This is a genomic window from Bradyrhizobium sp., from assembly GCF_027451485.1.
Taxonomy (GTDB): domain Bacteria; phylum Pseudomonadota; class Alphaproteobacteria; order Rhizobiales; family Xanthobacteraceae; genus Bradyrhizobium.
This window is the reverse complement of the sequence record NZ_DAIDJE010000175.1, coordinates 1-57671: the sequence shown is the minus strand read 5'-3', so window position 1 is coordinate 57671 and position 57671 is coordinate 1. Positions and strand designations below refer to the sequence as shown.

The 57671-nt window shown below is 61.8% G+C and carries 47 protein-coding genes (1 of these 47 running past the window's edge); 27 read left to right on the top strand and 20 right to left on the bottom strand.

Translation table 11 applies throughout. From position 1 onward, the window contains the following. Nucleotides 1-596 carry the 3' end of an allantoate amidohydrolase gene (locus tag NEZ08_RS21335; RefSeq protein WP_298111408.1) on the top strand. Its footprint begins 655 nt before the window's first position, so 596 of the gene's 1251 nt are visible here — the last part of the coding sequence; its start codon lies off the left edge, out of view; it ends in the stop codon at nt 594-596. A gap of 52 nt (nt 597-648) precedes the next feature. Here NEZ08_RS21335 and NEZ08_RS21330 read toward each other — a convergent pair whose 3' ends face one another. Beyond that, nucleotides 649-1635 carry a tripartite tricarboxylate transporter substrate binding protein gene (locus NEZ08_RS21330; protein WP_298111406.1) on the bottom strand — a complete coding sequence of 329 codons (987 nt, stop codon included), beginning with the start codon at nt 1633-1635 and terminating at the stop codon, nt 649-651. 135 nt (nt 1636-1770) lie between these two features. Between NEZ08_RS21330 and NEZ08_RS21325 the strand changes: the two genes are divergently transcribed. Then, nucleotides 1771-3123 (top strand): MmgE/PrpD family protein, encoded by a 1353-nt coding sequence (locus tag NEZ08_RS21325; RefSeq protein WP_298111403.1) that lies wholly within the window; start codon nt 1771-1773, stop codon nt 3121-3123. Nucleotides 3124-3173: 50 nt separating this feature from the next. Here the strand turns inward: NEZ08_RS21325 and soxA are convergent, their stop codons facing one another. From soxA to NEZ08_RS21260, 13 genes are all read right to left on the bottom strand, one after another. Next, on the bottom strand, nt 3174-3965 hold the full coding sequence (gene soxA / locus NEZ08_RS21320; RefSeq protein WP_298111401.1) for a sulfur oxidation c-type cytochrome SoxA: 792 nt from the start codon (nt 3963-3965) through the stop codon (nt 3174-3176). Further along, nucleotides 3962-4282 carry a thiosulfate oxidation carrier complex protein SoxZ gene (gene soxZ, locus NEZ08_RS21315; RefSeq protein ID WP_298111398.1) on the bottom strand — a complete coding sequence of 107 codons (321 nt, stop codon included), beginning with the start codon at nt 4280-4282 and terminating at the stop codon, nt 3962-3964. Before soxZ ends, soxA begins: the two co-directional genes overlap by 4 nt. Beyond that, nucleotides 4282-4758 (bottom strand): SoxY-related AACIE arm protein, encoded by a 477-nt coding sequence (locus NEZ08_RS21310; RefSeq protein WP_298111396.1) that lies wholly within the window; start codon nt 4756-4758, stop codon nt 4282-4284. Before NEZ08_RS21310 ends, soxZ begins: the two co-directional genes overlap by 1 nt. A gap of 128 nt (nt 4759-4886) precedes the next feature. Next, nucleotides 4887-5327 carry a sulfur oxidation c-type cytochrome SoxX gene (gene soxX / locus NEZ08_RS21305; protein ID WP_298111444.1) on the bottom strand — a complete coding sequence of 147 codons (441 nt, stop codon included), beginning with the start codon at nt 5325-5327 and terminating at the stop codon, nt 4887-4889. Nucleotides 5328-5334: 7 nt separating this feature from the next. Next, nucleotides 5335-6621, bottom strand: a complete 1287-nt coding sequence (locus tag NEZ08_RS21300) for an NAD(P)/FAD-dependent oxidoreductase (protein WP_298111393.1) — start codon at nt 6619-6621, stop codon at nt 5335-5337. 214 nt (nt 6622-6835) lie between these two features. Beyond that, on the bottom strand, nt 6836-9025 hold the full coding sequence (locus tag NEZ08_RS21295; protein ID WP_298111442.1) for a molybdopterin cofactor-binding domain-containing protein: 2190 nt from the start codon (nt 9023-9025) through the stop codon (nt 6836-6838). 19 nt (nt 9026-9044) lie between these two features. Beyond that, nucleotides 9045-9494, bottom strand: a complete 450-nt coding sequence (locus NEZ08_RS21290; RefSeq protein WP_298111391.1) for a (2Fe-2S)-binding protein — start codon at nt 9492-9494, stop codon at nt 9045-9047. Between the two features lie 894 nt (nt 9495-10388). Further along, the gene (locus NEZ08_RS21285; RefSeq protein WP_298111388.1) at nt 10389-11093 is read right to left on the bottom strand and encodes an ABC transporter ATP-binding protein; all 705 of its coding nucleotides are present in this window, start codon (nt 11091-11093) and stop codon (nt 10389-10391) included. Beyond that, entirely contained in the window at nt 11086-11832 is a 747-nt protein-coding gene (locus NEZ08_RS21280; RefSeq protein WP_298111386.1) for an ABC transporter ATP-binding protein, read from the bottom strand. Before NEZ08_RS21280 ends, NEZ08_RS21285 begins: the two co-directional genes overlap by 8 nt. An 11-nt stretch (nt 11833-11843) precedes the next feature. Further along, a complete protein-coding gene (locus tag NEZ08_RS21275) occupies nt 11844-12827 on the bottom strand; it encodes a branched-chain amino acid ABC transporter permease (protein WP_298111384.1) in 984 nt (327 codons plus the stop codon). After that, nucleotides 12824-13693: a branched-chain amino acid ABC transporter permease gene (locus NEZ08_RS21270; protein ID WP_298111382.1), complete on the bottom strand. Its 870-nt coding sequence runs from the start codon at nt 13691-13693 to the stop codon at nt 12824-12826. Before NEZ08_RS21270 ends, NEZ08_RS21275 begins: the two co-directional genes overlap by 4 nt. A gap of 15 nt (nt 13694-13708) precedes the next feature. After that, complete coding sequence (locus NEZ08_RS21265; protein ID WP_298111380.1) at nt 13709-14956, bottom strand: ABC transporter substrate-binding protein; 1248 nt, start codon at nt 14954-14956, stop codon at nt 13709-13711. A 244-nt stretch (nt 14957-15200) separates the two neighbouring features. Further along, complete coding sequence (locus tag NEZ08_RS21260; protein WP_298111378.1) at nt 15201-16268, bottom strand: glycosyltransferase family 4 protein; 1068 nt, start codon at nt 16266-16268, stop codon at nt 15201-15203. Nucleotides 16269-16546: 278 nt separating this feature from the next. On the opposite strand from NEZ08_RS21260, the gene NEZ08_RS21255 reads away from it, so the two are divergent. From NEZ08_RS21255 to NEZ08_RS21240, 4 genes are all read left to right on the top strand, one after another. Then, nucleotides 16547-18310: an ABC transporter ATP-binding protein gene (locus NEZ08_RS21255; RefSeq protein WP_298111376.1), complete on the top strand. Its 1764-nt coding sequence runs from the start codon at nt 16547-16549 to the stop codon at nt 18308-18310. A 241-nt stretch (nt 18311-18551) separates the two neighbouring features. Beyond that, nucleotides 18552-20753 (top strand): amylo-alpha-1,6-glucosidase, encoded by a 2202-nt coding sequence (locus NEZ08_RS21250; protein ID WP_298111374.1) that lies wholly within the window; start codon nt 18552-18554, stop codon nt 20751-20753. Nucleotides 20754-20833: 80 nt separating this feature from the next. After that, the gene (locus NEZ08_RS21245) at nt 20834-21337 is read left to right on the top strand and encodes a PRC-barrel domain-containing protein (protein WP_298111372.1); all 504 of its coding nucleotides are present in this window, start codon (nt 20834-20836) and stop codon (nt 21335-21337) included. A 90-nt stretch (nt 21338-21427) separates the two neighbouring features. Beyond that, nucleotides 21428-22684 carry an MFS transporter gene (locus tag NEZ08_RS21240; RefSeq protein ID WP_298111370.1) on the top strand — a complete coding sequence of 419 codons (1257 nt, stop codon included), beginning with the start codon at nt 21428-21430 and terminating at the stop codon, nt 22682-22684. A gap of 14 nt (nt 22685-22698) precedes the next feature. On the opposite strand, the gene glgA is transcribed toward NEZ08_RS21240, so the two are convergent. Next, nucleotides 22699-24117: a glycogen synthase GlgA gene (gene glgA, locus NEZ08_RS21235; protein WP_298111368.1), complete on the bottom strand. Its 1419-nt coding sequence runs from the start codon at nt 24115-24117 to the stop codon at nt 22699-22701. A gap of 203 nt (nt 24118-24320) precedes the next feature. Here glgA and NEZ08_RS21230 point away from each other — a divergent pair, with 203 nt between their 5' ends. The 6 genes from NEZ08_RS21230 to NEZ08_RS21205 all read left to right on the top strand — a co-directional run bounded on the left by NEZ08_RS21230 (nt 24321) and on the right by NEZ08_RS21205 (nt 30814). Further along, complete coding sequence (locus NEZ08_RS21230; RefSeq protein WP_298111366.1) at nt 24321-25517, top strand: CaiB/BaiF CoA-transferase family protein; 1197 nt, start codon at nt 24321-24323, stop codon at nt 25515-25517. 75 nt (nt 25518-25592) lie between these two features. Further along, nucleotides 25593-26663, top strand: coding sequence for an alcohol dehydrogenase (locus NEZ08_RS21225; protein ID WP_298111364.1), 1071 nt, complete (start codon nt 25593-25595; stop codon nt 26661-26663). Between the two features lie 144 nt (nt 26664-26807). Beyond that, entirely contained in the window at nt 26808-27887 is a 1080-nt protein-coding gene (locus NEZ08_RS21220; RefSeq protein WP_298111362.1) for an isocitrate/isopropylmalate dehydrogenase family protein, read from the top strand. Nucleotides 27888-28455: 568 nt separating this feature from the next. Then, on the top strand, nt 28456-29070 hold the full coding sequence (locus NEZ08_RS21215; RefSeq protein ID WP_367278446.1) for a MarR family winged helix-turn-helix transcriptional regulator: 615 nt from the start codon (nt 28456-28458) through the stop codon (nt 29068-29070). Between the two features lie 21 nt (nt 29071-29091). Further along, entirely contained in the window at nt 29092-29415 is a 324-nt protein-coding gene (locus tag NEZ08_RS21210) for a hypothetical protein (RefSeq protein ID WP_298111360.1), read from the top strand. Nucleotides 29416-29419: 4 nt separating this feature from the next. Then, nucleotides 29420-30814: a DHA2 family efflux MFS transporter permease subunit gene (locus tag NEZ08_RS21205; protein ID WP_298111357.1), complete on the top strand. Its 1395-nt coding sequence runs from the start codon at nt 29420-29422 to the stop codon at nt 30812-30814. A 211-nt stretch (nt 30815-31025) separates the two neighbouring features. On the opposite strand, the gene NEZ08_RS21200 is transcribed toward NEZ08_RS21205, so the two are convergent. Then, entirely contained in the window at nt 31026-31847 is an 822-nt protein-coding gene (locus NEZ08_RS21200; RefSeq protein ID WP_298111351.1) for an enoyl-CoA hydratase, read from the bottom strand. A 293-nt stretch (nt 31848-32140) separates the two neighbouring features. Here NEZ08_RS21200 and NEZ08_RS21195 point away from each other — a divergent pair, with 293 nt between their 5' ends. Continuing rightward, the gene (locus tag NEZ08_RS21195) at nt 32141-34498 is read left to right on the top strand and encodes a DUF2235 domain-containing protein (RefSeq protein ID WP_298111348.1); all 2358 of its coding nucleotides are present in this window, start codon (nt 32141-32143) and stop codon (nt 34496-34498) included. Nucleotides 34499-35168: 670 nt separating this feature from the next. Here NEZ08_RS21195 and NEZ08_RS21190 read toward each other — a convergent pair. Further along, nucleotides 35169-35564 carry a helix-turn-helix transcriptional regulator gene (locus tag NEZ08_RS21190; RefSeq protein ID WP_298111345.1) on the bottom strand — a complete coding sequence of 132 codons (396 nt, stop codon included), beginning with the start codon at nt 35562-35564 and terminating at the stop codon, nt 35169-35171. Nucleotides 35565-36247: 683 nt separating this feature from the next. Between NEZ08_RS21190 and NEZ08_RS21185 the strand changes: the two genes are divergently transcribed. Beyond that, nucleotides 36248-36523 (top strand): hypothetical protein, encoded by a 276-nt coding sequence (locus NEZ08_RS21185; protein ID WP_298111342.1) that lies wholly within the window; start codon nt 36248-36250, stop codon nt 36521-36523. A 75-nt stretch (nt 36524-36598) separates the two neighbouring features. Beyond that, on the top strand, nt 36599-37333 hold the full coding sequence (locus tag NEZ08_RS21180; RefSeq protein WP_298111339.1) for a cytochrome c biogenesis CcdA family protein: 735 nt from the start codon (nt 36599-36601) through the stop codon (nt 37331-37333). 37 nt (nt 37334-37370) lie between these two features. On the opposite strand, the gene NEZ08_RS21175 is transcribed toward NEZ08_RS21180, so the two are convergent. Next, nucleotides 37371-38648 (bottom strand): serine hydrolase, encoded by a 1278-nt coding sequence (locus tag NEZ08_RS21175; protein ID WP_298111336.1) that lies wholly within the window; start codon nt 38646-38648, stop codon nt 37371-37373. A gap of 129 nt (nt 38649-38777) precedes the next feature. Here NEZ08_RS21175 and NEZ08_RS21170 point away from each other — a divergent pair, with 129 nt between their 5' ends. From NEZ08_RS21170 to NEZ08_RS21140, 7 genes are all read left to right on the top strand, one after another. Beyond that, nucleotides 38778-39689 carry an intradiol ring-cleavage dioxygenase gene (locus NEZ08_RS21170; protein ID WP_298111333.1) on the top strand — a complete coding sequence of 304 codons (912 nt, stop codon included), beginning with the start codon at nt 38778-38780 and terminating at the stop codon, nt 39687-39689. A gap of 659 nt (nt 39690-40348) precedes the next feature. Next, complete coding sequence (locus NEZ08_RS21165; RefSeq protein WP_298111330.1) at nt 40349-41731, top strand: MFS transporter; 1383 nt, start codon at nt 40349-40351, stop codon at nt 41729-41731. A 94-nt stretch (nt 41732-41825) separates the two neighbouring features. Further along, nucleotides 41826-42251, top strand: coding sequence for a globin family protein (locus tag NEZ08_RS21160; RefSeq protein WP_298111327.1), 426 nt, complete (start codon nt 41826-41828; stop codon nt 42249-42251). 10 nt (nt 42252-42261) lie between these two features. Then, on the top strand, nt 42262-43479 hold the full coding sequence (locus NEZ08_RS21155; protein ID WP_298111324.1) for an FAD-dependent oxidoreductase: 1218 nt from the start codon (nt 42262-42264) through the stop codon (nt 43477-43479). 13 nt (nt 43480-43492) lie between these two features. Further along, nucleotides 43493-46195, top strand: a complete 2703-nt coding sequence (locus NEZ08_RS21150) for a nitrate reductase (protein ID WP_298111321.1) — start codon at nt 43493-43495, stop codon at nt 46193-46195. Nucleotides 46196-46250: 55 nt separating this feature from the next. Further along, nucleotides 46251-47090 (top strand): aldo/keto reductase, encoded by an 840-nt coding sequence (locus NEZ08_RS21145; protein ID WP_298111318.1) that lies wholly within the window; start codon nt 46251-46253, stop codon nt 47088-47090. Nucleotides 47091-47349: 259 nt separating this feature from the next. Beyond that, a complete protein-coding gene (locus NEZ08_RS21140; RefSeq protein ID WP_298111436.1) occupies nt 47350-48222 on the top strand; it encodes a DMT family transporter in 873 nt (290 codons plus the stop codon). An 18-nt stretch (nt 48223-48240) separates the two neighbouring features. Here NEZ08_RS21140 and NEZ08_RS21135 read toward each other — a convergent pair whose 3' ends face one another. Further along, nucleotides 48241-48702 (bottom strand): Lrp/AsnC family transcriptional regulator, encoded by a 462-nt coding sequence (locus NEZ08_RS21135; RefSeq protein WP_298111316.1) that lies wholly within the window; start codon nt 48700-48702, stop codon nt 48241-48243. 149 nt (nt 48703-48851) lie between these two features. On the opposite strand from NEZ08_RS21135, the gene NEZ08_RS21130 reads away from it, so the two are divergent. Next, the gene (locus tag NEZ08_RS21130) at nt 48852-51218 is read left to right on the top strand and encodes a transketolase (RefSeq protein WP_298111314.1); all 2367 of its coding nucleotides are present in this window, start codon (nt 48852-48854) and stop codon (nt 51216-51218) included. 285 nt (nt 51219-51503) lie between these two features. Then, complete coding sequence (locus NEZ08_RS21125; protein WP_298111312.1) at nt 51504-52934, top strand: aldehyde dehydrogenase family protein; 1431 nt, start codon at nt 51504-51506, stop codon at nt 52932-52934. 230 nt (nt 52935-53164) lie between these two features. Here the strand turns inward: NEZ08_RS21125 and NEZ08_RS21120 are convergent, their stop codons facing one another. Further along, nucleotides 53165-54130 (bottom strand): SMP-30/gluconolactonase/LRE family protein, encoded by a 966-nt coding sequence (locus NEZ08_RS21120; RefSeq protein ID WP_298111311.1) that lies wholly within the window; start codon nt 54128-54130, stop codon nt 53165-53167. A gap of 131 nt (nt 54131-54261) precedes the next feature. On the opposite strand from NEZ08_RS21120, the gene NEZ08_RS21115 reads away from it, so the two are divergent. From NEZ08_RS21115 to NEZ08_RS21105, 3 genes are all read left to right on the top strand, one after another. Then, a complete protein-coding gene (locus NEZ08_RS21115) occupies nt 54262-55080 on the top strand; it encodes an NAD(P)-dependent oxidoreductase (RefSeq protein ID WP_298111309.1) in 819 nt (272 codons plus the stop codon). A 68-nt stretch (nt 55081-55148) separates the two neighbouring features. Then, entirely contained in the window at nt 55149-56852 is a 1704-nt protein-coding gene (locus tag NEZ08_RS21110; RefSeq protein WP_298111307.1) for an IlvD/Edd family dehydratase, read from the top strand. A 168-nt stretch (nt 56853-57020) separates the two neighbouring features. Then, nucleotides 57021-57671 (top strand): TRAP transporter substrate-binding protein (locus NEZ08_RS21105; RefSeq protein ID WP_298111304.1); only part of this gene is annotated, 651 nt, incomplete at its 3' end.

The window sequence follows — 57671 nt, the reverse complement described above, 5'->3', positions numbered from 1 at the left end:
GTCTGGCGGCAAGGCTGACCGGCATGGCAGGTCATGCCGGAACAGTGCCGATGGCGCTGCGGCGCGATGCGCTCGCGGGGGCAGCCGAATGCATTTCTTTGATCGAGCAATTGTGCCGCGAGGACGACGGCGGGCTGCTCGGGACTGTCGGCTATATCCAGGCCGCGCCTGGCGCGACCAACGTGATTCCGGGCCAGGCGCACTTCACGATCGACATGCGCGCGCCGACGGATGAGCGCCGCAACCGTTCAGTGGCCGAGATGGTGAGGCGTATCGAGGCGGTCGCCAAGCGCCGAAATCTGGAATTGCAGCTCGACGTCACGCATGAGAACCGCACCGTGCCGTGCGCACCCTGGCTGAAGACGCAGCTGGCGGAAGCGGTGGCGGCGGAAGGCTATTCTGCCTTTGAGCTTCCGAGCGGCGCCGGTCACGACGGCATGGCGATGGTCGACGTCACCGACGTTGCGATGCTGTTCGTGCGCTGCCGTGGCGGGATCAGCCATCATCCCGACGAGCACGTCGAGGCTTCCGATGCCGACGCAGGCGCGCGGGTTCTGCTGCGCCTGATTGAAAACTTCCGGGCGCGCCAGCCGTGAGGCGCTCACCGCTGCATCGTTCCGGCGGCCGATCTCGCGTGACGAGAGGCGGCTACTTCACTTCTATCTTGGCCTGCTCAGCCACGTCCTTCCAGAGCGCCAGATCCCGCTCGATATAGCCGGCAAACTCTTTGGGAGAACTGCCGACGACCTGAATGGCCTGGCTCCCGAGCAGAGACTTTGTTTCCGGATTCTTCAGTGCCTGCACGATTTCGGTATTGAGCTTGGCGACGATTGCGGGCGGCGTCCTGGCGGGCGCGAGAATGCCGTGCCAGCCAACTGCATCGAAGCCGGGATAACCACTCTCGGCGATTGTCGGCACCTCGGGTGCGATGGGCGATCGGTCCTTGCTGGTCACCGCCAGCGCGACCAGCGTGCCTGATTTCACGAGCTGAAGCGCCGAGATCGGATCGGAGAACACCACCTGCACCTGGCCGGCGACGAGATCGGCTACGGCAAGTGCGGTGCCACGATAGGGGATGTGCGTCATCTTGATCCCGGCTTTCAGGTCGAACAGCTCGGTGAGCAGATGGTTGGACGCACCGACGCCGGTCGTGCCGTAATTCAGCGCGCCCGGCTTGCTCTTGGCGAGCGCCACGAACTCCTGGACCGTCTTCACGCCGAGCGAGCGATTCACGACCATGATGTAGGGATAGGTGCTCGTCAGTGAGACCGGCGCAAAGTCCTTTACGGGATCGTAGGGCAGATTCCTGTAGACCGCCGGGTTGATCGAGATCGGCCCGGATTGCCCGAGCAGCAGCGTATAGCCGTCCGGGTCGGCATTCTTGACGACCTCGGTGCCGACGATCGCGGCGCTGCCGCCGCGGTTTTCCACCACGATGGTTTGTCCGGTCATTTTGCCGATCTGCCTGGCGATCACGCGTGCCGTCGCGTCGGCGGACCCACCGGCGGCATAGGGCACGATCAGGCGAATGGGATGCGAGGGAAAGTCGTCGGCCCCGGCCGCGCTTCCCAACAGAGCGGTGCCGATGACGAAAACAAGCGAGCAAAGCGAAAAATACGTCGAACGAATGGACATGGGCCCCCGGCAGTTTCTTGTTGCTCGTTTGTCTTGATAACATAGGGCAAAATTTCATAGCCGGTCCACCGTCCGTTGGTTGCGCTTTTTGGTCACCCTGCGATGCTCGCACCGGAAAAAAATGGGGGAAACGGAATGCTGCAGAAGCCCGGCGTCACGGCGAGCCTCGCAGGCCACATTGTTGCGACGCGATGGGAAGACATCCCTCCGGAGGTTGCGCACCAGGCCAGACGATCCCTGGTCAATTTCTTCGCAGTCACGCTTGCAGGTTGCCGCTCGCATCCGATCGAAATCGCACTGCGATCGCTTCTGGAGTTCTCCGGCGGGCGCCACGTGTCCGTGATCGGGCGCACGGAGCGGATCGACGCGCTGAGCGCCGCCTTTCTCAATGCGGCCGGAGCCAATGTCGATGACTTCTGCGATACACATACGGCGACTGTCATCCATCCGACCGCACCGGTCGCCGGCGCGCTGTTTTCCTATGCCGGATTGCGGCGGGTCAGCGGCCGCGATCTGCTGCTGGCCGTTATTCTCGGCAACGAAGTGCAGGCCCGGATCGGCCTTGCGATCTCGCCAAGTCATTACAACAGGGGATGGCACATCACCTCGACCTGCGGGGTGTTTGGCGCGGCGACTGCGACCGGCAAGCTGCTGGGACTGAATGAGCGGCAGATGGTGTGGGCACTCGGCATTGCCGCCAGCCAATCGGCCGGGCTGTGTGAGTGCCTGGGAACGCCGGCAAAAAGCGTGAGCGTCGGCAACGCCGCGCGCAACGGCCTCTGGTCGGCCTTGCTGGCCGAGCAAGGATATGACGGGCCGGCCGAGCCGCTCGCAGGCGTGCAAGGCTTTTATCATGCGCTGGCCGAACAAGCCGACTTGTCCCGCATCACCGGCCGCTGGGGCGATAGCTGGGAAATCATGGCGACGTCGTACAAGCCTTACCCGTGCGGCTTTGTGATTCACCCCGTGCTCGATTGCGTGTTGGACTGGCGGCGCGATCATCCGGCAGCAGATGTGACGCGCGTCGTGGTGCGCGGCAATCCGCTGCTCAGCGTTCGCGCCGACCGGCCCAACGTGTCGACCGGCCGCGAAGCGCAGGTCAGCGTGCAGCACGCGGTTGCCGCCGCACTCCTCAAAGGGCAGGCCGGGCTCGATCAATTTACCGATGCCTGTGTCCGAGACCCGGAAGTACTGGCGTTGCGGGCCAGGGTCGAGGTGCTGCGCGACGAGCGATTTTCAACGGTGGCGGCATCGGTGGACATCACCATCGCGGATGGACAGGTCTTCAGGCTTGAGCAATCCGCCGCGCGCGGCAGCGATGCCAATCCGCTTTCCGATTCCGATCTCGAAGCAAAACTGCGCGCCGCGGCAACCCTGTGGGATACGCATTATGACGCGACACCGTTGATCGACGCGATCTGGCGCGTCGAGACGAGCGCGGATGTTTCGAAGCTGGTGACTCTGTCGGTGCCGCAGCAGTTGATTTGAGCGTGATCCTTTCCGGAAAGCCGCTCGCAGTTCGCGCTCCGCATCACGCTCTAAGGCCGCACGGCCGGTGTCTCGATCGGCATGCCGCGCGCGCGCGCCATCAGATAAAGCTCGAGCTCCACCAGTTCCACTGCGCCGTAATCGTAGTTCTGGGCGCGCTGGCCGGTGATGCAATTGCGCAATCGCCGCTCCAGCGACCCCAGCGATTGCCAGTCCAGCCGGTAGATCGGATAACCCGTCGGCATGGCCTGGGTGATCGCAGCACCGGCCAAATGCTTGTCCCAGTTGTCGTCGTGGCAGTTGGTGCAGGCGATGTTGAGCTGCCCCTGCCGGTGCATGAAGAGATCGCGTCCCTTCGCCACGAACGGCTGAAGCTCGGGTGTCGGGTCTGGCGTAATCGGCATGCCGCGGGACTGCTCTGCAACGTATGTGGTCAAGGCAAGCAGTTCGTGCTTCTCGTAAGCAAGCGGTTCGGCTTGCTGATGCCGCGTCCGGCAGAGATTGATGCGTTGTTCGAGGTTGACGGGACGGCTGAGCTCCTTGTCGTAGGCTGGATAACGCGCCGCCACGCCCTTCATGGTGACCTTCGCATCCTGATGGCAACCGGCGCAGGACTTGCCGGCCGAGCCCGCCTTGCGGTTCCACAGCGCTTCGCCGTCAAGCACGCCCAACATGCCGGGATTGGTCGTATCGTCATCCTGCATCGCCCTGGTTTCCGCACCCATGAAGGTGTAGCCGGATCGGCGCTCCGAGGCGGGGATTTCGGTTGCGATCAGCGGGCGAGGGACGATGCCGGCTACGATCAGCAGCGAGGTCAGGACTATGGTTGCGGTCGCCTTCATTCGACGGTGATGCTGGCCGAGGCGGTCTGGGAAAAACCGTTGTCGCCGATCCATTCGAAATCAAATTTTCCGCTTTTGCTCGCGTTCGTGAAAAACGAGATGAACGGGTTGGCTGCGGTCGCGGGGAAGAAATCGGCGCGGAAAACTTCGTCCCCTTCGAAGCGGCAGGTGAAGCTCGTGATGATGTCGCGAGGGATCACTTCGCCGGTTGCGGTGTGGCGATAGCCGGTCTCCATCACGTGCGACGTCAGCGCCTTGATTTCGATGATGTCGCCGGCCTTCGCCTTCTTGGGGACGTTGATCAAGGCGGCGGTCATCAGATCACGTCCTCGGTGCAGGCCGCCAGCGTCACCACCACATCGGCGGTGGTCGACCAGAACGAGCCGTCGGAAAGCTTGGCAATCGCGGTGATCTTCTGGCTGTCGGCGAGCCGCACACGGGTGGAAACCTGGGCACGGCCTGCGTTCGGCTTGAGATAGAAGTTGCCGAGATTGGGCTGCGGATTTTTTTCGTTGAAGACGTGGATGCTCTTGACGTAGTCGTTCGCCGTCATCGCACTTGTCACGCTCACCGTCATCGGCACGCTGTTGCCGTTCTCCACGAGCGGCGGAATGTCGAGCTTGACCTTGCCGGTCTGGACCGGCGCACCGCCTGTGACGGCGCGGATCGCGGTCGCCATCATTTCGGGTGTGGCTTCGGCAGGGCGCACGCTGATGGCCGCCGGCAACGCACCGATCGCGCCGGCGGCGAGGCCAAGAAAGCGGCGGCGGGTAGGGACTGGTTGTCTTCGCATCCCATCGAGCTCCGATTCGCAAGTTCGCAAGCTAACGTGGCGACCTCTGATGCGAACTTCGGAATCAAAGGAGCTCTTGCAACTACCAGTTTTCCGTACGGCCTCCGAGCTCGCCGCACGGTGCTTTCCTATTCGCGCAGCGTCGCCAGATACGCCACGATGTCCTCAATCTGCTCGGCCGACAGGATCGGCTTGCCGCGAAAGGCGTTCGCCACCCGATCGAGGCCGTCCACCCGGTAGTAAGACGGCATGATCGTCCCCGGATTGATGCGGGAGGCGTCGACCAGCCGGAGCCGGAGCTGCCCGACCGACCAGCGGCTGCCGACACCCGAAAGATTGGGCGCGAGGTCGCCCTGGAACTTTTCCTCGGGAAACGGACCGCTGTGGCACAGAATACATGTGTTGGTGCGCTCCACGACAAGCTTGCGGCCACGCGCCGGATCACCGGTCGCGCCGGTTAGTGATTCCACAATGGCATCGCCGGTGGTGGTATAGGACTTTAGTTCCTCTCCGACGGCCACGCGCGGCAACAGCAGCGCGGCTGCGAGGCAGCTTCCGACCAAAGGAATGGCCAACCTAGCCAAAGGTTTCCACCGTAATGGTCTTGAACCAGGTCTTCGCCTGTTCCGCTTCGCGCCGGCGAAGCTCGTCCGGCGCATTGGCCGGGCTTGTGAAGGCAGATCCAAGCAGCTCGATGAACATATCGTCCCGCGGCTGGTAATTGCCGGACTGCGAAAAGCCATAGCCGGGCGCCGCGATGTTGTAGCAGGTGCCTTCGATCGTCGGCCGTTCGGGAGCCGTTCCGGCGATCAGGCTCGCCACCACGGCGGCGCAGGCCTTGCCTTCCGCATACGCGGCGGACGCGGACTTCGGAGCGTTGCCGCCGATCACCGCATCGCCAATGACATGAATGTTGGCTACGAGCTTCGAGGCAAATGTCGCGGCGTCGATCGGACACCAGCCGGTCTTGTCGGCTGCGCCGGCGATGTGCGCGATGTTACCGGCTTTTTGCGGCGGGATGACATTGGCGACCTGAACCTCGTGATCGCCGAAATCGGTGACCAGCTTATTGGTCGCAGGCTCGACCGAAACGACGCGGCCGCCTTGCGACAGCGGGATGCGTTCGATCATGCCGGGATAGAATTGCTTCCAGGCCTTCTCGAACAACCGTTGCTGCGAAAAGATGTCCTTGGCGTCAAGGATGAGAATCTTCGAACGCGGCTTTTTCGCCTTCAGGTAATAGGCGATCAGGCTCGCCCGCTCGTATGGCGCGGGCGGACATCGATAGGGGGTTGCCGGGACCGCGAGCGCGACAACGCCGCCATCTTCCATCGCCTCGAGCTGACGCCGCAGCAGCACGGTCTGCCCGCCGGCCTTCCAGGCGTGCGGCATTTTTTCGGCTGCCGCCTCGTCATAGCCGGCCAATACGCCAAACCGCATATCGATGCCGGGCGCCAGCACAAGTCGGTCGTAGGGGAGTGACGTGCCGTCGGCAAGGCTGACTGTCCTTGCCTGCGCATCGACTCCGGCGGCGGCCTGCGCGACGACGCTCACCCCGTCGGCCGCGATCTTGTCATAGGTGAATTGCTGCGCGGCGATGTCGCGCAGTCCGGCGATCACCTCATTGCTGAAGGGGCAGGCGGTGAAGACGCGATTCGGCTCAATGAGCGTGACGTGCAGGCGGGGATTGATCTTCCGCAAGGCGCGCGCGCAACTCGCGCCGCCGAAGCCGCCTCCGATGACGACGACGCGTGCGGCCGATTGGGCAAAAGACGGGCAGGGCAACGCAACCGAAGTTGCTGCCGCAGCCAGCCCGCGTACGACATGTCTGCGCGTCGCCAGCCAGCGCGGTGGATTTGACATTCGCACAGTATCGCCGCGAGTTCTCATAGCGAATGTCAATTCCAAATCCGCATTGGAAACCTATATTCGCGGGTGTCCCTTTGGTTCTGACATTCGTAAAAACTCTCGGGGCAACACCATACGAATGTCAGAACCAAAGGGACATCAGGCCGCAGCTTGTCCATCCACACGATCCGAGGAAAGGGCGGCGGCCACCAAGCCGACGCCTCAGATTTCAAGCGAAGGTGATGTTCTGATCCCGCAGCGGCACCGAACGAATTCGTTTTCCGGTCGCTGCGAAATACGCGTTCAACACCGCTGGCGCCGCCACGCAAATCGTCGGCTCGCCGACGCCGCCCCAGGTCCCGCTGCCGCTTGGCATGATGACGGATTCCACTTTCGGCATTTCGGCAATCCGCATCGAATTGTAGGTGTCGAAATTCGCCTGTTCGATGCGGCCGTCCTTGACGGTGCAGCCGCCGTAGAACAGGCCCGACAGTCCATAGACAAACGAGCCGGCGACCTGGCGGTCGATCTGGGCGGGGTTGACGGCAAAGCCCGGATCGGTGGCGCCTACGATGCGATGGATCTTGATCTTGTTGCCGTCGACGACCGAGATTTCGGCAGCACCTGCGACGTAACTGCCGAAGCCCATGAAATGGGCGAGACCGCGGTAGATGCCTTGCGGCGCTGGCTTGCCCCAGCCGATCTTTTCCGCCACCGCGTTGAGCACGGCCAGGTGCTTCGGGTTATTGGCCATCAGCTTGCGGCGGAATTCGAGCGGATCCTGGTTAACCGCATGCGCGAGCTCGTCCATGAAGCATTCGACATAGATCGCGTTGTGGTTGACGTTGACGCCGCGCCAGAAGCCCGGCGGAACGGGCGGGTTGCGCATCGAGTGCTCGATCAGAAGATTGGGCACCGAATAGCCGAACGCCGCTTCCCCACTCGCGTTGAGGCCCTGGAAGGTGACCGGGTCCTTGCCGTTGACCAGGGCCGCAGGCCGCAAGCTGAACAGGATCGATTGCCCGGATATCCGCATATGCAATGCGGTGAGGTTGTTGTTGGCGTCGAAGCCCGCCGTCAGCTTGCAATGAGTGACCGGATGATAGGCGCCGTGCTGCATGTCTTCTTCGCGCGACCACAACAGCTTGATCGGCGTGCCCGGCATCTCCTTGGCGATGGCGACAGCCTGACGCACATAGTCGGTGTTGCCCTTGCGGCCGAAGCCGCCACCGAGCATCTGCTTGTAGACGTCGCACTTTGAGGCAGGTAATCCCGAGACTTCCACTGCTGCCGCGAAAGCAGCCTCGCCGTTCTGGGTGCCGCACCAGACCTCGCATTTGTCCGGTGTATAGAGGGCCGTTGCGTTGAGCGGCTCCATCGTCGCATGGTTCTGGTAAGGATACGTGTAGACCGCCTCGACCTTCTTGGCGGCGCTCGCGAGTGCGGACTTCACGTCGCCGTTTTCGTTGCCGACATAGACGGGCTGCGAGGGGTCGAAACCTTCGTCAAGCCACTTGGCGATCGATGCGCTTGAGACCTTTGCGTTGGGACCTTCATCCCAGACGATCGGCAGGGCATCCAGTGCCGTCTTGGCGTGCCACCAGGTATCGGCGACCACGGCGATCGCGTTGTCGCCGACTTTCACGACCTTCTTCACGCCCTTCATGTTGGCAATCTTGGCTTGGTCGTAGCTCTTCAGCGTGCCGCCGAACACCGGACATTGCTTGATCGCGGCGTTGAGCATTCCCGGCAGCTTGACGTCGATGCTGTAGATCATCTTGCCGGTGGTCTTGTCGGCGGTGTCGAGCCGCTTGACGCCCTTTCCGATCAGCTTCCAGTCCTTCGGATCCTTCAGCTTGACCTCGGTCGGCGGGGAGAGTTTAGCGGCGGCCTCGGCAACCTTGCCGAAAGTCGTCGTCCGCCCGGATGGCGTATGGGTGATGACGCTGTTGGCGGCCGTGCATTCGGAAGGCTGCACCTTCCATTCGTTCGCGGCGGCCTGGATCAGCATCATGCGCGCCGTGGCGCCGCCCTTGCGGACATAATCCTGCGAGGCGCGGATGCCGCGGCTGCCACCGGTGGAGAAGTCGCCCCAAACGCGCTTGCGGGCGACGTTCTCGCCGGGGGTGGGATATTCAGTCGTGACCTTCGACCAGTCGCATTCCAGTTCTTCGGCAACGAGCTGGGCAAGACCGGTGAGCGATCCCTGGCCCATTTCGGAGCGGGCAATACGGATGACAACGGTATCGTCGGGCCGGATCACGACCCAGGCATCCACTTCGGGCGAGCCGTCGGCGGCACGCGCCACCGTGGGACCGCCGGCGGGAAGATCAAGACCCACCGCGAGGCCGGAGCCGAGCGCGGCGCTGCCGATGACGAAAGCGCGACGGTTGAGCCTTGGAGTATCAAGTCTTGGCATATGATTCATGATGACCTCCTCAGGCGTTCGCGACAGCGTGAATCGCTTCCCGCACCTGCTGGAAGGTGCCGCAGCGGCAGATGTTGGTGATGGCCTCGTTGATGTCCTGGTCGGTCGGCTTGGGCTTCTCTTTCAGAAGCGCCGCCACCGCCATGATCATGCCGCTCTGGCAATAGCCGCACTGAGGCACGTCGTTGTCGATCCAGGCCTGCTGCACCTTGTGCAGGGCTCCGTTGCCTGCCAGTCCTTCGATCGTGGTGATCTGCTTGCCGACGGCATCGCTGACGGTGACGCCGCAGGAGCGCATTGCCACGCCGTCGATATGAACCGTGCAGGCGCCGCATTGTGCAATGCCGCAACCGTATTTCGTGCCGGTCAGGCCGACATTCTCGCGGATCACCCACAAGAGCGGCGTATCCGGCTCGACGTCGACGTTGAATGTTTTTCCGTTTATTGTGAGGTTTGCCATCGCGATCCCCTGGTTGGTTCAATTCATCAATTGAACGGTCGATAACTTGGCCCGGAATCCGAGGCAGTTCAAATCAATATTCTGCGTAAAGCTAATGGAATAAACGGGTTTGGAAGGACTGCCGATTGCGCGGTCCGCCAGGTTTCGGGCCGCCTATTGTCGTGGGATCAGCCCTGCGGTGAAAGGACCATTCTTCGCGAGGTCTCTTTCTCAGGCGCGCGCAAAATCCAATTTGTCGAAACCATTCAATTCGATTCTATCTGTCCAGTCCTGCTCGAAAATATTTTCCGTTTTACCAGTCGGGCAAATCATCTCTACAAGCCGCGCCGTCCCGCCTTACAAAGGGGCGGCTCGCGATCGTCACGGACGCGAGGCGGGATGCGATGGACGCTTTGGTGCAGCGGACGAATGCAGGCGAAGCGTACGACGAAGCCACGTGGTTCTGACGTCTCGACGCTGACGTCAAGCTGGTGACGATGCTGACGCATCGCACTGGTGACGGCGACAAGAACGCCCGATCGCCGGGAAGAGCGTGGAATAAGCCGTAAGACCATCGCGCGGGGAATGCCGGACGTTTCCGGCGCCACCTGCGGTGACTAACTTGTGTGCTTTCTACCTTTGCACACAAGGCTGCGGGCGCGCTTGGCGCCCGGCATTCCTTGCGCCCTTAACCGGGCAAAAGGACTTGCAAGACTCGGGCGGATCACGCCGCGAGATCGCGGAACTGTGTCGATGAATCCCATCCTTCGAGACGCCTCGCTGGACGCGATGCTCCACGGGATGCTGGACGCGATGCTCCACGGGATAACGTCGGAGCAACTGGCGGGAGATCCTCTTGGTCAGGAGACGCCCGGCTCCGCGCTTCCGCGGGGACGACTTGGAAAGCTTATGCTGTCAAATCCCGAGATACGCCGCCTGCACCTGCTTGTTGTTGACGAGCTCGGCGCTCGTGCCGCTCATGATGACGTTGCCGCTTTCCAGCACATAGGCGCGCTCGACCAGCGACAGCGCGCGGCTGACGTTCTGCTCCACGAGGAGGATTGCGGTGCCTATCTTGTGGATCTCGCCGATCTTCTCGAACGTCACGTCGGTCATGACGGGCGCAAGGCCGAGCGAAGGCTCGTCCAGCATCAACAGGCGGGGCCGGAGCATCAGCCCGCGGCCGACCGCCAGCATCTGCTGCTCGCCGCCGCTCATGGTGCCGGCGAGCTGTTTCTTCCGCTCGGCGAGCCGGGGGAAGATGCCATAGACCAGTTCAAGCGTTTGCCGGCGCTCGGCCTTGGCCTTCGGCACGTAAGAGCCGATCTCGAGGTTTTCGTGCACGGTCATTTCCGGAAAGATCTGGCGGCCTTCCGGCACGTGGGCGATGCCGAATTCCGGGATCCTGTGCGGCGGATACGATGCGAGGTCGACGCCGTCGAAGGTGACCGTGCCCGAGGTCAGTTTGACCAGGCCGGAAATCGCCCGCAGCGTCGTGCTCTTGCCCGCGCCGTTTGCGCCGAGCAGCCCGACGGCCTCGCCCTTGCCGATCTCGATCGAGACATTGGCGATCGCCGGCACCGAACCATAACTGGCACTGACATTTTCGAGCTTAAGCAATTGCGCCTCCAGCCGGTGGATGCGCGTAGGAGCCGAGATAGGCGCGGACGACTTCCGGGTTTTCGACGATTTCCTTCGGTGAACCTTCCGCAATCTTCTGCCCGTGATCCAGCACGACGATATGACGGGCCACCGCCATGATCGCGCGCATCACGTGCTCGACGATGACGATGGTGAGGCCCTTGCTGGAGAGCTTGCCGACCAGCGCGACCGCCTGGTCGATCTCCGCCGGATTGAGCCCGGCCATGACCTCGTCAAGCAGGAGAATCCTGGGCTCGGTGGCGAGCGCGCGCGCCATTTCCAGCCGGCGCTGGTCGATTGTGGTCAGATCCTTGGCCGGCGTCTGCTCCTTAGGCGAAAGGCCGACGAAGTCGATGGCCTCGCGCGCCTTCTCGCGGGCAACGGCCGTGTTCTTGTCGCGCAGGAAAGCGCCGGTCATGACGTTGCTGAGCACCGTCATGGCGCCGAACGGCTTTGCGACCTGGAAGGTGCGGGCCAGTCCGTGCGCGCAGATATTATGCGGTCTCAGGCCGACAATCTCGCGGCCAAAGGCCTTTACCGATCCGGAATCGGGGCGATGAAATCCGGTGATGAGATGAAAGCTCGTGGTCTTGCCGGCGCCGTTGGGGCCGATCAGGGCGACGGTTTCGTTTTCCTTCACGGTGAAGCTGACATCCTGGACGGCGCGCAGGCCGCCGAACCGCTTGCTGAGGCCGGAGATGACGAGCGCATCTGCCATGGACTTTATCCTTACGCTCGCGCCGGCGCGCGGCCGGCATGGCGTTGACGGAGTTCCTCGATCATGCCCATCAGGCCGGTCGGGCGCCAGAGAATCACGGCCATCAGGATCAGGCTGTAGACAGTGAGCTGAATGCCGCCGATCGAACTCCCGAGCCAGCTTTGCAGGAGGGTCGAGGTGGTTTCCAGCAGGACCGTGCCGATCAGCGGTCCCCACAGCGTGCCGATGCCGCCGACGATCGCCACCAGAGCGGCTTCGATCGAGATGTTGAAGGAAAACGCGGTCGCGGGATCGATGAAGTAGATGTACTGGGTATAGAACGTGCCCGCGAGCGCGGTGAGAAATGCGCTGATCATGTAGATGTCACGCTTCATTTTCGGGGCGTTGACGCCGATCGCTTCGGCGGCATCTTCGTCCTCGCCGATGGCGACCAGGTAGTTACCCACCCACGACCGCTCGATCAGCCAGGTGATCAGCAGTCCAAGCAAGAGCAGGCCGAGCACGACGTAATAGTAGGAGCCCTTGTTCTCGAACTGCATCATCAGCGGCGCGGCGCCGAGATTGGGGATCGTCGTGCCCTCGGCGCCCCAGGCGAAATCGCGGAATTTGAGGAAGATCAGCATCAGGGCTTGCGCCGTTGCGATGGTCGCGATGGTGAAATAGGGGCCACGCAGGCGGAAGCACAGCCAGCCGATCGGCAGGCTTGCCAACGCCGCGACCGCGCCGCCGGCAACCATGCCGATCCACGGCGAGACATTGTAGTTGATCTCGAGAATTGTCGACGTATAGGCGCCCAATCCGAAGTAGGCGGCGTGCCCCAGCGAGAGCTGCTTGGCATAACCGCCCATCAGGTTCCAGGCCGTGCCGATAAAGGAGAACAGCAGGATCCGGATGAAGATGTCGATCGCAAACGAGCTCTTCACCACCACGGGCAAGGCGACCAAAACCGCGATCCCGACCGTCAGGAGGATCACGCTGCGCGTTTTGTGCGTCATCGGGCGCGACCTCCGCCGAGGCCGGTCGGTTTGAAAGCGAGCGTGAGCAAAAGCATCCCGAACACCACGATCTGGCCGGAGTCGGCGCCGACGAATTGAATGCCAAGCGATTCGGCGATGCCCATCATCAGGCTCGCGACGAGAGCGCCCATCACGTTGCCGAGCGTTCCGAGCACGACGGCGACAAAGGCCATCAGCACGAACACTTGCCCGACGAAGGGATAGGCGGAATAGAACGGCATCAGGAGCGACCCGGCGGCACCCGCCAGCGCCAGCGCGATCCCGAGCGCGACGCAGAAGACGCGATTGGGATTGATCCCCATCAGCATGGCGACGTCGCGGTTTTGCGAGGCCGCGCGCATGGCTTTCCCGAGGTCGGTCGTGTGGAGGAACAGCCAGAGCAGACCGCTCAACAGCATCGCCACGCCAAAGGCAATCAGCTTGGCCTCCGGAATGTAGAGCCCGCCGACGTGAAAGGCTTCATCGGAATAGGAAGTATGAACGGTGCGGTAATTCGCAGTGAACAGCATCAGCGCCAGGTTCAGCAGCAGGAGCGAGAGCGCAAACGTCAGGAAGATCTGCGGCATGTCGTTCGGTCCCAGCACCCTGCGGATCAGGAAGTGCTGGATCAGCACGCCGGCCACGAACAGCACCGGCATGGTGACGAAGAGCGAAAGCAGGGGATCGATGCCGTACTGATGGGCAAGAAAGAAGCTGATATACATCCCGATCATCACGAATTCGCCCTGGGCGAAGTTGACAATCTTGACGACGCCGAAGATCAGCGTGACGCCGATGCTGACGAGCGCATAAATCCCGCCGATAAGCAGGCCGTTGATGACGGCCTGGGCCACTGTCTCAAACATGGAGTGAAGCCGGCTTTAGATTTTCATCATCGGCGCGCGGGCGTCTTCCTTCGGGAAGATGCTGGCGAGATCGCCGTGCTGCCACTGCACGCCGACGGGGTGGCCGTAGATGTTCTTGCCGTCCGGACCGAACTTCACCTTGCCGCCCGGCGCCATCGCCGCGTAACCCGAGGAGACGTCGAGCGTGGAAAGTGCCGCCCGCACCTTTTGCGGATCGGGGGAGGCGGCACGCTCCAGGGCGTCGGCAAGCATGAAGGTCTGCGCGACCAGCCCGCCGGCATATTCGAACAGGAAGTCGCCGGTGCGCTTCTTGAACTCGGCATTCACCTTCTGGGCGTCTTCACTGACGTCGTGGTTCCAGTGGGCGACACCCTGCAAGCCTTCGGCGAGCTTGCCGACATTCTTGTAGAAGTCGGGAATGACAAATCCGCCCGAGCCGCCGTTGATCGAGATATTGAGGCCGAACTGCTTGACCGTGCGCACGATCAGGATGAGGTCGTTCAGGTAGGAAACCGAGAACAGCGTATTGGCGCCGGAGGACTTGACCTTGTTGATCAGCGGGCTCGCGTCGGTGAAGCCGGCCGAGTAAGGCTCGAACATTACGATCTCGACGCCTTCCGAAGGAGCAAGCTCTTTCAGTCCGTTCGAGGTCGAGGTCCCGAATGCGGTGTTCTCAAAAATCACCGCGACCTTCGGCTTGTCGCTGACGAGTTTGGACATTTGCAATTGCGCGCGGGCAAACTGCGAGGCGCGTGCGAAGGGAGTAAAGGTGTAGGTACGACCCTTGTTGAGCTGATCCGAACTCGATCCCGTGATCAGCGGAACCTTGGCGCGCTCGGCGACCTCGCTCGCGATGAGCGTAAGGGCGCTGGCATAGCATCCGTGAATTGCGGAAAGCTTGTTGCCGGTGATCAGCCGGTCGGTCTCGGTCCGTGTCACCGTGGTGTCACTTTGCACGTCGGAAATGATCAGGTTGAGTTTAGCGCCACCGAGCGACTTGATGCCGCCAGCCTCGTTGACCATGTCGACTGCGAGTTTTGCGGCGGCGACGCAGCCGACGCCGATCTGCGCCATGCTGCCGGTTGTCGGGTAAAGCGCGCCAATGTTGACAGGATCGGCAGCCCAGCCGCGCAACGGCACCGCGCCGAACGCGCCGGCTGCGAGCAGGCCGCCTGTTCTGACGATGAACTGACGTCGGCTCGCCCGCCCGGATGAAGCCTGATTGGTGATCTTGCAGGCGGAATCCTTGCGCGCCTTCGCCATCGTTACTTCCTCCCCATTTCTTTCGGCTGCGGCAGTCCGCCGCCTTATGTTTTCTGTCTTCGCGGCTTTCTTTCGCGATGCGGCCGCGTATCAAGGGAAGGTAACCGCATTCAATATTGTTTACAATACGACACGCAATTTTACCGCGTGGCTTGGCGTCCTACGACGCCAAGCCACTTCGCTGAACGATATACCGGAAAACGCGTCGTTGCTTGGAAGGCCCGCAGTATCCTGCGAGATCGCCTTATTCAGCGCTGCTGACAAGCTTGATCCGCGGCTCACTGACTTCCATCAGGCTGCTGTAAGCAGCCAGGTAATCCAGCGCCATCCGCTTTGCGGTGAACCGGGTCTCGAACTGCTTGCGTATATTGCTGCGATCGAGTTGCGGCAGGCTTGCAACCGCAGCGACCGCACTGATCTCGTCCTCCACGATGAATCCGGTCAGGCCTTCATCAATGATCTCCGGGACGGAGCCGCGGTTGAAGGCAACCACCGGCGTTCCGCAGGCCATCGCCTCGATCATGACAAGCCCAAACGGCTCCGGCCAGTCGATCGGAACGAGCAAGCCGAGCGAGCCGCTCAGGAAATCCGATTTCTCATGGTCGCCGATCTCGCCGATGTATTCGACGAGGGGGTGGTCCATCATGGGGCGCACCACCTCGTCATAATATTCCTGATCGGCCCGGTCGACTTTGGCGGCGATCTTCAAGGGGATGCCGCATCGGATAGCAATCCTGATTGCGCGATCGACACCCTTTTCCGGCGCGATCCGGCCAAGTACGCTGAGATAGGAAGGCCTGGCCGGCCGGGGCATCAGCAAGTTCTCCGGCAGTCCATGGTGGATGGTGCGGAGCCAGTTCGCCTGCGGGGCCGGACGCCGCTGCGCGTTAGAAATCGAAATTACCGGAACGGACGAGAACGTGTTGAAGACCGGCTGGTGCTCCGGCAAATCCAGCCTCCCGTGGAGCGTCGTCACGAACGGCGTCGGCTGACGAAGGAACAGCGAGAACGGGTAATAGTCGAGATGAAAGTGGAGAAAGTCGAACTCTTCATCGTCACATTTTTGCCGAACCCGCTCCAACATCACCATGTGAAGTGCGTTCGGGTCACGGACGGACCCATCCAGGCGAAGTGCCCGCGGCCAGGTCGCATCGAGTTTCGCAGATGTCTGAGAATCGCCACTTGCAAATAGCGTTACATCGTTCCCAAGCGCGACAAGCTCCTCCGTCAGCCAGTGTACCACCCGCTCGGTTCCGCCATACAGCCTGGGTGGAACCGCCTCCGTCAGCGGAGCTACTTGCGCGATGCGCATCTATCTCTCCCTCTTCTCAATGTCATGATGAACAGCCCCACTCAGCAGCCCGACGCGACGGCGCCGGGAGGGGAACGTTTTCGCATTTGCGAGGTTCCAGAAAGGTGCGTACTTCTTTCATCGGAAACATCGTTCTCGGTGCACCTGATGGTGAGAACTGCTGTGCGCGACAACAGCGGGGCGGGAACCGCAAAGCGGTGTGCGGCATTCCATCGGCTGAAAGAAAAACCGGGCCTCGTCATCGGGCCTAAAAGAATTCGAAAAGGGTCTTGCAGCACATGGACAACCTCTCAGGCTACGCCCATCGCCCGTTCGCTTTTGTGCTGCGCTATCTTCGTCAAAGGCCTGCCTCGCACAGTTTCATCCTGTCGGCTGTAGTTGCTGCGGTCGCCTGTTCCGTAGGCACCCAGTACGGCGTGAAGTTTCTGGTCGATGGTCTCTCGGGCGGACCGTCCAACGCCGGTACCGTGTGGGTCGCGTTTGCCTTGTTGATTTCGTTGATTGCCGCCGACAATTTTTTGTGGCGAGTTGCTGGCTGGATTGCGAGCTTTACGTTTGTCGGGGTTACCGGCGATCTCAGGCGGGACATGTTTCGCCACTTGACCGGGCACGCGCCGAGCTATTTTTCGGACCGGCTTCCGGGAATGCTGACAAGCCGTATCACTGCGACCTCCAATGCGGTCTTTTCCGTCGAAAACATGTTCATCTGGAATGTCCTGCCGCCCTGTATAGCGACAGTCGCCGCTATCAGCCTGATCGGAACGGTAAGCTGGCAGATGTCCGCGGTTCTGGTCATCATCGCAGGCGGAATGGTTGTGGCAATGTTTCGGCTCGCTGCTGCGGGAAAACCGCTGCATGACGATTTCGCGGACAAAGCCGCAGCCGTCGATGGCGAGATGGTCGATGTGATCAATAACATGCCTTTGGTGCGGGCATTTTGCGGGCTGAGCTTCGAACATGAGCGTTTCGACGCCACCGTGAAGAGGGAGCTTACGGCGCGCGGCCGCAGCCTTCGATATCTGGAAAAGCTCCGGTTCATCCATGCGGCGGTGACCGTTGCACTGACCGTCGCGATTCTTGCTTGGGCGATCACGCTTTGGCAAAGCGGCACTGCGACAACCGGCGATGTCGTTCTGGTGTGCACGCTCGGTATTTCGATTCTCAGTGCCACGCGCGATCTTGCAGTCGCGCTGGTCGATGTCACGCAGCATGTTGCGCGGTTGACCGAGGCGCTCGCCACCTTGCTACTTCCGCATGAGCTCTGCGACCATCCGGAAGCCGAGCCCCTTGTGAAGAGTGGCGCAGCTATCACCTTCAACAATATCTCCTTTCATTATCCGGGCGGAGCGACGGTCTTCGACAGGTTCAGTCTGCGGATCCAGCCCGGTCAGCGGGTGGGGCTGGTGGGCCAATCCGGAGGTGGAAAGTCCACCCTGTTCGTCCTGTTGCAGCGATTTTACGACGTCCAGCAGGGAAGCATCACGATCGACGGTCAAGATATCTCGCGCGTCACGCAGCAAAGCCTGCGCGAAGCAATCTCAGTCGTGCCGCAGGACATTTCGCTGTTCCACCGCTCGATCCTGGAAAATATCCGCTATGGACGGCCGAACGCAACCGACGACGAAGTGCTGCGCGCAGCGATCGCAGCGCGTTGCGATTTTGTCGAAACGCTTCCGGAAGGCCTCGAAACAATGGTCGGCGACCGGGGCGTCAAATTGTCCGGAGGTCAGCGGCAGCGGATCGCTATTGCGCGCGCCTTCCTGAAAGATGCCCCGATCCTGCTGCTGGATGAAGCCACTGCATCGCTCGACAGCGAATCCGAGGAGGCCATCCGCGAGGCGCTTTCCCGCCTGATGCGCGGACGAACCGTTATTGCGATCGCTCATCGCCTTGCAACACTGCGCCATTTCGATCGCGTTGTCGTTCTCAAGGCCGGCAAGATCATCGAAGACGGATCGCCAGATCGTCTGATGCAGGGACAGGGACCCTACCGCGAATTGGTAACGCAGGAAATGAGGCGACTCGCAAAGCACGCGGCCTGAGCTGCACCGCCCGACCTGCAGCATTGGGTGTGGCGACACTGAGTTTCTTAAAGCTTGGGACGTTGCCGCGATTGCTTCAACGGAGCGTCGGAGCGAAAGCCGCACCACAAAAACCAATATTCGGTAATGTCCCTCGGCTCTGACATTCGTAAAGGGGCTCGCGTCGAAAGACTACGAATGTCGAAACTCGGACATTAGGGGCGTTGCGCAAGTCTGTCGCTGCCAATTCAAGCGAGGTCACATGTCAGCGGAAGCCGTCACCAGCGTCGCCACATTGCGGATAACGGAAACGGTCGAAGAATCGCCATTCTACATTCCGATGACCGGGCCTGCGGCTCGGGCGCGACGTTCGCTCAAACATGACGATACGTTCATCGTACTCGACTGTCATGGCGATATTGGCGCCTCCGCGGGCGGGCCGGACGGCCTGTTCAATTTGGATACCCGCTATCTGGCGCGGCTCGAACTGGTATTGGATGATGTCCAGCCGCTGCTTCTGGGCTCAAACCTCCGCGATGACAATTCAGCGCTGACGGTGGATCTGACCAATCCAGACGTCTATCGTCAGGGGCGCAATGTCCTTCGGAAAGACATGCTGCACATTGTTCGCACCATCTTTCTTTGGCGGGGCGCCGCGTATCAGCGCATCGGTGTGCAGAATCATGGTGAGCATGTTGCAAGCTTCGACCTGACGCTGCTGTTCGGCAATGATTTCGCCGATCTGTTCGAGGTGCGCGGCGAACGGCGTGAACGGCGCGGCGTTGCCTCCGGAAAACTACTCAGCCCTTCCGACGTTCTCCTCGAATATACTGGATTGGACGGTGCTTCGCGCTCCACGGCGCTTCAGCTCGATCCCGAGCCCACGCGTCTCACCGCGAATGCGGCAACTTACCACCTCGAGCTCGCGCCGAAGCAGATGCAGTCCCTGTTTGTGATTGCGTCCTGCAACAAGCCCGGGGCTTCGAAGCCAGTTCCGTTCTTTCGCGGCCTGTTGGCGCATCGCCGGGAGATGCGCCAGCAGACGAGGGGTGCTGCCAGTATCGAAACCTCGAACAATATCTTCAATGAAGTGCTGTGCCGCTCGATGGCCGACCTGAACATCTTGATGACGGACACACCGGAGGGCCGGTATCCATATGCAGGAATTCCCTGGTATTCGACGACGTTCGGACGTGACGGGATTATCACAGCGCTTCAGATGCTATGGATCGATCCGCGCGTGGCTCGCGGCGTGTTGAAGCGGCTGGCCCGGTATCAGGCAAAGAGTGTCGATCCGCTCGCCGACGCCGCACCGGGAAAGATTCTGCATGAAATGCGCGGCGGTGAAATGGCGGCCCTTCGGGAGGTGCCGTTTGCACAGTATTACGGCAGCGTCGATGCAACGCCCTTGTTTGTGCTTCTGGCCGGCCTTTACGTCGAACGTACGGGTGATGGCGCTACCCTCGCCGAACTGTGGCCGGCCATCGAAGCTGGCTTGCAGTGGATCGATGGCGCCGGTGATCCGGACAGGGATGGCTTTGTCGAATATCAGCGCGCCTCGGAACAGGGGCTTGCCAATCAGGGCTGGAAAGATTCTTTCGATGCGATCTTCCACGCAGATGGCCAGCTGGCGGAAGGTTACATCGCGCTCGCCGAGGTGCAGGGCTACGTCTTTGCGGCAAAGCGGCTGGCGGCTCGATGCGCCAAACGAATGGGATTATTTGAACGGGCGCGGCAGCTCGAGAGCGAAGCCGCGCAGCTTGCCGAAAGGTTTGAGAACACGTTCTGGTGCGACGAACTTTCCACCTATGCGCTGGCGCTCGACGGCGAGAAAAAGCAGTGTCGTGTCCGCACATCGAATGCCGGGCAGCTTCTTTTCACGGGCATTGTGCGCGAGGATCGCGCTCGCCTGGTCGCTGCCGGATTGATGCAGCCCAGTTTTTTTACCGGCTGGGGCATTCGCACCGTCGCCCAGGGCGAAGCACGCTACAATCCGATGTCTTATCACGACGGATCGATCTGGCCGCATGACAACGCATTGATCGCACTCGGCCTCGCGCGCTACGGGCTCAAACATTCGGTCGAGCAAGTGTTCAAGGCGCTGTTTGATGCAGCGACTTACATGGATTTGCGCCGGTTGCCCGAACTGTTTTGCGGTTTTCGCCGCGAGAAGGGGCGCGGGCCGACGCTCTATCCGGTCGCATGTGCGCCGCAAGCCTGGGCGAGCGCGACTCCGTTCACCTTGCTTGAGGCCGCGCTCGGACTGGAATTCGACGCCGACCAGGGAGAAATCCGCCTGCGCAACCCGCGCCTGCCGGTTTTCCTCAACGAAATCGTTCTACGTGATCTGGAGCTGGGAGCCTCGAGTGCCGACCTTCGGCTCAGGCGGCATGGCGATGAAGTGTCGCTCGAGGTGATGAGGACGCGAGGCAAGATTCAGGTTTCTATCGTGCTTTCCCGCTGATCTTGCAAAGGCAGTGGACGGCTCTGACCGGCTGCGGCGGATTGCGAACCGCCGCTTCCGGCAATCAAGCGAGGGTTGAGATGCGCGCCAGAATTCTGTTCACGCTCGCGATCATAGGTGTCGCCAGCCTGTACGCCGCCCGTTCCTGGGGCGAAGGTGATTCCGCGGCACCTCCATCTGCAGAACAGCAACCATCTGCTCCACCTGCTGCTCCGAAAGAGCCACCGCCGCCAGCGTCCGTCACCATCATCGGTGCGAGCGAAGCCCATGGCGTTTTGGGACGAGACGTTCGAGGCCCGAAAGGCGAGGATATGGGACGTATCGTCGATGTCATCGTAGATCGTGAGGGGACGGTCCGGGCCGCTGTGATCGATTTTGGCGGCTTTCTTGGGGTTGGCAGCCGGAAGATCGTCGTCGACTGGAATGCACTGCATTTTGGAGGAGTCGCCAAGAAGGGCGACAGCATCACGCTAGATCTGACGAAGGAGCAGGTGATGGCAGCTCCCGAATACAAGGAAGGCACACCCATCGTGGTGCTCGGCGCCGCCGGCAGCCTCAAACCGTGGCAATACGATCACCAGTGAGACGGCGGAGCAATGTTTGCGCGCCAATCTTCTTCCCGACATCAACACGCTCGCTCCACGGAGCGGGGACAATTGGATCATGACAATCGGATGGTTCGCTCTGACTCCGAACCGGTGACGCCAAATGCATTGCCGCATCCCTCGCGGGAAAGTCTTCGTGGTCTCGACTGGTTCATCTTCTTTCTCGCGGATGTGCAGACCGGTTTCGGGCCGTTTGTTGCGGTCTACCTGACTACGCAGAAATGGACGCAAGTCGAGATCGGCTCGATCCTTTCGATCGGCAGCATCATCGCCTTGATCGGACAGATGCCGGGCGGGGCGATTATCGATGCGGCGAAATCGGAGCGTCTGGTCGCGGGCCTTGCCATCGCGACGATCGGATGCGCCGCGCTCGCCTATGCGGCATGGCCGATCTATCCGGTGATCGCGGCCGCCGCAACGCTGCAAGCCGCGGCCAGTTGCGTGCTTGGCCCGGCGATCGCCGCAATCAGTCTTGGTCTGGTGGGACCTTGGGCGATCGGCGAGCGGTTGGGACGCAACGCGCGCTTCGCCTCGCTTGGCAACGGCGTCGCCGCCGCCCTGATGGGGACCTGCGGCTATCTGCTGTCGAGCCGTTCAGTGTTTCTCGTCGCCTTCGCGTTGGCAATTCCGACCCTGCTCGCGCTGGCGCGCATCCGCGAACGGGAGGTCGACGCCGCCCGCGCGCATGGATCCGTGCCGCCGACTGCGCCGAGCGCGAAATCGACCAGTGCGCTGGTTTTGCTGCGTCAGCGTCCTCTTCTGATCTTTGCCGGCAGCATTCTGCTGTTGCAAATGGCCAACGCCTCGATGTTACCGCTGATGGCAGGCATCGTCACCACCCGATCGAGCCAATGGGCCACCGTTCTCATCGCCGCCTGTATCATCGTGCCGCAGGCGATCGTCGCGCTGACATCGCCCTCGGTCGGACGCACGGCGCAGGTATGGGGAAGGCGGCCTTTGCTTATGTTCGGATTTGGCGCGCTTGCGCTTCGGGGCATCATGTTTGCGGTCGTCCGCGATCCTTATTTTCTGGTTGCGGTCCAGATACTCGACGGCGTCACTGCGGCAGTATTGAGCGTCCTGATTCCGCTCGTCGTTGCGGACGTCGCCTTCGGGAGCGGCCATTTCAACCTCGCCCAAGGTGTCGTCGGTACCGCCACCGGGATCGGCGCGTCACTGAGCACCGTGCTCGCCGGCTACGCCAGCGACAAGTTTGGCAGCAGCGTTGCGTTTGCCGGGCTTGCCACAGTCGCGGCGGTCGGCCTTGTCGTCATCTGGCTGGCGATGCCGGAAACCCGGCCGCCCCCGCAAAGCGGCCGAAGGTAAGGTTGGTAATACCGTCACCTAAGCGCGACGGTCTTGCGATAGAGCGCGCCGTAACAGGCTGCCGAGACGCTCCAACTGAAGGACCGTGCCATTGCGCTCCGGCGCATCGCATCGAGGCGATCCTTCGCAAAGAAGGCCGAAAAGGCGCGACGAAGGCCGCCGACGAAGGACTCTGTCGAGGGTTGCGAGAACAGAAACCCGGTTTCGCCATCGGTAATCGTCTCGGCGAGGCCGCCAGTCTGGTGGCCGATCGGCAACGATCCGAAGCGCTGGGCGTACATCTGGCTCAGCCCGCACGGCTCAAACCGCGAGGGCATCAGCGTGAAGTCGCTGCCGGCGAATATCCGCCGCGCCTGCGCGTCGTTGAAGCCGATGGCAACGCCGATGGCGTCAGGCCGCCGCCGATGCGCGGCAACCAGCGCTTGCTCGATTTCGGGCTCGCCGCGGCCGGTGACGACGATCTGCCCGCCGCCATTGATGATTTCGTCGGTGGCCGACAGCACGAGGTCGATACCTTTCTGGTGTACGAGACGTGCGACGAGGCCGAACAGGGGGCCGCGCGACAAGGCAAGTCCGAATTGCTGACGGATGTAGTCCGCATTCGCCTGTTTGCCCTCCCAGTCGCCGGCGCCAAAGGGCTGGGCCAACTGGGTGCAGGCGCTCGGATCCCAGCTTTCGTCAATGCCGTTCAAGATGCCCGTCAGTTGCGCGGCGTCCGAGCGGCGCCGAAGCAGGCCCTCGAGGCCGCAGCCGAGTTCGGGCGTGGTGATCTCCCTGGCATAGGTCTCGCTGACCGTCGTCAGATGCGAGGCATAGTTGAGGCCGCCCTTGAGAAACGACAGCTTGTCGTAAAATTCGAGCCCGTCGATGTGAAAGGAGTCCGCTGGCGCCCCGATCCGTCGCAACGAATCCTTCGCGAACAGGCCCTGGTACGCCAGATTATGGATGGTCAGGATGCTCGGGATCTTGCTGCCGTTCCAGGCGAGGTAGGCCGGGAGAAGGGCCGCCTGCCAGTCGTTGGCGTGGACCAGTTCGGCTGCCCAATTCTCGTCCAGCTTGCCAGCGGCGAGTTCAGCGGCGACAGAGGCCAGGCGCGCGAACCGGATATCGTTGTCCGGCCAGTCGCGGCCGCTCTCGTCGGCATAGGGATTGCCGGGCCGATCGTACAGTTCTGGACACAAAGCCACGTAGACCGGCAGGCCGTCCTTCGTCGCGCCGAGGCCAAGGGAGCAGGCCGGCATCTCCGCAAGTGGCGGCGACCGGCCGACGATGTCGATATGCGTGAATTGTTCGACAACTTCGCTGTAGCCGGGAAGCAAGACCCTGACGTCGGTCCAGCGCCTGAGTGCCCGGGGAAGAGCGGCGGACACGGCCGCCAGGCCTCCGACCCGGACAAAGTCATCCATCTCCGTCGTAACAAACAGGACTCGCACAACGCCCTCGCACGCTGCCGTCGCTAACGCGATCTATGCAAGATCAGTTCCAATCTCCATGCCGCCGACCGCATAGGCAGTTGCCGCATCAACAGCGATTCACCGGCGCCTCGTTGGCCTGTGCGCTTTTCTGCGCCGCCAGCTCGCTTTAGTGTCCCGTCGGAATCGGTGGCGGTCAGCCAGTCCAGAAGGGGAGTTCCTCGATGACGATAACGGAAATCGATGAGCGGAATGCGACAGGGAGCCTCCACGGCCTGCGCGTGCTCGATTTCTCGACCACCATTGCCGGTCCGCATTGCACGAGGATGCTGGCGGATTTGGGCGCGGAGGTCATCAAGGTCGAGCCGACCGACGGGGAGACGATGCGAATCCGTCCGCCTGTCCGCAATGGTTGCTCGAGCCTGTTCGGTCAGCTCAATGCCGGAAAGAAAAGCCTCGTGCTCGATCTCAAGACGCCTGAAGCGATCGAGGTCGTCCATCGTCTGGTGAAAGGCGCCGATATTCTCGTTGAGAATTTCCGGCCCGGCGTGATGTTGCGGCTGAAACTCGACTACGCGTCCTTGCGGCCGCTCAATCCGAAGCTCGTCTATTGTTCGATCTCCGGCTACGGCCAGACTGGTCCGTCGGCGGCGTTGCCGGCCTATGCGCCGGTGATCCACGCGGCGTCCGGCTACGATATCGCGCATCTTACCTATCAACCAGGCCGAAACCGGCCGGACTATTGCGGGATCTACCACGCCGACGTCCTGACCGGCGTCTATGCTTTTGGCGCGATTTCGGCGGCGCTCTACCAGCGCTCCCTCACCGGCGCAGGCCAGCACATCGACGTATCGATGCTGGAATCGATGCTCACCTTGACGCCGACCGAGGTCCAAGCGGCGCAATTCGAGTTGCCTCCGCCGAGTCGCCCGATGTTCGGCCCGGTCGAGACTGCCGACGGCTATGTCATGGTGGCGATCGCCAGTGAAAAGACCTTTCAGGGCCTCGTCCGTGCCGCCGGGCGCCCCGAATGGATCAGCGATTTCCGTTTTGCGAAATATGCCGACCGCCGACGTCACTGGAACGAACTGATGGATGGCGTCGAAAGCTGGTCGCGCACCGTCACGACCGAAAGATGCCTCGCCGATCTTTCCGAGCATGGCGTGCCCTGTTCGGCGTATCGAACCGTCGCCGAGGCGATGGAAGATCCGCAACTTGTCCATCGCGGCGCGCTGGCCGAGGTGGAAGACGGCGGCGGCTCCTTCAAGGTCGTGAACCTGCCGTTCCGGATGTCCGGCGCCAGGGTTTCGGCCGGAAAACGCGCGCCCGCGCTCGGCGAACACACGCGCGCAGTGCTCGGAGAGGCGGGTTTTTCGCAACATCAGATGGCCGCGATCTCCGAAAAATCGCCGCCGGCTTGAGGCCGTCTGCCGGCCTTGCGACGGACGCGGTTTCCGGCCTATCAAACCCAACAATGAACATACGGGAGCGAAACGATGAAGAGTTTTAGGGTCGCCGAGTTCAACGCGCCGCTGAAGGAAATGGACGAGCCGACGCCGCAGCCTTCCGGCACGCAGGTCTTGATCAAGGTGAAAGCTGCTGGCGTCTGCCATAGCGACCTCCACATCTGGGAAGGCGGTTACGATCTCGGCCATGGCCGCAAGCCGCTGTCGCTCAAGGATCGCGGCGTGTCGCTCCCGCTCACGATGGGACACGAAACCGTCGGTGAAATCGTCGCCTTCGGCCCCGAATTGACGGAGAGCGACAAGCACGGCCTTAAAGTCGGCGACATCGTGCTCGCCTATCCCTGGCTCGGCTGCGGCAAATGCAAGACCTGCCTCGGCGGCGACGAGAACATGTGCATCGTCAAGCCGAGCGCGCTCGGCGTCTATTGCGACGGCGGCTATGCCGACCATTTGACGGTACGGCATGCAAAATACCTGATCGACTTGAAGGGACTCGATCCCGTCACCGCCGCACCTTACGCCTGTTCCGGCGTCACCACTTACAGCGCGCTGAAGAAAGTGGAGGCCGCGTTCGACAGTCCGATCGTGATTTTCGGCGCCGGCGGCCTCGGCCTGATGGCGCTGTCGCTGCTGAAAGCGATGGGCGGCAAGGGCGCGATCGTCGTCGACATCGACGCGAGAAAGCGCGAAGCGGCGGAAGCGGCGGGGGCGCTGGCAACGGTCGACGGCGGCGCACCCGATGCGCTGGAGCAATTGGCCAAAAAGGCCGGCGAGCCGATTCGCGCGGTGATCGATCTCGTCGGCAATGCCAAGACCGCGCAGCTTGGCTTCGACTGCCTGACCAAGGGCGGCAAGCTCGTGATCGTCGGCTTGTTCGGCGGCGGCGCGCCCTGGGCCTTGCCGCTGATCCCGATCAAGGCGATCACCATCCAGGGCAGCTACGTTGGCAATTTGCGCGAAACCGAGGAATTGCTCGATCTCGTGCGCACCAGGAAGATAGCGCCAATCCCGGTGACGCCGATGCCGCTCGCCAAGGCCAACGATGCGCTCACCAGCCTGAAGGAGGGCCGGTTGGTCGGACGGGCGATTTTGACGCCGTAAGGCCGTCGACGGCCCGGCCTCATCCTTCAAGATGCCTGCCGACGTGCGCTCCTCAGGATGAGGTTCACACTCCGAGTGAGGAGCGTGGTAACACCACGCCTCTCGAGCCATGAGACCACCAAAAACAAGATCCAGGGATCCTCTATGTCTGCCAATACTGCGTTCCATATTGCCGTGCTTCCCGGCGACGGCATTGGTCCCGAAGTCATGGAGCCGGCGCTGGAAATCCTGCGCCAAATCGAGAAAACCACGCACCTGAGCTTCCGTTTCACCGAGGCGCCGGCCGGGGCGAACCATTACCGCGAGACCGGCAGGTCGATGCCGGATTCCACGATCCGGCTGTGCGAGGAGGCGGATGCCATCCTGCTCGGCGCCTGCGGCCTGCCGTCCGTGCGCTATCCCGACAACACGGAGATCGCGCCGCAGATCGAACTGCGCATGCTGTTCGATCTCTACGCAGGGGTGCGCCCGGCACGCCTCATTCCCGGCGTGCCGAGTCCGATCGTCGGCGCGGAACAGCGCGGCATAGACCTTGTGGTGATCCGCGAATCCACCGAAGGCCTGTTCGCCTCGATGGGAAAAGGCGTGATCACCCATGAGGATGCGCGGGAGACCCTCGTCATCACGCGAAAGACCTCCGAGCGGCTGTTCGAGTTTTCCTTCAAACTCGCCGAGCGGCGCAAGAAGCGCGGTCGGCCCGGCGCGCTGACCTGCGTCGACAAGGCCAACGTTTTCAAGGCCTTCGCGTTCTTTCGTGAAATCTTTGACGAAGCCGCCAAACGCCATCCGGATGTGAAGGCCGACCGTCTTTACGTCGATGCCTGTTCGGCCTTGCTGGTGAAGCGCCCCTGGGACTTCGACGTCATGGTCACGGAGAACATGTTCGGCGACATCCTCTCCGACCTGACCGCAGGCCTTGTCGGCGGCATGGGCATGGCGCCGTCGGCGGACATCGGCGACCGCTATGCGGTGTTCCAGCCCTGTCATGGCACCGCGCCCGACATCATGGGGCAGGGCAAGGCCAACCCGACCGGCATGATCCTCTCTGCCGCGATGATGCTGGACTGGCTCGCCGGCAAACATGGCCTCGAAACCGCGGCGGAGGCCGGCGAACGCATCGAACGCGCGGTCGACAAGGCCTATGCGCAAGGCATCAGGCCGACGGAATTCGGCGGCAAGAACGGCACCGCCGACATCGGCAACGCCGTGCTGGCGGCGTTATAGGTTAGGCACCCTTTCACTTCTCGTCATTCCGGGGCGATGCGAAGCATCGAGCCCGGAAGCCATTTCTCCTCGCGTCACGTGGGCACATGGATATCGGGTTTGCGCTAACGCGCGCCCCGGAATGACGGGAAGACATGATCCATCCCTCCCGCGGCGCGATTTCGCGCCCGGGTTTCTCAAAACATTGTCCCTCTTGATGAGAAGAGGGCGCGGGGAATGCCGGGCGTTTGGCGCGCCCGCAGCCTCGCACGCAAAAGAAAAGCGTACGAGTGTAGTCACCGCAGGTTCGCCGAAAACGTTCCGGCATTCCCCGCGCGACAGTTTACGACTTATTCCGTGCTCTCCTTGGTGACCGGGCTTTCTTGCCACCATCGCGGGCGTGATTGCCGCAGCATCGCGCCAACTTGATATCGGCGTCGGGATATCAGGACCACACGACTTCGCCGTCCGCGCATCGTGCGTTCGTCTTGCGCACGACAAGCGTCCATCGCATCCCGCACCCAACGTTCGTGACGATCGCGATACGCCCCTCTCTTCGGGTGCGAGACGGGGAAGTAAAGCCACTGATTTGCCCGACGGCACAAGCAAAGCGCCTGCGACAGATTGGCACGACGGGCAAATCAGTTGTTCGGCGCCGATCGCTGTCAAGAGCAAACCGCCGGTCCCTAGCGTGAATGTGATTAACAGAAAAACTGTACAGGTAGGCTGTATATATGCCAGCGTTGGGCTCATGAGCGCGACCCGCCCGAGTTCCGAAGCAACACAAGCCGTCGCCCTGGTGGGCGAGTTGCGGAGCGTGTTTTCCAGATTGAAGCGCCGTTTGCGCGAGCAGGCCGACGTTGGGGATTTCAACGACGCGCAGAAATCTGTCTTGCTCAGGCTGGAGCGCAATGGCCCGGCGACCGTGTCGATGCTGGCGCGCGCCGAGGGCGTGCGTCCGCAGTCGATGCGGATCACGGTGGCGGCGCTGGAAGCGGCAGGCGCGGTGAGCGGGAAGGCTGACCCCGAAGACGGCCGGCAGACCTTTGTCAGCCTCACGCCGTCCTTTGTCAAAGTGCTGAAGACCGGCCGGCTGGCGCGCGAGGACTGGCTGTTCCGCGCCATCCAGGCGCAACTGACGCCCCGCGAACGAAAGCAACTTGCCGCCGCCGTCAAGCTGCTCGGCAAGCTGGCCGACTTCTGATCAGACAAGGGAAGGTGGACCATGGACTGGCTGTATCTCGTGTCCTATTTTTTCGGCGGCGCGTTTCTTTCCAATGCCGTTCCGCACTTCGCCAGCGGCTCGATGGGACGTCCCTTCCAAAGCCCCTTCGCCAGGCCGCCCGGCGAGGGGCTTTCCACCTCGACCGTCAACGCGGCCTGGGGCGCGCTCAATTTGGCGGTCGCCTATGTTTTGATATGCCGCGTCGGCGCCTTCGACCTGCGCTCCACCCTCGATGCCGTGGCCTTGGGGTTGGGTTTTCTCCTGATGGGCCTGTTCGCCGCGCGCCACTTCGGCCGCTTCCACGGCGGCAATTCGCCGGAGTGAGCCGATGGCAGCAACCGACGAAGATCAGCGCGATGCCGCGCCGGCCAGTCAGCTCTGGCGAATTTCGTCCGTCGCCATCCTGGGCGCGTTCTTGTCGCAAATGGACGCGACCATCGTCAACGTCTCGCTTTCGAGCCTTGCGCTTGAACTGCATACGACGCTGTCGAACGTCCAGTGGGTGACGAGCGGCTATCTGCTGGCGCTTGCGCTTACCCTGCCGTTGAGCAGCTGGCTTGTCGATCGCATGGGCGCCAAGGCGCTTTACCTCTGGTGCTTTGCGGCCTTCACGCTCACGTCCGCGCTCTGCGGGCTGGCATGGTCGGCAAATTCCCTGATCGGGTTTCGCGTACTGCAAGGCATGAGCGGCGGCCTGCTGGCGCCGATGGCGCAACTGATCATGGTGCGCGCGGCGGGCCAGCGCATGGCGCGCGTGTTCGGTTTCGCCGCGATGCCGATCCTGCTTGCGCCGCTGCTCGGGCCGGTGATCGCGGGTGCGCTGTTGCGGTATGCATCGTGGCGCTGGCTGTTTCTGGTCAACCTGCCGTTCGGCGCGCTCGCGCTCGTGCTCGCCGCGTTGTTTCTTCCGCACGACCAATACAAGAGGAGGCCGCGCGGCCTCGACCTGATCGGCCTCGCGCTGCTGTCGCCGAGCGTCGTGCTCTTTCTTTATGGATCGGAACGGACGACCGATCCGTCGGGCCTTGCGGCGCTTGCGATTTCCACGCTGCTGTTCGCCGTCTTCGCCTGGTGGGCGAGACGACGAAAGGACGATGCGCTCATCGACCTGCGGCTGTTCCGGGACAGGATTTTTTCCGCCGCCGTGGTCACGCAATTTTTGATGGTGGGCAGCTCCTACGCCGGGCAGATGCTGGTCCCGGTCTTCCTGACGCGGGTCGGCGGTCTGTCGCCAAGCGACACCGGGCTGCTGCTCGCCGCGCAGGGGCTCGGCATGATGTGCACCTATCCGTTCGTGGGGTCGCTGGTGGAGCGGCTGGGCAATCGCAACGTGTCGGCCGGCGGCGCGTTGACGGCTCTCGCGGGCACGCTACCCTTCGTCTTTCTCGCCAGTCACGGCCTTGCCGACGTCGCCGCCGCGGCCGCGCTGTTCGTGCGGGGCACGGGCTTGAGCTGTATCGGCATTCCGTCGATCTCGGCGGCTTACACCTCGGTGAAGCGGGACGACATGCCGATGGCGGCGACCGCCCTTAATATCGTCATGCGCATGGGCGGACCGACGCTGACGACGATCTGCGCGACGTTTCTCGGCTGGCGTCTCGCCGCCCAAACCACGGCGCCGGTTTCGAACGCCTATGGGGCCGCGTTTATCCTGCTCTGCGGCTTCCACCTCGCTTTGTGTGCCGCCGCCCTGCGCCTTCCGAACAGAGTCCAACGCTTGTGACGAGAGCGGAAAGGCTGGAGAGCTGCCGGTGATTTGCCCGGCCACGAGAGGTGGCAAAGGCAAAATCAGGTGCCACAACTTCGTAGGGGCAAATAAGGGCTCAAGCGAGCGCCTGTCCCTATGACCGAACCTGGCTACTCGTTCCGCGGCGCGATGGATTCCGGGCCTGCGCCGTTCGGCGCATCCCGGAATGAAGGAGGTTGGGAAGCGATCACCGCCCCTTGAACTGCGGCTTGCGCTTTTCCATGAAGGCCTGGCGCCCCTCGCGGAAATCTTCCGAGTCCATGCAGGCGGTACCGATCGCCTTGATCGCCTCCATATCGCGTTCGTCCTTGTCCTTCAGCACCTGAGCGATGGTGATCTTGGCCGCCTTCACTGCCAGCGGCGCGTTGGCGGAAATCGTTCGGGCGACCTCCAGCGTTTCGTCCCACAACTTGCCATCCGCGATTACGCGATCGACCAGCCCGATCCGCAAGGCTTCAGCGGAATCGATCCTCAACCCGGTGTACAGGATAAGCCGCGCCTGGGACGGTCCGACCAGCGAGACCAGGTGACGAAGGCCCTCAAAGCCGTAGGCGATGCCGAGTTTGGCGGCGGGAATGCCAAACTGGCTGCCTTCGGCGGCGAAGCGGATGTCGGTCAGCATCGCCACTTGCAAGCCGCCGCCGAGGCAAAAGCCGCGGATGCACGAAATCGTTGGCTTGGGAAATTCGGCCAGCAATGTGCGCTGGCTATCGCTCTGGCGGTTATACGCTTCGGCGGCTTGCGCGTTGTGGCGGTTTTTCTCGAACTGGCTGATGTCGGCGCCTGACATGAAGGCCTTGTCGCCGGCACCGGTCAAAATCACCACGCGTACGGCGTCGTCCTCGCGCAATTCAATGAGCGCCGTACCCAGCCCCTCCCACATCTCGATCGACATGGCATTGCGCTTGTCCGGATTGTTGAAGGTGACGATGCCGACGCCGTCGACGACGCTTTTGAGGATTTTGCCCTCGGCATAGGAGTCTTGGTCTTGTGCTGGGGTGTCGAGCATTGGGGAGCCTTCGGGTGGATTGCTTTACGCCCGCAATCAAGCACCGGTTGGCGGAAGCCGCAATGGCGGCCGGGGCTCAGACCCGTATCGCGCTTCGGCAACCCGTCTTGCGGAGCAAGAAAGTATGGGACGGTCCGGCCGGGACAAAGGAGACGTGCGCATTGCCTTGCAATGGGCATAATGCCGGAGCTCAAATTTGAACTGCTGCCTGTTTCATCGATCGTGATTCGCGATTGCCGCTCCGGGATGATTGCGTCCCGTCAATTCAGTTCGGCACGTGCAGGGGGTATTTCATGCCCAGGCGCATCATTTTGCTCTCGGACGGGACGGGTAATTCCTCGGCGAGCTTCTGGCGAACAAATGTTTGGCGCATGTTCTCTGCGCTGGAGCTGTCGAGCAATGATCAGATCGCATATTACGATGACGGGGTCGGCACGTCGTCGTTCAAGCCGCTGGCTCTGTTGGGCGGGGCGTTCGGCGTGGGCCTCCGCCGGAACGTGATCTCGCTCTATAAATTCGCTTGCCGAAATGTCCGCGAAGCGAATGACGAAATCTATGGCTTCGGATTCAGCCGTGGCGCCTTCACCATTCGGGTGGTGATCGGCCTGATCCTCGATCAAGGGCTTATCCCCGCAGGCGCCATCTCCGAGACGGAACTGGATCGGCAAGCGCACAAGGCCTATCGCGCCTATCACAAGAGGCATTTCCATACGAATTGGAGCCTGATCCTTAAACGGATCAAGCAATGGCTTGGCAAAGATGCACCGGAGAAAAGTGTTGTGCCTCCGGATCGGAACGTACCCGTTATCCGTTTTCTCGGCGTCTGGGACACCGTTGCAGCCTACGGGCTGCCGATCGACGAGATGACGCGTGGCGTCAGCCAATGGCTGTGGCCGCTGGAAATCCCCTCGCACACCCTGCACCCAAGCGTCCGGCGGGCATGCCACGCGTTGTCGCTTGACGACGAACGGACGACATTCCACCCGGTGCTGTGGAATGAGAGAAATGAAAGTCCGCACACAGGTTCATCCAGGTTTACCAAAGACGAGAGGATCTCCCAGGTCTGGTTTGCCGGCGTTCATGCGAATGTCGGCGGCGGTTATCCGGACGATTCCCTTGCACAAATACCGCTGTACTGGATCGCCCAGGAAGCCAAGGCTTGCGGTTTGACCTTCAAGACCGCCAATCCAGAGGCCATTGCCGAGATCAAGGAAGCGCAGGACAAGGACGGGCGGCTGTACGATTCGCGGAGCGGATTTGGCAGTTACTATCGCTACGGCCCGAGACGAATTTCGCGGCTGTGCAACGAGCGTTTCTCGCGAACACTGAATGATGAAGTATATGTGGCGGCGCCAAAGATTCACGAAAGCGTATTTTGGCGCATCAAAAACAACGCACATGTTTATGCCCCGATCGGCATTCCGCACAATTATGAGATCGTCATCAACGTGCCAAAGCCAAACGGCATCGATTCTGATTTCAGGATCGACGCTTTGCCAACGTCAGATGCCGGCTCGCCCGTTCTTTTTGAGCGGCAGGCGGATGCCGAGGCAAGAGTGGTATTAGAGCGGCGCGCGATCTGGCCGCGCGTCTATCTGCGTTCCCTGTTGTATCTGGCGACGGTGCTGACGACCGCATTCTTCATCGTCTTTCCGATGACGGGCCGGGCCAATGTCCTTCTGGTCAATCGAAACAGACTCGCGTGGGTTTCCGATCTCATCCAGACAGGCAGTGGGTTCTTGCCGGGATGGGCCTCATCCTGGCTCGTTTCATACGCGCAGTATCCGTGGATGTTTCTGATCCTGGCCATGCTGCTGCTGGTGCTTTTGTGGAGCAGTGTAAGAATTGCGGCTGACATTACCGACAAAATGGGCTTGCTCTGGAGAGACGCGCTCGCGCATCGTCAGCCGGCGCCGGCACAACGTCCCACCAACGAGCTCAATGTCAAAGATCGAGTCTTGGTCGGCATTCGGTCAAGCTGGCGCGACTACCTGGGACCCGCTTTATCGGCCGTTGCCATCGTCTATGCGATCGTGACCATCCCGAGCCACTGGTTGTTCACCGCCGTTGATGACGCCGGGTTCGTTTGCGAGTTCAGCGGTAGCAAGAACTTGAGGGACATTCCCGCCAACGGGATCCTGTTTTCGTTCGATGTTTCCAATCCGTGTTTTGCAACCGGCTACCGACTCGCACGTCTCCAACGATATTTCGTCTGGACCACGCCCGACATCGCCGAACTTAATAGGGAATACAAGAACTACAAGTCGGCGGGCTCCTGTACCGCGGCTCCCGACGAAAGGCTTGTCAACGGCAGTGTTTCTACGGATGCGCGGGGGTACGATACGTTCCGCAACGAACGCGGTTCAACGCTGAGCGTTACTGCGATGATTTGGAGCGCGCTACTGCTGCCTCTGAAGCGACATTACGGACAGCCCTGGTTTCAGCCGGTCGCCCGCTATGGAGCCATTGGCAGTCAGTTCGATTTCCTGGAACCAGATCCAGACCCGAGGTTCACGAGAATCTCCGAATACGTTTCGCCGAAGGTGCCGGGAGAACTCTTTCTTTACGTCAATGATGCCGTGACCCCAATTCCCGGATGGCAGCCGTTCTATGGCGATAACAGCGGATGCATTAGCTTTTTCGTCAAATAATGTCGGAGAAAGGATGTCGCCGTCGGCAGTCGCGCTATCGTGCGAAGAATTCCGGGCGCAAAGCGGTCGTTCGTGGGGGCGCAGTGCAGGGCGATAGAGGTCGTGCTGCCGTCGTCGCCTGCCGTAAGCCCAATGCACGGATCGCCAACGTCCTTAACAAAGACTTAGCGGGTTTGGTTTAGGCTCTCAGGTCGATTTGATGGGAGAAATCTCATGCGACCTATCATTGCCATTCTCGCCCTGATGATCATGGCCGGTTGCCAGCAAGAGACCGACGTTACAGGTTCGACCTCGAACAGTTGCGCGATCAATCTGTTCCCTGGTTACAATCCGAAGGATCTGAATCAGTGTATGGCGGTCTGTTCAAAATGCGGCCGGGGCACCACCGTAACTTGCTCGACCTCGTGCAAGCTGAGGGGCGCCGGGTAAGGGATCGCACGTAGAAACCGGCCTCGCTCGGCTGCGCCTCGAGGACGGTGTCGCCGGTTACCGTGCCGTCTGCGCCACCGGGCTCCTAACGCCAGCGGCGCTGACGAGGATCGTCGGCGACGCCTGTGTCAGGGCTATCACCGCCCGGGGAAGCCGATCATGTGGCGCGGCAGTTGCGCGCCAGCTTCTTTTGGCCCCGATCGGCCGTGCCTGCGGCTCAGGTCACCCGGTTGCCGCCAGATCAGTCTTCGTTCGCGGCGATCGATTCCATCAACGAGACGAGTTGGCGCTGCACCGTCTGATCCTTGATCTTCGAATAGGCGCGCAGCAATCTCAGGCTGAAGGCACTGTCGAGGAACAACAGGCTCTCAACTTCACGGGCCTTGTTGTCGCCGTCGTAGAAGAAGGTGACCGGCACATCAAGCGCAGTGGCAATCTGCTGAAGGCGGGCGGCGCCGACGCGATTGACGCCCTTCTCATATTTTTGAACCTGCTGGAAACTGACGCCAAGTTTTTCCCCAAGCTCGGCCTGAGAAATCTTCTGCTCTACACGCCGCAAACGGATGCGCTTGCCGAGCTCGATATCCGGCTTGCCCGCGCTGCGTTGTTTCATCTTTTTGGCGATCGATTTGTTCATACTGGTTCTACCATCCTCACTCGTTGAAGCGCCTGAATATCCGGAGGCGCCTTCCGATTTACGGGTTACTGACTTTATTCTCTAATAGGCTTCTAATAGGCAAAATCCACACTCAAATCCGGAAAGTTACAGAATATCCAGCTCTTCTAGCGGCAACCTTAACGGCCGTCAAAGTTGAATGATACTCGTAATGCGACAAGAGCGGCAGATCTTCGAGGGGCCATCTGACCGCGTGTCGTGCAGGCGATCGAACGAAGCGTGCTCGAGTAGGCTCATTTCCCCAATACTTTCATACCTAAGGATCGTCCGGCTATCTTGGCAAGCAGCGAGGGATACTACAACCTGGCTTTGCGTTGGCGGTGCGGGACTTTTTGCCGCGTTTGGCCTTGTGCACCGGAATCCCGCGGCTATACCCTCAGGCTGCACCCGCCTTAACCCGGCAGGTGTTACGCTGCCGGGTTTTCGCGGTGCAGCAGCGCGCGGGACGGCAAAGCCCAGGCAAAAACGGGCGCAGCCATGCGCCCGGTCGTAGCGGGGGGCGGGGATGTCACAAATCTGTGTAAGGACGAAAACTATCTTCTCTGTCCTGATACTGTCGAACTTTTGTAGGGCAGAGCGGTGTTGGTTCAGCACATGCCCCGATCACGCGGGAATTTTCGCAGGCTCGGTAACGGAAACACGCTGTGGCTCAATTTGAAGAAAATCTCCGGGCCGTGCTGGCAACACTCGAGGAATGCCAGGCGTCCCTGATCATGAACGGTGATCGCGACACGGCACGACTGCTCTCGGTCGCGATCCTGGAACTGCGAATCAAACTCCACGGGATCGAGGACTCGGACTTGAAGGCCTTGTGCGACGCGATGCTGCGGGAGATGGAGAGCGCCTCGACGTCCGCCGCGCCGAAAGAGCAACAGGGCGCGCGCCCGCGTCCGCCGGTGTCCCTGAAATTGGTCAAATAAGGCCGCCGTCCCGGAGGCAAGGCCGCGGGGACGTGATTTTGCGGATTTTCGCATATCCGCTAATGAACGCACATCATGATCCATGACGTCTCCATCCCCGCCGCGCTGATCGCCGGCCTCATCAGCTTCTTGTCGCCTTGCGTGCTGCCGCTGGTGCCGCCCTATCTGGTCTACCTGACCGGGGCGACCATCGAGCACGTAGAAAACAATGAAGCCGAATCGGCGTCCCGTCGGGCGGTGATGCTTTCGGCAGTTCTGTTCGTGCTCGGTTTTTCAACCGTGTTCGTTGCACTCGGCGCCAGCGCCTCGCTGGTTGGGAGTGTCATTCATGCCTGGTCGGCCGAACTGTCGGTCGTTGCCGGCATCGTCATCATGGTGATGGGCCTGCACTTCCTCGGGCTGACGCGGATTGATCTGTTGATGCGGGAAGGACGCCTCCCCATCCCCAAGCCGGTCGGGCTCTGGGGTGCTTATCTGATGGGCCTCGCCTTTGCGTTTGGCTGGACGCCCTGCATCGGGCCAATCCTGGCGGCCATCCTCTCGATTGCGGCCTCGGAGACCACGGTTGCGAAGGGTGCGGGCCTGCTCGCGGTCTATTCGGCCGGGCTTGGCATTCCGTTCCTGATCGCAGCATTCATGGTCGAGCAATTCTCTTCGCTGTTTACGCGGATGAAACGGCATCTCGTGCGCGTCGAACAGGCGATGGGCGTGCTGCTGGTTCTGACCGGCATCGCCTTTCTCACCGGCGGCGTCTCGGCGGTCAGCGTCTGGCTGCTCGAAACCTTCCCCAGCCTGCAAAGCATCGGCTGATCGAGCCTGAGGGCTGATCGCCCAAACGGAAAATCCGCTAGATATTGCTGTCGGCGATCGCCGAATAGATCATGGTGCGCAGCTCGCGCCGAATCGGCGTTGCGGTCGATGGCAGCACCTGGGTCATGAAGATGGCGATCAGTTCTTCCGCCGGATCGATCCAGAACGATGTCGTTGCGGCGCCGCCCCAGGCATATTCGCCGCGGCTGCCGGCAATCAGTGTCTGCGCCGGATCGAGGGTCACGGAAAAGCCCAGGCCGAAGCCGATGCCGTGATAGGCCGCCTCCGAAAACAGCGATCGCGAGAGTTCGGGCAGCGTCTTGCCGCCGGGTAGATGATTTGAGGTCATCAGGTCGAGCGTCTTCGGCCCGATCAGCCGGATACCATCGAGCTCGCCGCCATTGAGCAGCGCGCGGCAGAAGGTCAGATAATCGGCCGAAGTCGAGCACAAGCCGCCGCCGCCGGAGATGAAAGAAGGCGGCGCCAGGAAGGAGGAGGTCACAGGATCGTCCTGAAGGGTGAGGCCGCCCTTGCGGTCGGCGGCATGAAAAGTCATCGCGCCCTGCGGACTGGCCGAGTAACAGGCCGCCAGGCGGTCGGCCTTTTCCGGCGCGACGAAGAAGCCGGTGTCGTTCATTTCGAGCGGATCGAAGATGCGCTCCTGGAGGAACTCCTCGAACGGCTTGCCGCTGATCAGTCCGATCAGGTAGCCAATCACGTCGGTCGAGACCGAATAATTCCAGGCCTCGCCCGGCGAAAATTCCAGCGGGATCTTGCCAAGGTCGGCGATCATGGATTGCAGCGTGCCTGCTTTCTCGACCTCGCCGATTTTCAGCTCGCGATAGGCCGCGTCAACATTGCCGCGCTGCTGGAAGCCGTAGGTCAGCCCCGACGTGTGCCGCAGCAGGTCGACGATCTGCATCGGGCGCGAGGGCTGGCGAGTGAGGAAGGCCGGCCACACGCCGGCCTGGAACACGCCGAGGTTCTTCCATTCCGGGATATATTTGTGAACGGGCTCATCGAGCGCGACGCGGCCTTCCTCGACGAGCATCATGAAGGCGATGCTCGTGATCGGCTTGGTCATGGAATAGATGCGATAGATCGTGTCGTCCTTCACCGGCACCTTGCGCTCGAGGTCGGCGAAGCCCAGCGACGAATTGTGGACGAGGTGGCCGCGCCGATAGACCAGAAGCTGGGTTCCGGGAAATCGGCCGGCCTCGATATACCGCTCGCGTAGATGGTTCTCGATCCGGTCGAAGACGCCCTTCGACATGCCGGCGACTTCGGGCGAGGTGAGAGCAAGCGAGGCTGCCATCGGATTTCATCTCCTGCAAAGGTAATAGCCGAAATCGGACCGGCATTCCAATCCCGTCCTGCTTACCTTGATCCGTCAGGTGGTGTAGTCTTTTTCGCAAACAGGCATAACCCCAAGGACAAAGCAAGAATGCCCCAATTCAACGAGACCGAACTCACCGCCGCCGTCGTCAAGAGCTTCGAGGAAGTGCAGAATCCGCGGGTGAAATTCCTGATGGAGGAATTGACGAAATCGTTGCACGAATTCGTTCGCAAAACCGATCTCACTTTCGCCGAATGGGAATATGCGATCGATTTCCTCACCCGTGTCGGCCAGAAATGCACGCCGAGCCGGCAGGAGTTCATCCTTCTTTCCGACGTGCTCGGCGTCTCGATGCTGGTGGACGCCGTCAATCATCGCGAGCGCGAAGGCGCGACCGAGACCACCGTGCTCGGGCCGTTCTATGTCGGCGAGCACAAGGTGATGCCGCATGGCACCGACGTTTCGCCCAATCTGGAAGGCGAGAAGATGTTCGTGCAGGGCCGGGTTACTGACCTGAACGGCAAACCGCTGGCGAACGTTCCAGTCGACATCTGGCATGCAGACGATGACGGCTGGTACGATTCACAGAAGGCGGATTATGAGACTGCGGGCCCATCCTCACGCGGGCGCTTTGTCACCGACGCCGACGGTCGGTTCTTTTTCCGCACCATCTTGCCTTGCAGTTACCCGATCCCGACTGATGGTCCGGTCGGACAGATGATCCTGGCGCTGCACCGTCATCCGATGCGGCCGGCGCACGTGCACTTCCTGGTCAATGCGCCCGGCCATGAACCGCTGGTCACGCATGTCTTTGTCGAAGGCGACAAATACATCGACAGCGATGTCGTGTTCGGCGTCAAGAACGAATTGATCGCCAAGGTCGAAAAGCGCACCGACCCGACCATGCCGGACGGCAAACCAGCGCCGTCACCCTGGCATCTCATGACCTACGAATTCCGCCTCAAGCCGGGTCAGGGCGTTGCGCCGAAGCCGCTGGCGGCGGTGACCGAAGATGCTTGAGGAGCTTGTTCATCTCTCTGTTTGCGGGGAGACGCCCAGTTCGTCTTCGGCCGTAGTAGGTGAGCGCGCTTTCATCGTAGCGTGGCCCAGTCCGCACTCGATCATGAGATACTGATGAGCGTCGGACCGGCGCAGCGGCCCGACGATCGCTTTTCGGCCAGCGAGTCTCAGTCGTCGTTGATTGGCGATTGAGCGGCGAAGCGATCTGACGCCGCGGTTTTGGAAGGACAGGGACCCGCCTCGAACTCCCGCGTCGAGTCGCAATTAGCATGTGTAGAGACTGCGCACGGGCCTGCTGACGCTGCGATCAGCGGATGACTTCCGCTTCGGCTCCCACTCTTTATTTAGGCGCATCTGCTTTAAGCGCATCTGCCCAGTGTTTGTGCTGCGCACAACAAATGTGCGGGTGCAAATTTTGGATGCGGCTCGGCGGCCGGAAAAAATCGTCGGCCAGCCTGGCAACTGTCTAAAACGATGACGTTTTTCTCGATGCGGCGGCTTGGCACGAGGTTTGAATAACGTCTTTCCGACGCCATCGATGCCGTCGCCGAAAAGCCATTCATCCGACCAGTGGGCGTTCAACCGGGCTTTGCCTGGAACGTGCTGCGCTGCCTTCGGATGGCGACCCGCCAGGCCCCCTTCACGCAAAAGGAAGCTCCATGAGCACGAAAGACCCGACCTGGATTTCAGACTGGAAACCCGAAGATCCCAGTTTCTGGGAAACCAAAGGCAAGGCGGTCGCGCGCCGCAACCTGATCTGGTCGATCGTGGCCGAGCACATTGGATTTTCGGTGTGGCTGATCTGGAGCATCGTTGCGACCAAGCTTCCCGCAGCGGGCTTTCACTATACGACCGATCAGTTGTTTCAGCTCGTCGCCATTCCGGGCCTGATTGGCTCGCTGATGCGCTTTCCCTATACCTTTGCGGTGACGACGTTCGGCGGCCGCAACTGGACGATCTTCTCCGCCTCCGTGCTCTTTATCCCGACCTTCGGGCTCGCTTATTTCGTCAGCCATCCCGAGACGCCGTTCTGGCTGATGCTGCTGGTGGCATCGACTGCCGGCCTTGGCGGCGGCAATTTCGCCTCCAGCATGGCCAACATCTCCTTCTTCTATCCCGACCGCATGAAGGGCTGGGCGCTGGGCCTGAACGCGGCGGGCGGCAATATCGGCGTTTCCAGCGTTCAATTGATAACGCCGATCCTGATGGAAGCCGGTCTTATCAATCTCTATCAGGCGACGCCGGTATCGGGTGTCTATCTTCAGAATGCCGGCTTGATGTGGGTCCTGCCGCTGATCGTCGCCCTGTTCGGCGCCGTTTATTTCATGAACAACCTGACCTCGGCGAAGTCATCGTTCAAGGACCAGGTCGCCATCGTCGGGCGCAAGCACACCTGGATCATGTCCTTCATCTATGTCGGAACGTTCGGATCCTTCATCGGCTACTCGGCGGCGTTTCCGCTGCTGATCAAGACCCAGTTTCCGGCGATCACCATCGGCATTGCGTTCCTCGGGCCGTTGGTCGGTTCGCTCGCGCGTCCGCTCGGTGGTCTGCTCGCCGACAAGATCGGCGGCGCGATCATCACGTTCTGGAATTTCATCGCGATGGCCGCCGCCACCATCGGTGTCATCTATTTCGTCGGCAACAAGGAGTTCGCCGGCTTCCTCGTGATGTTCCTGATCCTGTTCGTCACCACCGGCATCGGCAACGGATCGACCTACCGGATGATCCCGTCGATCTTCCGCGAGGAGAACCTTCGCAAATCACAAGGCAAGGGCGAGGCCGGCCGCGCGCTGGCGATCAAGACCGCGAGCATTGAAAGCGGGGCGGCGCTCGGCTTTATCGGCGCGATCGGCGCCTGCGGCGGCTACTTTATCCCGAGCGGCTTCGGCAAGTCGATCGCCATGACCGGCGGTCCGCAGTTCGCGCTCGTCATCTATCTCGGGTTCTACGCGATATGCCTCGCCATGACGTGGTGGTTCTATCTGCGCCGCACTCCTGCGGAAGCGGGTGCAACGAGCCTTGCTCAAGCGCGCGTCTGAAGCATGACGCCGTCGGGCAAGCGCGGCTTTCAAGATCGGTCTCGGCCCGCAGACCGAACGTGATGACGGCAGAAGCAACAGGCAGGAGAAAGATATGACACCCGATCAAGTCAAACTGGTGCAGCAGAGCTTCTCGAAAGTAGCGCCGATCTCCGATCAAGCGGCGGCCATCTTTTACGACCGCCTGTTCGAGGTCGCGCCGCAGGTCAAGGCGATGTTTCCCGCCGACATGACCGAACAAAGGAAGAAGTTGATGGCGACGCTCGCGGTCGTGGTCAACGGTCTGAGCGATCTCTCCTCGATTCTGCCGGTGACGAGCGCGCTGGCAAAACGCCACGTCGGCTATGGCGCAAAGCCGGAGCACTATCCCGTGGTAGGTGCCGCCTTGCTGTGGGCACTGGAAAAGGGACTTGGCGAGGAGTGGACATCTGAAGTGGCGGCGGCGTGGACCACGGCCTACGGCACGCTGTCCGGTTTCATGACCTCCGAAGCCTATGGCACGCCTCTGGCGGCCGAATAGGAGCAAGAAGGTGAGCGAATCTCTCGTCATCGTCGGCAACGGGATGGCCGCGGCCCGCCTGGTCGACGAACTCGCCAGGGTCGCGCTCGGACGCTATGCGATAGCCGTCATCGGCGACGAGCCGAGGCTTGCCTATAACCGTGTTCTGCTCTCCTCGGTGCTCGCGGGCGAAACGGCTTCCCACGAAATCGAGCTGAGGCCCGCGAGCTGGTGGCGGGATCGCGGCGTGACGTTGAAATATGGCTGTGCCGTCAGTGAAATCGACGTCGGCCGCCGCGAGCTCAAGATCGCAGGCGAGGAGAGCGTCGGCTTTTCAAAACTGGTGCTCGCAACGGGATCCTCGCCGCTCCGCCTCGACGTGCCCGGCGCCGGGCTTTCCGGCGTGAGCTCGTTCCGCGACAGCCGCGACGTCGACCTGTTGCTGGCGCTGGCGGCGGCGAAAAAGCGTGTGGTCGTCATCGGCGGCGGCCTGCTCGGCCTCGAAGCGGCGTACGGCGTTGCCAAGGCGGGCGCTCCGGTCACGCTGCTTCACCTGATGGATCGGCTGATGGAGCGCCAGCTCGATGCGCCGGCGGCAGCGCTTCTTAAGTCGCTGGTCGAGAAAAAAGGCATCGACGTTCTACTCAACGCGAACACGGCCCGCATCCTCGGGCAGAGCCGCGCAGAAGCCGTCGAACTTGCCGATGGGCGCCAGATCGATGCCGATGCGGTAATCTTCGCCGCCGGCATCCGTCCGAATGTCGCGCTGGCGAAAGAGGCGGGCATTGCGGTCAATCGCGGCATCGTCGTCGACGACCGGCTTCAGACCGGCACCGATGACATCTTTGCGCTCGGCGAATGCGCCGAACACCGCGGCATCTGTTATGGCCTGGTCGAGCCGGCCTACGAGCAGGCGAAGGCGCTGGCGCAGCATCTGGCCGGACGCAGCGCCGCCTATCAGGGCAGCGTGGTGGCCACCAATCTCAAGGTATCCGGCGTCAACGTGTTTTCCGCAGGCGAGTTTTTAGCGACGGACCGGAGCGAAGCGATCGTGTTCAGCGATGTCAGGCGCGGTACCTACAAGAAACTCGTGATCGAGAACGGCCGGCTCGCCGGCGCAGTGCTGGTCGGCGATACGGCTGATGGACGCTGGTACCTCGAACTGATCCGTAATCGCGAAAATATTGCAGGCGTCCGTAGAGACATGATGTTCGGCCGTGCCGCGGCAAGCTTGGCTGCTGCCGCATGATCGAACAAGTGCCATGACCTCGGTCGATCCCGCGCTGCGGGCAATTTCCACCACCTGTCCCTATTGCGGCGTCGGCTGCGGCGTGCTGGCCACGCCGGACGGAAGCGGCGCCGCCGCGATTTCCGGCGATCCCGCGCACCCGGCCAATTTCGGCCGTCTGTGCTCGAAGGGCTCGGCGCTGGGCGAGACGCTCGGCCTTGAAAATCGTCTGCTCTATCCGATGATCCGTTGCAGCAACGGTGCGATGGAGCGGATCGCCTGGACCGACGCGCTCGACAATGTTGCGCACCGCCTTGCTCATATTGTCGCGCGCGATGGTCCCGGTGCGGTGGCGTTCTATCTGTCGGGGCAGCTGCTGACCGAGGACTATTATGTCGCCAACAAGCTGATGAAGGGATTCATCGGCAGCCCCAACGTCGATACCAATTCGCGGCTATGCATGGCCTCTTCCGTGGCCGGGCACCGCCGCGCATTCGGCGCCGACACGGTGCCTGGAACCTACGAGGACCTCGACGAGGCGGATCTTTTGGTGCTGGTCGGATCCAATGCCGCCTGGTGTCATCCGATCCTGTTCCAGCGCATGATGGCAAACAAGCAGCAGCGCGGCGCGCAGATTGTCGTCATCGATCCGCGCAAGACCGATACGGCGGAAGCCGCCGACCTGTTTCTGGGCGTGAAGCCCGGTACCGACGCCGCGCTGTTTGCCGGATTGTTGGTGCATCTCGCCGAAAACAATGTGCTCGATTGCGATTACATCGAGCACCACACCTCGGGATTCGACGAAGCGCTTGCGCACGCCCGCGGCCTGGCGGGCGGCGTGACGGCAACCGCGCTGGCAACCGGCCTCTCCGAGCAGGAAGTCGCAGCGTTCTTTCGGCTGTTTGCCGCGACGCCGCGCGTCGTCACGCTTTATTCGCAAGGCGTCAACCAGTCAGCGCAGGGCACCGACAAAGTCAATGCCATCCTGAACTGCCACCTCGCCACCGGTCGGATCGGCAAGATCGGCGCTTCGCCGTTTTCGCTCACCGGCCAGCCGAATGCGATGGGCGGGCGCGAGGTCGGCGGGCTCGCCAATCAACTCGCCGCGCACATGAACTTCACGCCGCCGGAGATCGATCGCGTGCGCCGCTTTTGGCAAGCACCGCGGATCGCCACCCATGAAGGGCTGAAGGCAGTCCAGATGTTCGAGGCGATCGGCCGCGGTGAGATCAAGGCGCTTTGGGTGATGGGCACCAACCCCGCGGTGTCGTTGCCGGAGGCGGATGCCGCGCGTCGCGCATTGAGGAAGCTCGAACTGTTGGTGATCTCCGAAAATGTTCTCTCGAACGACACCGTCGCCGCCGGTCCGCATGTGCTTTTCCCGGCGCTTGCCTGGGGCGAGAAGTCCGGCACCGTCACCAATTCCGAGCGGCGCATCTCGCGTCAGCGCGCGTTCCTCCCGGTGCCCGGCGAGGCGCGTCCGGACTGGTGGATCGTCAGTGAGATCGCCAAGCGCCTCGGTTTCGGCGCGGCATTCGATTATGGTTCGGCGGCGGCGATTTTCCGCGAACATGCCGCACTCTCGGCCTTCGAAAACAATGGCAGCCGCGATTTCGATATCGGGGCTTTGAGTGATGTCAGCGACGAGGCCTTTGGCGCGTTGACGCCAATGTTGTGGCCGCAGCGCGCCGGCGAGACCGGTCAGCAGCGATTCTTTGCCGGCGGCGAATTCTTCACAGGCGACCGCAAGGCTCGCTTCGTCGCGCCTGAACCGCCGATGCTGCGGACCGAGATCCATGAAGGGCGTCCGCTCCGCCTCAACACCGGGCGTATCCGCGATCAATGGCATACGATGACGCGCACCGGCACGAGCGCGCGGTTGGGTTCGCACCTGCCGGAACCCTTTGTCGAGGTCCATCCGGACGATGCCGCTCGATATGGTCTGGCGGACGGGTCCTTTGCCCGGATCACCACAGATCACGGCCAATGCACGCTCAAGGTCGTGGTCACCGCGAAGCAACAGCGCGGTATGCTATTCGCACCGATCCACTGGAGCCAAGCCAATGCGTCGGCGGCGCGGGTTGGCGCGCTGGTTGCGCCATTGACCGATCCGTTCTCCGGCCAGCCGGAAGCCAAGGCGACGCCGGCTTCGATCGCGCCTTATAACTACGTATTCCGCGGCTTCGCGTTGTCACGCAAGCCACTCAGCCTGCCCGACCACGCCTGGTGGGCGCGCGCCGCGATCGGTGGCGGACTGGGTTATCTCATTGCCGATAATGCTGACCTGAAAGACTGGTCGTCGTGGCTGCGTTCCGTCGCGGGCGACGAACTTGCCGAATACAGCGATTTCGGCGATGGCGTCTATCGTGCGGCCTCCTTCGCGGATGGCGCGATTGAGACCTGTCTATTTCTCGGGCCGGCGCGTGACGCCGGCGACTGGGAAGTCGCGAAAGAGCTCTTTGCGGTCGCCGCCTTGACTGACGAGCAAAGGCGATTGCTGCTGTCCGGCAAGCCGGTGCAGGGCCTTGCAAGCACGGGGCCGATCGTCTGTGCCTGTTTTGGTGTGGGGCGCACCACGATCAGCGAGACAATCGCGGCCGGCGCGGGCTCGGCGGCCGAAATCGGCGCGCGGCTCAAGGCCGGCACCAATTGCGGCTCGTGCATTCCCGAATTGAAGCGCCTGATTGCGCAATCGGGAATCGGCCACAAGCACGGGAAGCTTGCCGAAGCAAGTTGATCGACCCCGGAAGCTCTCTCCTCTATGCTGCGTTCCCCGCACCATAGAGGCTTTCATGAGGCACAAGAAGTTCGGCTCGACCGGTCACGACGTATCAGTCATCGGGCAGGGCACCTGGTACATCGATCGCGGCGATCGTAAGGCGGCGGTCGCCGCGCTCCGCCGCGGCCTCGATCTCGGCATGACCCATATCGATACCGCGGAAATGTATGGCGATGCGGAGATCGTCGTTGCGGAGGCGATCGCCGGGCGGCGGGACGAAACCTATCTGGTCTCCAAAGTGCTGCCCAGCAACGCCTCGCGCCGCGGCACGATTGCGGCGTGCGAACGTTCACTGGCGCGGCTCAAGACCGACCGGCTCGACTGCTATCTGTTGCACTGGCGCGGCAGCTTTCCGTTGTCGGAAACCGTCGATGCGTTCGAGCAGTTGGTCCAGGCTGGAAAGATCCGCTCCTGGGGTGTCTCCAATTTCGATGCCGAGGATCTTGACGAGCTTCTCGAAGTTGCAGGCGAAGGCAAGATTGCCTGCAACCAGGTGCTCTATCACTTGCAGGAACGCGCGATCGAGCATGCGGTGGTCCCTTGGTGTGAGAAGCACGGCGTTGCGGTGGTCGCCTATTCGCCGTTCGGCCATAACGAGTTTCCGGATCAGCGCAGCAAAGGCGGCGCGGCGTTGCAGACGATCGCCAAGCGCCATGGCGCCTCCGCGCGCCAGATAGCGCTGGCCTTTCTGGGGCGCGAGGCGAACGTGTTTCCAATCCCGAAAGCATCGAGTTTGGAACACGCCGCAGAGAATGCGGCGGCTGGCGATCTCCTGCTCAGCAAGGAAGACATTTCGGCGCTCGAAAGCGCATTCCCGCGCGGACCGAGGCCGCGGAGCCTGCCCATGCTCTAAGGGCCCGCAGTGGAAGCGCCGCCCCGACGCACGCCGCATATCCGCTTCCTGTTTTCGGGCCTTGTCGCCGCGGCGTGATCGGGCTCTTTGGTGGGTTCGCCCGATTCGCCTGGTTCGGCCTCGAGTTCAAAACGTGACACCTTCCGCAACTGCTGCAAGGCTGGACCGCGCGACATCGCCTGAGCGTGAGCGGCGCCGGCCGGAGAACGAGCCGGTTCCCTCGGTTCCGTCGCGGCATGACCGGCCGCTGCGCGGGATTATGCTGCTCGTTGCCTCGACCATCTTTCTCGGCACATCGGACGCAACGTCGAAATATCTTTCGAAGACCCTGCCAGCCGTCGAGATCGCCTGGATCAGGTTTCTGATCTTCGCGCTGATCATGCTTCCCGCGATGATGCCAGTCTCGCCGCTCTTTGCGCTGCGAACCCGGCGTCCAATGCTGCAGGTCGTACGTGCGATAGCACTGCTCGCCTCGTCGCTGCTGTTTATTTCCGGGTTGCGGTTTCTCCCGATCGCGGAAGCGTCCGCCACCAGTTTCGTCTCCCCCCTGTTCGTGACCGCGCTGTCGATCGCTTTCCTTGGCGAGAATGTCGGCCTGCGTCGCTGGCTGGCCACGGCGGGAGGGCTGGTGGGCGTGCTGATCGTGCTGCGCCCGGGAACCAGCGCGTTTCATGCCGCCGCGTTCTTTCCCGTGGCCTCCGCATTCGCCTGGGCTTCCTGCCTGATCATGACGCGCATGATGAGCGGACAGGAACGCGCGATGGTTACGATGACCTATTCGTCCATCGTCGGCTTTGCCATCCTCTGCGTAATGGTTCCGACGGTCTGGGTGACACCGACCTGGCACGACATTCTGTTCGGAACCATCGTCGGCGTGGCATCGACCGCCGGGCAGTGGATCGTGGTGCTGGCGTTTCGCTACGCCGATGCTTCCGTGCTGGCGCCGTTTTCCTACGTCCAGCTGCTCTGGGTCACGCTGCTCGGCTTTGTGATCTTCGGTGAAGTTCCCGACGCCTGGACCATCACGGGCGCCGCCGTCATCGTGTCCAGCGGTGTCTATACGGCATACCGCGAACGAGTCAGGCATTCCCAGCTTGCCGCGCTTGCGGCGGCGCGGTCGCCGAACCCCTGATCTCGACGACGGCTGCCATCACACCGGCAGCGCGACCGAGTATTTCACCTGGCTCAGCGCAAAACTCGATTCGATCGAGGCGATGCCGTCGAGCCGTGTCAGCTTGTTCTTCAGGAACGCCTCATAGGACGAGAGATCGGCGGCGACGACCCGCAGCAGATAGTCGCGGTTGCCGGTCATCAGATAGCACTCCAGCACCTCGTCCCATTTCGAGATCGCCCGCGCGAACCGGTTGAGGTCTTCTTCCTTCTGCCGTGCGAGCTTGATCGAAATGAAGACGCTGACATGCAGGCCTACTGACTTCTGGTCGACGGAGGCGATATAGCGCGTGATGACGCCGCGCTCCTCCAGCAGCTTCACGCGGCGGTGGCAGGGCGAAACCGAAAGCCCGACCTTCTCTGCGAGTTCGGCCATGGTGATGCGGCCATCGGATTGCAGAAGGCCGAGAATCTTGCGGTCGATGGCGTCAAGCGTAGACATTGGGATGAACCATTTATAGAAGGGGATGGATTGGTAAAATATCCCAAAACATCGGCTCACGTCGCCAAGATTTGAGATTTTTGCCAGGCGCGCTCGCGGTAACATTGCGGTAATCAACAGCCAAAAGGCCCTGAGGCTGGGAGCTCGCCATGCCGACTGAACCCGCACGCCTTGACATCTTGAACGCGCTGACGCGCAAAGTCCTGTGGCTGTCGTCGTGGACCATCCACCACGCCAACCACGTCAGGCCCAATGTCGATGGCTTGAAGGTCGGCGGCCATCAGGCGTCCTCGGCTTCACTCGCTACCATCATGTCGGCGCTGTATTTCTCGGTGCTGCGGCCGCAGGACCGCGTCGCGGTCAAGCCGCATGCGAGCCCGGTGTTTCACGCGATCCAGTACCTGTTCGGACACCAGAGCCGCGAGAAGCTGGAAAACTTCCGCGGCTTCAAGGGCGCGCAGTCCTATCCGTCGCGCACCAAGGACGTTGACGATGTCGACTTTTCGACCGGCTCGGTTGGCCTTGGCGTCGCGCAGACGTTGTTCGCATCGCTGGTGCAGGATTACGTCAAGGCGCATGGCTGGGCCAAGGATCGCCCCGAAGGACGGATGATCGCATTGGTCGGCGACGCCGAGATGGACGAGGGCAACATCTTCGAGGCGCTGTTGGAGGGATGGAAACACGGCCTGCGCAACACCTGGTGGGTGGTCGACTACAACCGCCAGAGTCTGGACGCCGTGGTGCGCGAAGGGTTGTGGGAAAAATTCGAATCCATGTTCCGTAACTTCGGCTGGGACGTGGTGATCGTGAAATACGGCAGCCTGATGCGCGAGGCGTTCGCCGAGCCCGGCGGCGAGGCGTTGCGCAAATGGATCGATCAATGTCCGAACCAGCTTTATTCGGCGCTGTGCTTCCAGGGCGGGGCGGCGTTCCGCAAGCATTTGCGTGACGAGATTGGCGATCAGGGCGCGGTGACGCAACTGATCGACAAACGCAGTGACGAGGAGTTGCTCGCACTGATGTCCAATCTCGGCGGCCACGACATGGCCAGCATGCTGGAAGCGTTCGAATCGATAGATCACGATCGGCCCGTCTGCTTCATCGCCTACACCATCAAGGGCGTTGGCCTTCCGTTCCAGGGCCACAAGGACAACCACGCCGGCCTGATGACGGTGGCGCAGATGGAGAAGTGGCGCACCGCGCAGAATATCCGCCCCGGTCATGAGTGGGACAGGTTCGAGGGCCTGCCGCAAACGCCATCCGAACTCGAGGCGTTTCTATCGTCCGTTCCGTTCAACGGCGAGGGCCGGCGCCGGCTCAGTGCGCCGGTGATCGATGTTGCGGAGCGGCTTACATTTTCGCCCTCAGCGCATATGTCCACCCAGCAGGGATTTGGGCTGTTGTTGAACGAACTCGCGCGTGGCGACAGCGCGCTCGCCGAGCGCATCGTCACGGCCTCTCCGGACGTTACGGTGTCGACCAATCTCGGTGCCTGGGTCAACCGGCGCGGTCTGTTCGCGCGCGCCGAGAAAGCCGACCTGTTCCGCAGCGAAAAGATCCCGTCGACCTTCAATTGGGACGCTTCGCCCAAGGGGCAGCACATCGAGCTCGGCATCGCCGAGATGAATCTCTTTATTCTCGCATCGGCCCTCGGGCTGTCGCATTCGATCCACGGCGAACGGCTGCTCCCGGTCGTAACGCTCTATGACCCCTTCATCGAGCGCGGCCTCGATGCACTCAACTATGCCTGCTACCAGGACGCGCGTTTCATGGTTGCGGCGACGCCCTCGGGCATCACGCTGGCGCCGGAAGGCGGTGCGCATCAGTCGATCGCGACGCCCCTGATCGGGATGGCGCAGGACGGTCTGGCGTCTTTTGAGCCGGCCTTTGTCGACGAACTCGCCGTCATCATGGGGTGGGGTTTCCGGCACATGCAGCGCGAAGGCGGCGAGGGCGGTTCGGTGTACTTGCGCCTCACAACCCGCAGCATAGACCAGCCGCAGCGGATCATGTCGCCGGAGCTCGAGGCCGGGATCACCGAAGGCGCTTACTGGCTGCGCAAGCCGGGACCGAATGCGGAAGTCGTCGTCGCCTATACCGGCGCGGTCGCGCCGGAAGCGATCGAGGCGGTCGGGCTTCTCGGCGAAAACCGCCGCGATATCGGCCTGCTCGCCATCACCTCGGCCGATCGGCTGCATGCGGGATGGACGGCCGCGCGCCGCCTGCGCCGGGATCGCCGCGGCACGTCGCATCTCTCCCATATTGAAAAGCTGCTGTCACCGTTGCCGCGTGATTGCGGGCTTGTGACCGTGATCGACGGGCATCCATCGGCGCTCGGCTGGCTCGGCGGCGTGCGCGGTCATCGCGTGGAGGCGCTCGGCGTCGAGCAGTTCGGCCAGACCGGCACGATCAGCGACCTCTATCGCCATTACGGCATCGATGCGAACGCCATTATTGATGCGGCAGAAAGCCTTACCTCGGGCGCGCCGGTACGTCACCGCAAATTGGCCGTTTGATCTGTGTTAGACCAGCAGCGCAGCCTTCCGCCGCTCGCGCAGCATCCAGATTACCGGCAGAAGCGCCCCGCGAGATAGTTCGTGTCCCCGACGCATCGCCGCATGACAATGACGCGAAGCTTGCCTCCGCGTCATAGAGTCTTGCGATGGGCTTCGCCCCGACCTTATATCAGACATCTGCCGTCGCGCGGCGCCCTGCATATGGCGGGTTCAATTTTGGCAGGGTTCGTGCAAGGATGCTTGCCGAACGCCTGTTCTTTCTCTCTGCGAAATCAAGAGGTTTCCATGGTCAACCGCATGCAATTTTATATCGATGGCGCCTGGGTCGATCCGGTCGTCAAGAAGTCCACGCCTGTCGTCAATCCGGCGACCGAAGAGGCGATGTATGAGGTTGCCCTCGGCTCCAAGGCCGACGTCGACAAGGCGGTCGCCGCCGCCAGGCGTGCCTTCGAAACCTATTCGCAGACCAGCCGGGAGGAGCGCATCGCGCTGCTGGAGAAGATCATCGGCATCTACAAGGGCCGCATGAAGGAGATTGGCGCTGCGGTCTCTGACGAGATGGGCGCCCCGTTGCCGATGGCCGAGCGGCTGCAAGCCGGCGCGGGCCTCGGACATCTCGCTTCGACGCTCGAAGTGCTGAAGAACTATCATTTCGAGGAACCGGTCGGCAGCGCGGTGGTGGTACGCGAGCCCGTCGGCGTGGTCGGCATGATCACGCCCTGGAACTGGCCGCTGAACCAGATCGCATGCAAGGTCGCGCCCGCGCTCGCCGCCGGCTGTACCATGATCCTCAAGCCATCGGAATTCACCCCGACCTCCGCGCTGATCTTCGCTGAAATCCTCCATGAAGCCGGCGTGCCCAAGGGCGTGTTCAACCTGATCAACGGCCTCGGGCCCGAGGTCGGCGCCGCCATGAGCGAGCATCCGGACATCGACATGATCTCGTTCACCGGCTCGACGCGCGCCGGCATCGACGTAGCGAAGCGTGCCGCACCCACCGTCAAGCGCGTCAGCCAGGAACTCGGCGGCAAGTCGCCGAACGTCATCCTGGAAGGCGCCGATCTCAAGAAGGCGGTCACCGGCGGCGTGATGCACATGTTCAACAATTCCGGCCAGTCGTGCAACGCGCCGAGCCGGATGATCGTGCCGTTGTCGAAGATGAAGGAAGTGGCGGCCATCGCCAAAGGCGTGGCCGAGAAGACCAAGGCCGGCGACCCCCGCGCCGAGGGAACCACCATCGGCCCGGTCGTCAATCGGGTGCAGTGGGACAAGATCCAGGCCTTGATCAACAAGGGCATCGAGGAAGGCGCAACGCTGGTTGCCGGAGGTCCCGGTCTGCCGGAAGGCGTCAACAAGGGCTTCTATGTCCGTCCGACCATCTTCGCCGATGTCACTAATGACATGACGATCGCGCGCGAAGAGATCTTCGGGCCGGTGCTCACCATCCTCGGCGCCAAGGATGAGGAAGACGCGGTCCGCATCGCCAACGACACGCCCTATGGTCTTGCCGGCTATGTCTTTGGCGATACCGTGGAAAGCGCTCGACGGGTCGGCCGCCGCATCCGCGCCGGCAACGTCAATCTGCAAGGCGTGCCGAACGAGCGCACCGCACCATTCGGCGGCTACAAGCAGTCCGGCAACGGCCGTGAGTGGGGCAAGTTCGGCCTTGAGGAATATCTCGAAGCGAAGGCGATCGCCGGTTTCAACGCGGCGTGATCACGAATCGTCGTTGCGGGCGGAGCGAAGCAATCCAGACGAAGGAAGTGCTCGATTGCTTCGGCGCTTACGATTTCTCGCAGTGACCAGCATTTCAGAGAAAAAACGCCGGGGCGGCTTCCGCTCCGGCGGCTTTGTTTTTGCGTGCAGGCAGGCAAAGCGAAGCGGGGCTACCCGGTGGAACGGTGGGCAACGCGCAACGCGCCTCTGTCTCGCTGCAATTTCAATGATCACCCCCCAAACGCGCCTTGGGTGTTCACATAGAGCGCGTAGATCGACTGGCTCGCCGCCATGAACAGGCGGTTGCGCTTCAAGCCGCCGAAGCAGACATTGGCGCAACGTTCAGGCAGCGCGACGCGGCCGATCGGTTTGCCGTCGGGCGCAAAGACCATCACGCCGTCGAGCTCGGCATTGCCCATGCCCCAGCCGCACCAGAGATTGCCGTCGATGTCGCAGCGCATGCCGTCGGGCGTGCCGGGCCCGGCGTCGATCAGCACGCGCTTGTTGCTGATCCTGTCGCCGGAAGGCGAAACGTCGTAGGCAAGGATCTTGCGGTTCGGTACGCCACGGGATTCGACGATGTAAAGGATCTTCTCGTCCGGCGAGAAGCAAAGTCCGTTCGGCCCCAGAACGCCTTCGGCAACGATGGTGGCTTTGCCGGTTTTGCCGTCGATCCGGTAGACGTTGGCATCAATCTCCGACTCTGCGACATATCCCTCGTAATTGCCCAGGAGTCCAAAGGTCGGGTCGGTGAACCAGACCGATCCGTCGGATTTGACGACGACGTCGTTCGGCGAGTTCAGCTTCTTGCCGTCGAACGAATCGATCAGCACCGTAATAGAGCCGTCATATTCGGTCCGGACCACGCGCCGCCCGCCATGCTCGCAGGTGACGAGGCGTCCCTGGCGGTCACGCGTGTTGCCGTTGGCGAAATTCGACGGCTTGCGATAGACGCTGATCGCGCCGGTTTCCTCTTCCCATTTGATGATGCGCTGATTGGGGATGTCGCTGCATAAGAGATAACGGCCGTCACCGAACCATACGGGTCCCTCGGCCCAGCGCAGGCCGGTCGCGAGCCGTTCCACTGCAGACAGTTTCAGCCAATATTTTTCGAAGCGCGGATCAAGCGCGTGAATGCAGGGGTCGGGGTATTGTGTCGCCGGCTGAAAGCCGGAGCGTGCGGGATTGTCGGACATTTAGTGTTCTCGTTGCTGTGTGATTTCCTCGCCGTGGTCATCTGCTAGCATCGGCAAGTTCCGGCGGCAACCTTGCCGCGATGCGCGCCCCGCGCCATACTCAAACAACGAATGCAAGAACGAGGAATGAAATGCCACGGATATTGATGACCGGCGCGGCGGGGGGAATCGGCACGAGCTTGCGCAAGCTGCTACCGCCGATCTACCCGGATCTGCTGTTGAGCGACCTGAAAGCGCCCGCCGATCTCGGCAAGGACGAAAAGTTCGCGGCCGCCGACCTTGCCGATCTCGCGCAGGTCGAAGCGATCTGCGAGGGCGTCGACGGCATCATACATTTCGGCGGCTATTCCGTCGAAGGCCCGTGGGACGCCATCCTGCAATCCAACATCATCGGCTGCTACAACCTGTTCGAAGCCGCGCACAAGAAGGGCGTCAAGCGCATCGTGTTTGCATCGTCGAATCACGCGGTCGGCTTCTATCCACGCTATCACCGCATCGGCACCGACGTGACGCCGCGGCCGGACAGTCGCTACGGCGTCAGCAAGGTGTTCGGCGAGGCAATAGGCGCGCTCTATGCGGACAAGCACGGTATCGGGGTCACCTGCATCCGCATCGGCAATTTTGGCGACAAGCCGATCGATCATCGCAGGCTCTCGATCTGGCTCAAGCCGGAAGACCTGGTGCAACTCTGCCGGATCGGGCTCGAACACCCCGACATTCATTTCGAGATTTTTTACGGCGCTTCCAACAATGAACGCTCGTGGTGGGACAATCACCGCGCCTACGATCTGGGCTATCGTCCGATTGGCCGGGCGGAAGATTATCGCGAACATGCCTTTGCCGAGCAGGCCAAGCTGAAACCCGATCCGGTTGGAGACTTCTACCAGGGGGGCACGTTTTGCGGCATGGAGTTCGATGGTGACAGGAGCCGCGTCATCGACCTGAAGTGACCCTTGTCTGGCCTTGTGCTCGGCACAGCTCGAAATGACATCAAGAAAGCAACAAAGGAAACAAGAAAATGGCTGACGGATTGCGCAAGGGATTGGCGAGTTATGGGGATCCCGGGTTTTCGCTGTTTTTGCGCAAGGTGTTCATCAAGGCGATGGGGTATTCGGACGACGCGCTGAACCGCCCGATCGTCGGCATCACCAACACCTACAGCGACTACAATCCCTGTCACGGCAATGCGCCGCAGATCATCGAGGCGGTGAAGCGCGGCGTGATGCTGTCCGGCGCGATGCCAATGGTGTTCCCGACGATTTCGATCGCTGAAAGCTTTTCGCACCCGACCTCGATGTATCTGCGCAACCTGATGGCGATGGATACCGAGGAGATGATCCGCGCCCAGCCGATGGATGCGGTCGTGGTGATCGGCGGCTGCGACAAGACGCTGCCCGCGCAGATCATGGCAGCGGTCTCGGCCGACCTGCCGACCGTCGTCATTCCGGTCGGCCCGATGGTGGTCGGCCATCATCGCGGCGAAGTGCTGGGCGCGTGTACCGATTGTCGGAGGCTCTGGGGCAAGCATCGCGCCGGCGAGATCGATGACGCCGAGATCGAGGCGGTCAACGCCCGCCTCGCGCCGTCGGTCGGTACCTGCATGGTGATGGGCACTGCCAGCACCATGGCCTGCGTCACCGAAGCGCTGGGGCTATCACTGCCGATGAGCGCAACCATCCCCGCGCCCCACGCCGAGCGTTTCCGGCTGGCGGAGGCGAGCGGCAAGGTCGCCGCCGAAATGGCCAAGGCCAAGGGACCGAAGCCGAGCGAACTGCTGACCGCATCTTCTTTCCGCAACGCACAGGTCGTACTGCAAGCGATCGGCGGATCGACCAACGGCCTCATTCACCTGACTGCGATCGCCAACCGCAGCCCGCACCGCATTGACCTCGAAGCCTTTGACAAGCTCGGCCGCGAAGTACCGGTCCTGATCGACCTGAAGCCCTCCGGCGCGCATTACATGGAACATTTCCATCATGCCGGCGGCGTGCCGAAATTGATGGCGCAACTCGGCAACCTGATCGATCTGGATGCTAAAACGATCACCGGCGAGGCTTTGCGCCAGGTGGTTGCGCGCGCGGAGGAGGTGCCGGGTCAGGATGTCATTCGTTCGCGCGACAACCCGATCAAGAACGTGGGCTCGATGGCCGTGCTGCACGGCAACCTCGCGCCGCGCGGCGCCGTCATCAAGCAGTCCGCTGCAACGCCAAAGCTGTTGCAGCACACCGGCCGCGCGGTCGTGTTCGAATCCGTCGAAGACATGACGCAGCGCGTGGACGATCCCGCGCTGGAGGTCTCTGCCGATGACGTGCTGGTGCTGCGCAATGCCGGGCCCAAGGGCGCGCCCGGCATGCCCGAGGCGGGCTATCTTCCGATTCCAGCCAAACTCCTGCGCGCCGGCGTCAAGGATATGGTGCGGATATCGGATGCGCGGATGAGTGGCACGGCGTTCGGCACCATCGTGCTGCACATTACGCCGGAATCGGCCGTCGGTGGGCCCTTGGCGCTGGTGAGAACGGGCGACATGATCGCCCTGGACGTCGAAAAGCGCCGCATCGATCTTCTGGTCGATGCGGCCGAACTTGAAAGGCGCCGCGCCGCGCTCAAGCCGCCGAGCGCGGATTGGGCCAAACGCGGCTACGCCCATCTGTTCCATGAGACCATCTTGCAGGCCGACGAAGGATGCGACTTCGATTTCATGCGCGCCCAGGGAAAGAGCTGAGGCAAAAGACCATGAGACGGGCAACGCCTGACCCCGGGAAAGAAAAATATCCCTGTCACACAGGCGGAGGCATCTCCTGCGGATGCAGAAGCACCTGTTTACCCTGAGTTCGATTGACATCCCGACAAAGCCGATGGGATGATCCAGGAAAACAATCGGGGAGGGGAGATGATGGCAAGATTGGGCAAGCCGCTCGGCGCGGTCGTTGCCGCCTTTCTGTTCATCGCGGCAGGCGTTTCCGCGCAGGAGGTGAAGCACTATCGCCTCGCCTATGATCAGCCGAAAAGCACCGGCTACGGAATCCTCGGCGACATCTTTGCCGAAAAGCTCAAGACGCTCAGCAAGGGCACGATGCTGATCGATCAGTATCCGGGCGCCCAGCTTGGTCAGGAGCCGCAGGTGCTCCAACTCGTGAAGGCCGGTGACATCGAGTTCTGCATTTCCTCCTCCGCCAACGCCGCGACGCTTTCGCCGCAGGCCGGCGTGATGTCGATGCACTTCCTGTTCCGCAACGAAGCTCATCTGATCAAGGCAATCGCGGATCCCGAAGTCGCCAAGGCCGTCAAGGCGATGATCGCCGACACCATGCAGGGCGCCCACGTCATCGCGCTAGCGACGCTTGGTCTGCGCCACATGTATTCCAAGCTTGAGATCCGCAAGGTCGAGGACATCAAGGGGCTTAAGGTTCGCGTGCAGGCGACGCCAACCGAGGACACCATGTTCCCGGCCTATGGCGCGCAGATCGTGCACATGCCATTCGGCAGCGTTTATACTTCGCTCCAGACCGGCGTAGTGGATGTCGGCGAGAACGGCATCAAC

Bases quoted from the DNA above. Each gene is read 5' to 3' on its own strand.
- NEZ08_RS21330 (WP_298111406.1), bottom strand. From the start codon at position 1,635: ATGTCCATTCGTTCGACGTATTTTTCGCTTTGCTCGCTTGTTTTCGTC.
- NEZ08_RS21325 (WP_298111403.1), top strand. From the start codon at position 1,771: ATGCTGCAGAAGCCCGGCGTCACGGCGAGCCTCGCAGGCCACATTGTT.
- soxA (WP_298111401.1), bottom strand. From the start codon at position 3,965: ATGAAGGCGACCGCAACCATAGTCCTGACCTCGCTGCTGATCGTAGCC.
- soxZ (WP_298111398.1), bottom strand. From the start codon at position 4,282: ATGACCGCCGCCTTGATCAACGTCCCCAAGAAGGCGAAGGCCGGCGAC.
- NEZ08_RS21310 (WP_298111396.1), bottom strand. From the start codon at position 4,758: ATGCGAAGACAACCAGTCCCTACCCGCCGCCGCTTTCTTGGCCTCGCC.
- NEZ08_RS21300 (WP_298111393.1), bottom strand. From the start codon at position 6,621: ATGTCAAATCCACCGCGCTGGCTGGCGACGCGCAGACATGTCGTACGC.
- NEZ08_RS21295 (WP_298111442.1), bottom strand. From the start codon at position 9,025: ATGCCAAGACTTGATACTCCAAGGCTCAACCGTCGCGCTTTCGTCATC.
- NEZ08_RS21290 (WP_298111391.1), bottom strand. From the start codon at position 9,494: ATGGCAAACCTCACAATAAACGGAAAAACATTCAACGTCGACGTCGAG.
- NEZ08_RS21280 (WP_298111386.1), bottom strand. From the start codon at position 11,832: ATGGCAGATGCGCTCGTCATCTCCGGCCTCAGCAAGCGGTTCGGCGGC.
- NEZ08_RS21275 (WP_298111384.1), bottom strand. From the start codon at position 12,827: ATGACGCACAAAACGCGCAGCGTGATCCTCCTGACGGTCGGGATCGCG.
- NEZ08_RS21270 (WP_298111382.1), bottom strand. From the start codon at position 13,693: ATGTTTGAGACAGTGGCCCAGGCCGTCATCAACGGCCTGCTTATCGGC.
- NEZ08_RS21265 (WP_298111380.1), bottom strand. From the start codon at position 14,956: ATGGCGAAGGCGCGCAAGGATTCCGCCTGCAAGATCACCAATCAGGCT.
- NEZ08_RS21260 (WP_298111378.1), bottom strand. From the start codon at position 16,268: ATGCGCATCGCGCAAGTAGCTCCGCTGACGGAGGCGGTTCCACCCAGG.
- NEZ08_RS21255 (WP_298111376.1), top strand. From the start codon at position 16,547: ATGGACAACCTCTCAGGCTACGCCCATCGCCCGTTCGCTTTTGTGCTG.
- NEZ08_RS21250 (WP_298111374.1), top strand. From the start codon at position 18,552: ATGTCAGCGGAAGCCGTCACCAGCGTCGCCACATTGCGGATAACGGAA.
- NEZ08_RS21245 (WP_298111372.1), top strand. From the start codon at position 20,834: ATGCGCGCCAGAATTCTGTTCACGCTCGCGATCATAGGTGTCGCCAGC.
- NEZ08_RS21240 (WP_298111370.1), top strand. From the start codon at position 21,428: ATGGTTCGCTCTGACTCCGAACCGGTGACGCCAAATGCATTGCCGCAT.
- NEZ08_RS21230 (WP_298111366.1), top strand. From the start codon at position 24,321: ATGACGATAACGGAAATCGATGAGCGGAATGCGACAGGGAGCCTCCAC.
- NEZ08_RS21225 (WP_298111364.1), top strand. From the start codon at position 25,593: ATGAAGAGTTTTAGGGTCGCCGAGTTCAACGCGCCGCTGAAGGAAATG.
- NEZ08_RS21220 (WP_298111362.1), top strand. From the start codon at position 26,808: ATGTCTGCCAATACTGCGTTCCATATTGCCGTGCTTCCCGGCGACGGC.
- NEZ08_RS21210 (WP_298111360.1), top strand. From the start codon at position 29,092: ATGGACTGGCTGTATCTCGTGTCCTATTTTTTCGGCGGCGCGTTTCTT.
- NEZ08_RS21205 (WP_298111357.1), top strand. From the start codon at position 29,420: ATGGCAGCAACCGACGAAGATCAGCGCGATGCCGCGCCGGCCAGTCAG.
- NEZ08_RS21200 (WP_298111351.1), bottom strand. From the start codon at position 31,847: ATGCTCGACACCCCAGCACAAGACCAAGACTCCTATGCCGAGGGCAAA.
- NEZ08_RS21195 (WP_298111348.1), top strand. From the start codon at position 32,141: ATGCCCAGGCGCATCATTTTGCTCTCGGACGGGACGGGTAATTCCTCG.
- NEZ08_RS21190 (WP_298111345.1), bottom strand. From the start codon at position 35,564: ATGAACAAATCGATCGCCAAAAAGATGAAACAACGCAGCGCGGGCAAG.
- NEZ08_RS21180 (WP_298111339.1), top strand. From the start codon at position 36,599: ATGATCCATGACGTCTCCATCCCCGCCGCGCTGATCGCCGGCCTCATC.
- NEZ08_RS21175 (WP_298111336.1), bottom strand. From the start codon at position 38,648: ATGGCAGCCTCGCTTGCTCTCACCTCGCCCGAAGTCGCCGGCATGTCG.
- NEZ08_RS21170 (WP_298111333.1), top strand. From the start codon at position 38,778: ATGCCCCAATTCAACGAGACCGAACTCACCGCCGCCGTCGTCAAGAGC.
- NEZ08_RS21165 (WP_298111330.1), top strand. From the start codon at position 40,349: ATGAGCACGAAAGACCCGACCTGGATTTCAGACTGGAAACCCGAAGAT.
- NEZ08_RS21160 (WP_298111327.1), top strand. From the start codon at position 41,826: ATGACACCCGATCAAGTCAAACTGGTGCAGCAGAGCTTCTCGAAAGTA.
- NEZ08_RS21150 (WP_298111321.1), top strand. From the start codon at position 43,493: ATGACCTCGGTCGATCCCGCGCTGCGGGCAATTTCCACCACCTGTCCC.
- NEZ08_RS21145 (WP_298111318.1), top strand. From the start codon at position 46,251: ATGAGGCACAAGAAGTTCGGCTCGACCGGTCACGACGTATCAGTCATC.
- NEZ08_RS21140 (WP_298111436.1), top strand. From the start codon at position 47,350: ATGCTGCTCGTTGCCTCGACCATCTTTCTCGGCACATCGGACGCAACG.
- NEZ08_RS21135 (WP_298111316.1), bottom strand. From the start codon at position 48,702: ATGTCTACGCTTGACGCCATCGACCGCAAGATTCTCGGCCTTCTGCAA.
- NEZ08_RS21130 (WP_298111314.1), top strand. From the start codon at position 48,852: ATGCCGACTGAACCCGCACGCCTTGACATCTTGAACGCGCTGACGCGC.
- NEZ08_RS21125 (WP_298111312.1), top strand. From the start codon at position 51,504: ATGGTCAACCGCATGCAATTTTATATCGATGGCGCCTGGGTCGATCCG.
- NEZ08_RS21120 (WP_298111311.1), bottom strand. From the start codon at position 54,130: ATGTCCGACAATCCCGCACGCTCCGGCTTTCAGCCGGCGACACAATAC.
- NEZ08_RS21115 (WP_298111309.1), top strand. From the start codon at position 54,262: ATGCCACGGATATTGATGACCGGCGCGGCGGGGGGAATCGGCACGAGC.
- NEZ08_RS21110 (WP_298111307.1), top strand. From the start codon at position 55,149: ATGGCTGACGGATTGCGCAAGGGATTGGCGAGTTATGGGGATCCCGGG.